The sequence below is a fragment of the Rhizobium sp. AAP43 genome (assembly GCF_001296045.1).
Lineage (GTDB): Bacteria > Pseudomonadota > Alphaproteobacteria > Rhizobiales > Rhizobiaceae > Allorhizobium.
This window is the reverse complement of the sequence record NZ_LJHS01000009.1, coordinates 1-57,671: the sequence shown is the minus strand read 5'-3', so window position 1 is coordinate 57,671 and position 57,671 is coordinate 1. Positions and strand designations below refer to the sequence as shown.

Below are 57,671 nucleotides of genomic sequence, written 5' to 3'. Positions count from 1 at the left end.
GATCTCGTAGGCCTTGGAGCCGCCCGGCGCCACGACTTCGATATTGTCGCCAACTTCCTTGCCAATCAGCGCACGTGCGATCGGGGAGGAAATCGAGATCCTGCCTTCCTTCACATCAGCTTCCTGGTCACCGACGATCTGGTAGGTCTTCTCTTCTTCGGTGTCTTCGTCGATCAGCTTGACGGTGGCGCCGAACTTGATCTTGGAGCCGGACATCTTGGCAAGGTCGATGACCTCCGCACGGGCAATCAGGTCTTCGAGTTCGCCAACGCGACCCTCGTTGTGGCTCTGTGCTTCCTTAGCCGCATGATATTCGGCATTTTCGGAAAGGTCGCCATGGGCGCGCGCTTCCGCAATCGCCTCGATGATGCGTGGACGCTCCTCCTGCTGACGCCAGCGCAGCTCTTCGCTGAGCTTGACGAAGCCGTTCTGCGTCATCGGAACCTTGTCTACCATTTCCTCTTCCTTCGTCTTCATGGCCGCCTGCGCGAGCACAAAAGAAAACAGGTTCCGAAGCATGGCTACGGAACCTTGTCACAAATCATGTTGCGCAGACTATAGCAGATTGCGTTCTTATATTTCCAGAGTTTTCGAGTGGAGCAGTCGGTGCCAGGTGACGCGCGCCAAGAAAGCATTCAAGCCTTTGTTTAGCAATCATTTCCTCTCAATCTGCTGTTTCAGCGGCGGGATGCGCCTGCACGCTGCAGTGCGCGTGGGCTGTTTGCCTCGCCAACATTTTCGGCTCACCAGCCTGCGCGGTCACCGCCTTCACGGGGCGATACGCGACTTGACGTCCGCGCATGGAACATATAAAGAACATCGTCATGAAGAAATCGCTGAAAGAACGCTTGGCCATCCTGTCGGATGCCGCCAAATACGATGCTTCGTGTGCATCGAGTGGAACCACGCGGCGCGATTCGGCTGCGTCCGGAGGCTTGGGGTCAACCGAAGGGGCGGGCATCTGCCATGCCTATGCGCCGGATGGTCGGTGCATTTCGCTCCTGAAGATCCTGCTGACCAATTTCTGCATTTACGATTGCGCCTATTGCATCAATCGGTCGTCGAGCAATGTGGAGCGGGCGCGCTTCACGCCTGACGAGGTCGTCTGGCTAACGATCGAGTTTTACAGGCGCAATTACATCGAGGGCCTCTTTCTCTCCTCCGGTATCATCCGGTCTTCGGACGATACCATGGCGGAAATGGTCAAGGTCGCCAGGGATCTGAGGACAAAGCATGATTTCCGAGGTTACATCCACCTAAAGACGATCCCCGAGGCCTCGGCTCATCTGGTCGAGGAGGCGGGGCTCTATGCGGATCGCCTGTCGATCAATATCGAGCTTCCGACCGATCATGGACTGGAGCGCTATGCGCCGGAGAAGCGGCCGGTCAACATTCGGCGCTCTATGGGCGATCTCAGGCTGAAGATCGAAGAGGCGCGCGAACCGACCTTGACTGGGCGGCGCAAGACGTTTGTGCCGGGTGGCCAGAGTACCCAGATGATCGTCGGCGCTGATGGCGCGAGTGATGCGACCATCATCGGATCGAGCGCCCGGCTTTACAGTAGCTACGGCCTGAAGCGTGTCTACTATTCGGCTTTCAGTCCGATCCCCGACAGTTCGCGCAACCTGCCGCTGATCAAGCCGCCGTTGATGCGGGAGCACCGGCTCTATCAGGCAGACTGGCTCTACCGCTTCTATGGCTTCTCCGTCGAGGAAATTACCTCGATCGGGGAGGGCGGGATGCTCGATCTGGACCTCGATCCAAAGCTCGCCTGGGCGCTCGCCAATCGCGACCGCTTTCCCGTCGATGTCAACAAGGCTGATCGGGAAACCCTGCTGCGGGTGCCGGGTCTGGGGACCAAGACAGTCAACAGGCTGGTCTCTGCGCGTCGGCACAGGCGTGTGCGGCTGGAGGATCTGACACGTCTCGGCGTTTCGCTGAAAAAGGTGCGATCCTTCATTGTGGCGGAGGGCTGGTCACCCAATCAGAGCCTGGATCGGTCGGATCTGAGGGCGGCCTTTGCGCCGCCGCCGGAACAGCTGTCGTTGTTGTAGCAATGACAGTCGTGAGGGCTTGAATGCGGTCGGTGGGACTGGAAGGCAAGGGGGATCTTGGCGAGTGGCGCGATGCTGCCCGTCAGTTGCTGGCGGAGCATGTCGATCCGCAGGATGTTCGTTTCCACACGGATGGCGACATTGCCGATCTTTTCGGCGCTATGCCCGGCGGTCTGGCCGGGGACGTCGCTGCGACCGCCTCCTTGGTTCCCAAGGCATTTATCGATGCGGCGGGTGCGGCGATCTGTCATTCCGATCCGGAGCGCTTCTCCTTGCTCTACCGCATTCTCTGGCGGCTGCAGCGGGAGCGCGACCTGCTTCAGGGTGCGTCTGATCCGGATGTCGTGCATCTTGTCCGGCTTATTAAAAACGTCCGGCGCGATAGCCACAAGATGAAAGCCTTCGTCCGATTTCGTGAAGTGGAAGGCGTGCAGGTCGGTCGTCGGCGGTTCGTCGCCTGGTTCGAGCCGGAGCACTTCATCGTTTGTCGGACGGCCGGATTTTTCCAGCGACGTTTCACCGACATGGACTGGCTGATTGCAACGCCCAAGGGCTCGGCTGCCTGGAATGGTCTGGAATTGAAGACCTCGGTAGAACCTGCCATCCGGCCGGAGGCGAACGACGACACAGATGAGCTGTGGCGGACCTATTTCGCCAACATCTTCAATCCGGCGCGTTTGAAGATACGGGCGATGCAGTCCGAGATGCCGAAGAAATACTGGAAGAATATGCCGGAAGCCTCTCTAATCCCGGATCTCATCGCCGGTGCCGAGCGTCGGGTGGCGGAGATGGCGGCGCGGGAGGCCAGCCAGCCGCAAGCATTCCACGAACGGCTACAGGCTGCCTGGCGCGGGAAAGAGGAGGAGGAGCGCGATGGTCCTGGCGATCCGTGGCTGAAGCTGAAGCGCGATGCCGCGGCCTGCACCTTGTGCCCGCTGCATGGCCAAGCAACACAGACCGTCTTCGGCGAGGGGCCGATTGGCGCCGAGGTCATGTTTGTCGGCGAACAGCCTGGAGATCGCGAGGATCTGGCAGGGCGGCCATTTGTCGGGCCGGCGGGCACTGTCTTCGACGAGGCGCTGGCCTTGGCCGGCATCGAACGTGACAGCAGTTATGTCACCAATGCGGTCAAGCATTTCAAATACGAGATGCGTGGCAAGCGGCGCATCCATCAGAAACCCGGTGTGGGGGAGATCGAGCATTGTCGCTGGTGGCTGAGCAAGGAACTGGATCTGGTGCGGCCGCGGATTGTTGTGGCGCTCGGTGCCAGTGCCTATTTCGCACTCACCGGGGAGCGCAAAAGCGTCGAGGACGTGCGCGGATATCCCATGCCGATGGCGGGTGGCCGCGTGCTCTTCGTCAGCGTGCATCCGGCTTATCTGTTGCGGTTGCCTGACGACGCGAAGAGGCAGCGCGAGATCGCGCGTTTTCGAGAAGATATGGTTTCGGTAGAACGGCTTAGGCAAGTTTCCTGAGAAGTTGATTCTCCGCCCGCTTCAATGTGGCTGGAGGGCCTTGTCGTCGATATGAGCGCGCGAATAAACGCGTCTGGCGATCGCAGCGAGCGCGAGCAAGGTGATGGCTGCGAGGGCGCAGGAGAGCGCAAAGCCGAGTGCGTAGCCTTGCCTGGCTTCAATCAACCAGGGTGGCAGATTGCCGTCGAGTGTGCCGGCCAGCTCGACGGCACTGGCAAGGGACGTGGACACGGCGAGAGCAGACTTGCTGTCGAGGCCAGAGAGATCGGCGCCAGACATGGCCAAGCGATAGACGAGGGTGCCAAGACTGCCGAGAATAGCGACACCGAGCGCACCGCCGAATTCGGCACTGGTTTCGGAGATTGCCGAGGCCGAGCCTGCGCGCTCCGGGGGTGCCGTTCCGACGATAAGGCCTGTGGTGGTGAGGATCACCGGCACAAAGCCGATGCCAATCATTACGCTGGAGATGAGTACGCCGATAAGGCTCATCTGATAAGCCGCAACCGCCATGCATGCGGCGCCGAAGGCGTTGACGACAAGGCCGAGCAGGACAGTGCGGACAGGTCCTAGATGATTGGTGATCCTGTAAGCCTGAAAGGACATGACGGTGAAGACGAGCGAGGAGGGCACTGACCAGAGTGCGGCTTCGAGTGGCGTCAGGCCGATGACAAGCTGCAGATACAGGTTCTGGAACAGGTAGATGCCGAAGATGAAAAAGACGCCGGAGAGATTGACCAGCAGGGATGCGGTGAAGGCCGGGATGCGGAACAGGCCGAGATCGATCAGCGGGTGGGTCAGCGTCTTTTGCCGGCGCAGAAAGAGGGTGCCGAGGAACAGGCCGAAGGCAATGGGCGCGAGTTGGAAAGGCTGGAAGCCGTCAGCCGCCATTTTCTTAAAACCGTAGATGATCGGCAGAACGGTCAACAGCGATAGCGCGACGCTTAGAATATCTATGGGGGAGGCGCTCTCATCGCGATATTCGGGCAACAGGAAAGGGGCTGTCAGAAGCAGCAGCGCCATGATCGGAATGTTGATCAGGAAGACCGAGCCCCAGTGGAAATAATGCAGCAGGAGGCCGCCGATCAATGGGCCGACGAGACCGCCTAGCGCAAAGGCTGTGCCCCATATGCTGATGGCGCGATTGCGCTCCGTTTCGTCCTGAAAAAGATTGACGACAAGCGAGAGCGTTGACGGCGCGATGGTTGCGCCGGCAATGCCAAGCAAAGCGCGGGCAAGGATCAGCATGTCGGCGGTCTTGGCAAAGGCGGCAAAGCCTGAAGCGGCGGCAAAGAAGAAGGCGCCGATCAGGAGAACTTTGCGACGGCCGATCCGGTCTCCCAGCGTTCCCATGGTGACGAGAAAGCCGGCGACCATGAAGCCGTAGATGTCGTTGATCCAGAGAAGCTGGGTGGCCGTCGGATCGAGGTCTGCAACGATCGCCGGCATGGCGAGGAACAGCACTGAGAGATCCATGGAGTAGATCAGGCAGGCGATGGAGAGGATCAGCAGACCAATCCATTCGCGGCGCGTGGCGCGCTCCGGCATGCGGTTGTGGTCTGGCATTTCACCTCCCTTTGAAAGCCAATGGGAGACTTCCCCGCTTTTGCTCAATTAGCAAGCGTCAAGTGCTCGGCGGCCGAGCCTGATTTGCCGCCGAAAGCGACATCATCAGGCATTTTTCTGCGCCATTGCATAGGTATCGAGGCGCGCAAGCGTCTGTTTCCCGCCTTCCACGGCTCCAAATTTGAGTGTCGCATCACGTGCTTCAGGCGTTGCGAAGATCAAAGTGAGAGTGACGCGGGTTCCGGTCCCTTCAGGCTGCAGAGTGATCACGCCGTCGAAATGCGCCGGTTCGCCCATCTCGGCGCCATGTTGATAGGCTATGCGCGTCGGGGGCGTGATGTCCTGATAGCGGATCCAGTTTGGCCAATCCTTACCGTCCGGGCCATGCATCGTATAGCGCCAGAGGCCGCCGACGGAAAAATCCATCTCGTGGGTTTCATTCTGGAATCCGTCTGGCCCCCACCATTGGTCGAGATGGCGGGCATCACTGAACATCCTGAAGACGAGCTCAATTGGCGCTCCGACAAGACGTTCCACTTGCAGGATCTTGGCCGGATCGTATCCGAGGGTCATCTCAGAGCGCACCTTCTGCCAGGTTGAGCACACTTTCCAAACGGTCGAAGTTCTGTTCATTCGCTGCGCGGATGAAAGTCGCCAGGTCGCGGTTTTCTTCCGTCGGTTCGAACAGCATGCGCCAGTGTAGCCGCGTCCCATCGCTCTCTTCCGCGAAGGTCATTTCCATTGTGTAGATGTGCATCGGTTCGTGATGCAGGAAGACGATGCGGCTCTGGGGGATGATTTCCTGAAACGTGGAGTGGTTGTCGAAGTCCGTGCCGTTGGACGCGGTCATGGTGATGCGCCAGCTTCCGCCTTCACGGAAATCGAACTCGTCGATCCTGTTGGTGAAGTCATGCGGCCCCCACCAGTGCTTGAGTTTTGCCGGATCTGCGAAGGCATTGAACAAGGTTTGCGGATCGACGGGAAACAGGCGGTCGTTGAGGATTTCCATCTTGTCAGTCATCGTTTTCCTCCTTTGTGATCGTGTCTGACTGGAGTGAGGCGATATAGGTCTCCAGCCTGTCCAGGCGGTGTTCCCAAAGCGTGCGATAGTCACCGAGCCAGCCGTCTATCGCCTTTAATGGCTCTGGCTCCAGCCGGCACGGTCGCCACTGGGCCGTGCGCCCACGCGAAATGAGCCTTGCACGCTCAAGCACCTTTAAATGCTTCGAGATCGCCGGCAGGCTCATGTCGAAAGGTTCAGCAAGCTCATTGACCGTGGCCTCACCCCTGGACAGACGTGCGATGATCGCCCGGCGGGTGGGATCGGCAAGCGCCGAGAGTGTGATGGACAGTGGATCGTCGCTCATGATTAGCTGACCGGTTAATTAACTTTTTGGTTTAATAATGGTCGCCGAGCAGAACGTCAAGATCGCCGGCAGAATCACTCGTTCCCGGTCAAAGCCCACGACAGAACGCCCAAAAACGGGGCCGGCGTTCTTCCCGCTGGGACCGCGAGGGCCAAGTGCCGCGCGTAGCGCAGTTTTCGCCCGGCTCCAGCCCCAAGGAAGCGCAGCAGTTGCTGGTGGAACGGACGGTCTCGCCATGCATCCTGACGCTGGAGCGTCTGAATTGCTCGCTGATCGCCCTGCTCTTTCAGAATGGCTTCGACGGCCTGTGTGCTGACAGCACGCAGGAGTTCGTCCTCGAGGTCACGATCACACAGGAAGAATCCGAGTTGTTCAAGGTCGGCAGATTCTGACCGCTGACGCAGCAAGGCTTTGCGCAAGATCGGCGCTTCCGCGCCGTCAAAGAGGCCGCTTATCGCAGGCTTTAGCTCGCTTGAGAGGAAATGGGAGAGGTAACGGTTTACGGATCCAATGCCACCGATGGGAACGACGACGACGCGTCGGGAGGCAAGGTCGAGGCCGAGTTTCATGGCTGTTGCTTCCAGAGCAATCTGGTCGCTGATCCCTTCGACGAGAATGACACTGCGTGCAGCCGCTGCCGCTTCTATTGCCCTGGACGTCGCCCGGATGGGCGCGTCCGGGCCGCTGTCATAGCCAAACAGGCTCCTGTCCTGCGGCCGAGGATCGACGGCAGGTGCCGTTGAAACCGGTTCGGGTCTATCGCCAGCCATGGCGAGCATTGTGATCCGAAATCGGGAAACGGACAAATGCCCGTTTCTTTCTGTGCGATGCCGGGGGCGAGTGCCCCCGGGGTTCGGATCAGAAGTAGCTCTGCAGTGGGCGAACTTCGAGCTGGCCCTTCTTCAGGCCGCGGATCGCTTCGGCGGCCGCGAGCGCACCCGCCATTGTCGTGTAGTATGGCACCTTCTGCATCAGGGCGGCGCGGCGCAGCGACTTGGAGTCCGAGATCGCCTTGTTGCCATCCGTGGTGTTGATCACCAGCTGGACCTGACGGTTGCGGATGGCGTCTTCGATATGCGGACGGCCTTCGAGCACCTTGTTGATCTTCACCGCTTCAATGCCGTTTTCGGCGAGGAAGCGCTGGGTGCCGCCGGTGGCGAGAACCTTGAAGCCGATCTCGGTCAGGATGCGCACCGAGGGAAGGACGCGCTCCTTGTCCTCGTCACGAACCGACACGAAGACGGTGCCGTCACGCGGCAGCTCGACGGATGCGCCGAGCTGGCTCTTGGCGAAGGCCAGCGCGAAATCCGTGTCGAGGCCCATGACTTCGCCGGTCGAGCGCATTTCCGGTCCGAGCAGTGTGTCGACGCCGGGGAAGCGGGCGAACGGGAAGACGGCTTCCTTGACCGCGATATGCTTCAGATTACGCGGATCGGGCTTGGCGCCATAGGCGGCAATCGCGCCATCAAGCTTTTCGCCAGTCATGATGCGGGCGGCGATCTTGGCAATCGGCGCGCCGATGGTTTTGGCGACGAAGGGCACGGTGCGCGAGGCGCGCGGATTGACTTCGAGCACGTAGATCACGTCGTCCTTAATGGCGTACTGGACGTTCATCAGGCCACCGACATTGAGCGCCTTGGCCATGGCGGCCGTCTGGCGTTCCAACTCGTCAAGGGTTTCCTTGGACAGCGAACGCGAGGGCAGCGAGCAGGCGCTATCACCCGAATGGATGCCGGCTTCCTCGATATGCTCCATAATGCCCGAGACGAAGACATTTTCGCCGTCGCAGAGCGCGTCGACGTCGACTTCAATGGCATTGGTCAGGTAGCTGTCGAAGAGAAGCGGGTTCTTGCCGAGCAGGGTGTTGATCTGGCCGGTCTTGTCGTTCGGGTAGCGCTGCTTGATGTCTTCCGGAACGAGGCCGGGCACTGTGTCGAGCAGATAGCTCTGCAGCATGCTTTCATTGTGGATGATCTGCATGGCACGGCCGCCCAGCACGTAGGACGGGCGCACGACCAGCGGAAAACCGATTTCGGTGGCGACCAAGCGTGCCTGCTCGACCGAGTAGGCAATGCCATTGTTCGGCTGGTTGAGGTCGAGCTTCATCAGAAGCTTCTGGAAGCGGTCCCGGTCTTCGGCGAGGTCGATCATGTCGGGTGCCGTGCCGAGGATCGGGATGCCGTTCTTTTCCAAGGCTTCGGCGAGCTTCAGCGGGGTCTGGCCGCCGAACTGGACGATGACGCCCACGACTTCGCCCTTTTCCTGCTCGGCGCGCAGGATCTCGATCACGTCTTCGGCCGTCAGCGGCTCGAAATAGAGGCGGTCTGAGGTGTCGTAGTCGGTCGACACGGTTTCCGGGTTGCAGTTGATCATGATCGCTTCAAAGCCTGCGTCCTTCAGCGCGAAGGCGGCATGGCAGCAGCAATAGTCAAACTCGATGCCCTGGCCGATACGGTTCGGACCACCGCCGAGGATGACGACCTTCTTGCGGTCGGAGACCTGGGCTTCCGAGCGGAGTTCGCCAACGAAGGGGGTCTCGTAGGTCGAGTACATGTAGGCGGTCGGCGATGCGAATTCGGCCGCACAGGTGTCGATGCGCTTGAAGACCGGACGCACGTTCAGGCCATTGCGGAGCTCGGCGACTTCCTTCGGGCGCTTGCCGGACAGCGAGGCGAGGCGGGCGTCGGAGAAGCCCATGGCCTTCAGCGTGCGCAGGTTTTCGGCGTCAGCGGGCAGGCCGTGCTCGCGGACACGCGCCTCCATGTCGGTGATCGCCTTGAACTGGGCGATGAACCAGGGGTCGATCTTGCAGCCTTCATGCACTTCTTCTTCCGACATGCCGAGACGCAGAGCCTGGGCGACCATGCGCAGGCGATCCGGCGTCGGTGTGCCGATAGCGGCGCGGATGGCATTCTTGTCGTCGCCCTGACCGAGGCCCGGGATCTCGATCTCGTCGAGGCCGGTCAGGCCGGTTTCGAGACCACGGAGCGCTTTCTGCAGCGATTCCGCGAAGGTGCGGCCGATCGCCATGACTTCGCCAACCGACTTCATCGCGGTCGTGAGTGTCGTGCCGGCGCCGGGGAACTTTTCAAAGGCGAAGCGCGGGATCTTGGTGACAACGTAGTCGATGGACGGTTCGAACGAAGCGGGCGTTGCGCCGCCGGTGATGTCGTTATCGAGTTCGTCCAGCGTATAGCCGACAGCGAGCTTGGCGGCGACCTTGGCGATCGGGAAGCCGGTGGCCTTCGAAGCCAGTGCCGACGAGCGCGAAACGCGCGGGTTCATTTCGATGACGACCAGACGGCCATCGGCAGGGTTGACGGCGAACTGCACGTTCGAGCCGCCGGTCTCAACGCCGATCTCGCGCAGAACCGCGATCGAGGCGTTGCGCATGATCTGGTATTCCTTGTCGGTCAGCGTCAGTGCCGGCGCAACGGTGATCGAGTCGCCCGTATGGACGCCCATCGGGTCGATGTTTTCGATCGAGCAGATGATGATGCAGTTGTCCGCCTTGTCGCGGACGACTTCCATTTCATATTCCTTCCAGCCGAGGACCGATTCCTCGATCAGAACTTCAGTGGTCGGCGAGGCATCGAGACCGGAATTGATGATCTCGTAGAATTCGGAGCGGTTGTAGGCAATGCCGCCGCCGGTGCCGCCCATGGTGAAGGACGGGCGGATGATGGCGGGCAGGCCGACCACGTCAAGCGCCTGAGCGGCGATTGCCATGGCATGGCTCATATAGCGCTGCTTGCGGTCGGTCTCGCCGAGGTTCCACTGGTTTTCCAGCTCGTCCAGCGCCTTGTCGAGCTCCGCGCCTGAAAGCTTTGCCTTGAGTTCGGCGCGAGCCGCCTCATGGGTCTTGCGGTCGGCATCCTTGATCTCGGTGGCATTGGCAAGCATCGACTTCGGCGTCTCAAGGCCGATGCGGGTCATGGCTTCGCGGAACAGGGCGCGGTCTTCTGCCATGTCGATGGCAGCTGGCTTGGCGCCGATCATCTCGACATTGTAGCGATCCAGCACGCCCATGCGCTTCAGCGAGAGTGCGGTGTTGAGTGCGGTCTGGCCGCCCATGGTGGGGAGCAGAGCGTCCGGTCGCTCCTTGGCAATGATCTTGGCGACGACTTCCGGCGTGATCGGCTCGACGTAAGTTGCGTCGGCGAGGCCCGGGTCTGTCATGATGGTAGCGGGATTTGAGTTGACCAGGATGACCCGGTAACCCTCTTCCTTCAGCGCCTTGACGGCCTGAGTGCCGGAATAGTCGAATTCACATGCCTGGCCAATGACGATCGGGCCAGCGCCGATGATGAGGATGGACTTGATATCTTGGCGCTTTGGCATGGCTCTATCCGTTCTTTGACCTGCGCGAAAAGCCGGCCTGGGTGAGGGAGGTCACCGGCCGGGCGCAGAGAGATGGTCTTTTCAGGCTAGAAGCGGCTTATAGGGAAAGTCCGTCCGCAAACCAACCCCATAATTGCGACCGCAGGCAGGAAAGTTGGGGAGCATGACCGGACCGGGTGGTTCTGCTCCGTGTCATATAGAATTCGTGGAGGGCGGCTAGCGAAACGGGCGATCGCAACAGGATAGACTAGAATGAACGAAGATCTGCCGCCCCATCTGCATTTTGCCTCGCGCAGGCACAATCCTAAGTCGCCCTCGCATCTTGGCACGCGCCACGACGCGGAGGGTCGCTTTCTGATCGAGCGCGGCAATACGATCGTCTGCCATCTGGTGGAGGGGTCGGAGAGCGAGCGTGTGATCCGCGCGGTCCGTGAGCGCTACAAGGGGATGCCGGGCGCGGACAGGCTTGCCTTCACTGCCGAGTCGAGTCTGCATATGACGCTCTTCCAGGGCATCATCGAAAGTCGTCGCGCGCTGCCTTTCTGGCCGGAGGATGTCTCAGTGCATGCGCCAGTCGATGACATGACGGCGATCTTCATGGATCGACTGGCCGGTTTTGCGCCGGGCGAGGCGTTCGCGATGGAGTTGACGCATGCGACGCCAGTTGGCCTCGTTCTTGACGGCGTGACAGCGTCGGACCGAGAAAGGTTGCGGCGCTGGCGTGACCGTCTCGGCGACCTCTTCGGGTATCGTCATCCCGACCACGAAACCTACAAGTTCCACATCACCTTTGCCTATCTCATCGAGCGGCTGGATGACGCAACAATGGCGACGTGGGTGCCTGTGCTTGAACAGTTGGCGGCAGAGATCCGCGCCGCAGCCCCAGTGATCGAACTCCGTGCGCCGGCCTTCTGCGCCTTTGATGACATGAACCATTTCGAGGAATTGCTGGTGCTGGACGCTGTCTGATCTCACGTGATGATCGAAAAATGGCGGCTCGCGGCCGCCATTCCTCATATGTCCCGTTTTGGATAGCGCGATCAGAATTCTTCCCATTCCGTGCCGCTTGGCGCTGGCTTTGCCCCCATGGCAGAGGCGATCTTGCTGGCAAGAGCGCGGGCGGGCGAGGCAACGGCGCGGGTCGGGCCGGCAACAGAGGTTGGGCGGCACGGGGCAGGGGTGTAGGCGGTGGCGGGCCCGGTTTCGATGCCTGCAGTGTGTGACACGCCCGGCGTGGGAGCTCGCGCGGCCTCAATATGTCGGCCAAGATTGAACTGAGCGAGCCGTGCCGAGAGCGATTGGACTTCGGTGACCAGCGTGTGCGAGGCGGCGTTGGTTTCCTCGACCATGGCCGCATTCTTCTGCGTACCCTGATCCATGACGTTGACCGCCGTATTGATTTCGTGGAGGCCTGTCGACTGTTCGCGGGCAGCCTCGACAATGGCCTGAACGTTGGTGTTGATCGACTGGACTTCAGTGACGATGGCTGTCAGCGCCTCTCCGGTCTGGTCGACCAGCGATACGCCGTGCTTCACCTGATCGCTGGAGGCCGTGATCAGGGTTTTAATCTCCTTGGCGGCATTGGCCGAGCGCTGAGCAAGTTCACGCACTTCCTGGGCGACGACGGCAAAACCCTTGCCGGCTTCCCCTGCACGTGCTGCTTCGACACCGGCGTTCAGCGCGAGGAGATTGGTCTGAAAAGCGATTTCGTCGATGACGCCGATGATGTTGGAGATCGAGTCTGACGATTTTTCGATGGCGCTCATGGCGTCGATAGCCGACCGTACAACGTCGCCGGATCGTTCTGCACTTTCCTTGGTGCGGCTCACCTGAACGCCTGCGGCCTCCGCACGCTCGGTCGATTCCCGGACCGATCGCGTGATCTGCGACAGGGCGGCAGATGTCTCTTCGACGGAGGCGGCCTGCTGCTCGGTGCGCCTGGCGAGATCGTCGGCTGCCGAGCGGATTTCCCGTGACCCGTTCTCGATCGTCGTTGCATTGTCGCGGAAGGACAGCATGGCTGCGCGCAGTTTTTCGATCGACTCGTTGAAGTTGCCGCGGATTTCGTCGAGTGATGGCGAGAAGGGCTTTTCAAGTCGGACGGTCATATCGCCGTCGGAGAGACGGGCAAGCCCGGCGCGCAATTCCTCGACGACGAAGCGGATCTCTTCCTCGCGGGCCTTGTGACCCTTCGACCGTTCGACGCGTTCGATTTCCTCCTGTTCGAAGCGGATCTCTGCCGCTTTTTCCAGTTCGACCTTCTGGCGATTGTTTTCGAGCAGAACCTGCAGCGAACGTGACAGGTCGCCCAGTTCGTCCGCGCGGTCACGGTCGGTGAGTTCGACGTCGAGGCGGCCGGCAGCAATTTCGGTGGTTTGGCCGATGACCCTGTTGATGCGGCTGGTGAAGCGGCTTGCGAGGAGCGAGCCCACCAGGATCAGGAGGACCGTCGCGGCGGCAATGATCAGTGTCGATGTCCGGACGGTTTCCGAAAGCACGCCCAGAACGGTGGCGCTCGGCACCGACACGACGACGTTCCAGACCGCTCCGGCGAAGGGTTTGATTGGGATGGCGATGGCCAAGTGTTCTTGTCCGTCGCGGTCGGACAACGTCCTGACCGTGCCGGGCGTATTGATTAGGCTTTGCCAGGCCGTCACGTCGAAACCGCTGTCTGTGAGCGACTTGCCCATGACGGAGGCGTCGGGATGGCTGACAAAGGCATTGGCGGAGGAGAGCAAAGCCACATAGCCGTCGCCGAGAGGGCGCTGCGCTGCGAGTTTTGCGGCGGTTTCCCGGAGATCGATGTCGGCGCCGACATAGCCCAGTGTCTTGCCATTCTCGATCATCGGGACCGAGATGGTGGTCATCAGCACGTCCTTGCCATCGACCGGATAAACATAAGGCTCAAGCAGGACATCCTTGCCGGTGGTAACCGGCAGAATGTAATAGTCTCCGGCACCTGGCTTGTCATAGTCGACGAGAACGTCGCTCTTGATGGTGCCGGTAGATCGATAGACATAGGGTAGGAAACGCCCGGTCTGATCGTGCATGGGCTTGCCGGCGAAGTCTGCGTCTCGTCCGTCAAATGCGTTCGGCTCCCATCCCGTTGAAACACCAATGGCTCCGGGAAAGCGTTCCAGGCTCTTGCGCAAGCTCGCGGTTGCAACATCCCGATCCACCAGGCCTCGTTCCCGGAGCGCACTCAGGGACGCTTCCATGCCGACCACCATCTGGTGGGCAAGCGTCAGGGTTTTCTCGGCGTCAGCCGCGGCCGTGATTGCGGCTGTCTGCATCTTCTCGATGCCGGCGTTCCGAATGGAACCGTAACTTGAGCCGATAATGGCTGCAGCGACGCCGATCGTTGTGACGACACCGAGCGCGACCGTAGAGAAGATGTTCCGGCTGGTGGCCGACTTGAAGAGCATGGCTGTTCCCTAGCGTTTTATTTCAATGGCTTGAGTTACCGTTTCTGCAGTTCCCAGCCACGCTTGCGCCGGCGGGATTGCTGCGAACTTTAGTTGGGTATGGTTAAGTCTATCTTTATATTTGGGTTCGTGACCGTACTCGCTTTTTTGGCATCGAGCCTGATGCATTTGGCAGGCTCACAGGCCCGGGATGACCAGCACCTTGACCTCACCGGGTTGCGGCGGATTGCTGACAACATTCGGGGCTTCGTTCAGGGACACCGTGCGGGAGATCAACGTGTCGATCTCTATTTTGCCGGCGGCGATGAGGTCTGCAGCACGGCGGTGGGTGAAGGGATTGAGGAAAGAGGTGAGGAGGCGTACTTCCCGAAAGAGCAGGTCGAAAGGTTCGATTTCCATGGTCTCGCCCTGCGGCATCACGCCCATCACGACAACCGTTCCGCCGGGCCTAACAATTTTCAACGACTGAGCCACGGTTTCGCTGACCCCTGCACATTCGAGCACGACATCGACGCCCCCTGGAACGAGACCCTGAGGGCCGGCGATTTTGTTGATCACGTCTCCCTCTGACGGATCGACCGTTGCCGTCGCGCCGAGCTCCTCTGCGAGCGTGCGGCGCACGGCCTGCCGCGTCGACAGGATGACGCTTGTCGCGCCGGCAAGCCGTGCGAGCTGAACTGTCAACAGCCCGATGACGCCGCCGCCGAGGACGACGACCGAACCACCGGCCTTGATCTCCGCAAGGTCGATACCGTGCAGACAGCAGGCGAGTGGTTCGCAGAAGGCACCATGCATAGGGTCGAGATCTGCGGGCAAGAGAAACGCCTGCTTCTGCGGCACGATCACATAATCAGCGAAGCCGCCATTGCGGTGAATGCCGATGGCCTGCAAGTTGCGGCAGAGATTGATCCGGCCATTGGCGCAATGCACGCAGCGACCGCAGGCAATGTTGGGGTCACCAGTGATCCGGTCGCCGATCGCAAAGCCTGTGACCTTGCCGCCCATGGCTTCAACGATGCCGCTGAATTCATGGCCGAGCGTCACCGGTGGCTTGCAGGGGAATTCGCCATGGAACAGGTGCCGGTCAGTGCCGCAGACGCCACAGGCCTCGACCCGGATCAGAAGGTCCTCAGGGCCCGGCTCGGGTCGTTCCACCTCGCGCGTGAACAATTGCCCGACGGCATCGAGTTGCATCGCCTTCATTCGTCACTCCTCCCAAAGCGCAATCCGGCCAAAGCGCGATCCGGATCAGCGGCGACTGTGTCATTTGGTCTGGGCCTTGCCAAGCGCCTGATGGTCGCCGCCACCGCTTGACCCGCAGGTGTCCGTGTCGGCGAATTTTTGCCGGCACCTGTCGACGGGGAGGACCGGGCGCTCTAGTTTGTTCAAGTCTCAACAAAAGAGCGTTCCGATGATCACAGTCCATTATCTCGACAATTCCCGTGCCCACCGCATTCTCTGGCTCTTGGAGGAACTCGGGGTGGAGTATCAGGTCACCGTCTACCCTCGAACCTCCGAATACCGTGCGCCGGAGGGGCTGAAGGCTATCCATCCACTTGGGAAATCCCCGGTGATCCAAGACGGCGGGAAGGTGGTCGCCGAAAGTGGGGCGATCATGGAATATCTGATTGAGACATATGGTGGCGAGGCTCTGGTGCCGGCTGCAGGCACGGACGAGCGGCTGCGCTATCGCTACTGGATGCATTACGCGGAAGGTTCGGCCATGCCGCTCCTGGTGATGAAGCTGATCTTCAGCCGGATACCGAAGCAGGTGCCTTTCTTCATTCGCCCGATAGCCCGAATGATCAGCGACGGTGTTTCGCGAAAGCTGCTCGATCCACAGCTCGCCGATCACCTCGATTTTTGGATCGCCGAACTTGGAAAGGGCGACTGGTTCGCCGGAGAGGCGTTTTCCGCCGCCGATATCGCCATGAGCTTTCCAGTCGAGGCGGGCATGACCGCAATTGGTTCTGATCGTGACACATCCCGGTTGCGGGACTGGATGAACCGTATCCGCGCACGTCCGGCCTATCAGCGGGCACTCGCACGCGGTGGCAAGTATCGCTATTCCACAAGCTAAGCCTTGATGGTACCGCGATGGAACGGTTTAATCCGAGCGCGCGTTGAAGGCGGCATCAATCCGGGAGGACTATCATGGAATGGAAGGGCCGTCGGCAATCCGACAATATCGAGGATCGACGCGGGCAATCGGGTGGCGGCGGGCTCGGCCGCAATCCCTTTGGACGTTCCGGCATTCAGATCCCGATGGGTGGACGACGCGGCGGAGGCTTGAGCTTCGGCACGATCATCTTTCTCGTCGTCATCTACTTCATCCTGAAAGCCATGGGCATCGACATGCTGCAAGTGTTGGGTGAGGGTAATGTCGGCGGTTCTGGCTCGGGATACGAGCAGCAGATCGGCGAGCGTCCCTCCGGCGCCTCGAATGATGAGATGACGGCTTTCGTTCGTACGGTGCTTGCAGAAACCGAAACGACGTGGAATGCGGTTTTTTCAGCCTCAGGCGAGACCTATCGCGAGCCGTTCCTGGTTTTCTTTGACGGCGGCACGACTTCGCCTTGCGGCCAGGCATCTTCGGCCACTGGCCCCTTTTACTGCCCGGCCGATAGCAAGGTCTATCTCGATACCGCTTTCTTCCGCGAACTCGAACAAAACTTCGATGCCGCCGGCGATTTCGCCCAGGCTTATGTGATTGCGCATGAAGTCGGGCACCATGTGCAGAACCTCACCGGGGTCCTCCCCGAGTTCAATCGCCAGCGCCGCTCGCTTGGCGAGCGTGAGGCAAACCAGATGTCGGTGCGCGTCGAACTGCAGGCCGATTGTTATGCGGGTATCTGGGCGAAGACGGCGGATAAGCGTGGTCTCCTGTCCGACGGTGATATCGAGGAGGCGCTGAATGCCGCCCAGCAGATCGGCGACGATACCTTGCAGAAGCGCAGTCAAGGCTATGTCGTGCCGGATGCCTTCAACCACGGCACATCGGCGCAACGAATGAAATGGTTCAAGCGCGGCTTCGACAGTGGGACTGTCGGGGCGTGCGACACATTCTCGGGCGCGATCTGAGGCTCTGTCCTCAGGTCTGGCTTGATTGGGTATCCGGCAGTGGCCGGATGCCTCATCGGATCAAGAGGGCGGTGCCCCAAAGACCGAGCGCAAAGACGGTATGGGCTACAAGGTTTAGAGCGCGAACCTTGTTGGGGCTTGGCGTTTTCGATGCCGCCCATCCGATCCCGAGCCCCGGCTGCAACAGGAACCAGCCGGCACCGACGGTGACGATGCCGAGAATCCAAGCTGGAATGAAGGTTGGCTGTGCCAGCCAAACCGGCCCGGCAATCAGGGCAAGGATGATCCCGTAGAGGATGCCGACGGCATAGTGGCTGGCCCAGCCGAGCGCCAGTTCGTGCCGATAGGGCTCTGCATTGCCGATGCTGTCGTGAAAGATCTTGCCTTTGCCCAGATGCCAGAACCAGCGGCCGACAGGTGCCCAATTGGCTCTTGCCTGACCGAAAACCCTGTGAAGGACGATGGCCCAGAGATCCATGGCGATCGTGGCGCCGATACCGATGACGGTTCCGCGCAGGATGAGGTCGAGCATGAAAAGCCACTCCGTGAGTTGTGCGTCGTTTCGAGCACCTTAGGCGGCAGAGTTTCCGTTGCGGAAGGGGAGTTCTCACATTTTCCCAGTTGGACTGCGCCTGCATGGCGTGATTTTGAAAATTGCAGGAGGCATGATCAATTTCGGTGAAGTGTTGGCGAATTAAATTGCAGGTTTCCGAAAATTGCTTGCCGAAAAGGCAGGCTTCTCCTATCCGTTGAGCATGATGCCGCTTGCCAGTTTTGCTGGAAGCGGCTTTTTTCGTCTGGATCTCTTGTCATGACCACGCTCGCGCAAACCGATCATCCGCAATCTGCTCCCGGAAGCTGGATATTTCATATCCGTGCGACGCTATCGCTCGGCATTCCGCTGATCGGTGCGCAATTGGCCCAGCTCGGCATCCACACGACCGACGTCGTGATCGTCGGCCAGCTCGGCGCCGTGCAGCTGGCGGCGATGGTGCTGGCGGGGCAGTTCTTCTTCACGATCTTCATCTTCGGATCGGGTTTTTCGATGGCCGTCATTCCGATGGTGGCGCAGGCCTATGGCCGGGGCGACGTGGTGTCGGTACGGCGCTCGATCCGCATGGGCATGTGGGTGTCGATCCTCTATACGCTCGTCATGGCCCCGCTGTTCTACCATGCGGAGACGATCCTTCTGGCGCTCGGACAAAAACCAGAAGTGGCCGGTCTCGCGGCCGGTTACGTGCAGATCATCCAGTTTGGCCTGTTGCCGGCACTTCTTTTTGCCGTTTTGCGTGCGCTGGTCAGTGCCACGGGGCGGGCGCGGATCGTCTTGTGGGTCACGCTCGGCATTCTCGTGCTGAATGCCATTCTCGCCTATGCCCTGGTGCTTGGGCATTTCGGCTTGCCGGCGCTTGGCATGACTGGTGCGGCGATCGTTGCGCTCATCGTACAATGGGTGAGTTTCCTTGCCATGGTTGTCTACCTGCAAACGCGGGAGGAAACGCGTCGCTACGAGCTGTTCGTGCGCTTCTGGCGTCCCGACTGGCAGGCCTTTCGCGAGGTCATCCATCTTGGTCTGCCGATCAGCATTACCGTGCTGGCCGAGGTCAGCCTGTTTACCGGCGCATCGCTGTTGATGGGCTGGATCGGCACGATCGAGCTTGCCGCCCATGGCATCGCCCTGCAGCTCGCCTCGATTGCCTTCATGATCCCGCTCGGGCTTTCGCAGGCGGCGACCGTGCGCGTCGGGCTTGCTCATGGACGGGGCAATTATCCGGAACTGGTGCGTGCGGCCATCACCGTGACTGCGATCGCAGCCCTGCTGTCGGCGGCCGGCGGCGTGCTGTTCATGGCGATGCCGCATCTGCTCGCCGGTGCCTTTCTCAATGAAAACACGCCCGATGCGGCAGCCGTGCTGGCCTTTGCCGGTCCGCTGGTCGGGATTGCGGGTATCTTCCAGCTGGTCGACGGGCTGCAGGCGATCGCCAGCGGTCTGCTGCGGGGGCTGAAGGATGCTCGGGTACCGATGATCTTGGCGCTCGTTTCCTATTGGCCGATCGGGTTTCTTCTGGCCTGGATCCTTGCCTTTCCGCTCGGCGTCGGCGGCATCGGCATCTGGGTCGGCTTTGTCGTCGGTCTGGCAAGCGCTGCGGTCATGCTGTGTCTTCGCTTCTACCTGCGCATTCGCCATGAAATGCAAACGGCCCGGGTATAAGCCGGGCCGTCAGATCATTCCGTTGCGAACTCCGGTCTCAGCGTTCAGCGAGAGCCGGTTCGCCCTTGGTCTCGCGGACCAGGTTGAGGAAACGGCGGAAGAGGTAGTGGCTGTCCTGCGGGCCGGGCGACGCTTCCGGGTGATGCTGGACGGAGAAGACCGGCTTGCCCTTGAGGCGGAGGCCGCAGTTGGTTCCGTCGAAGAGAGAAACATGTGTCTCTTCAACGTCTTCCGGCAGTGACTTCGAGTCGACTGCAAAGCCATGATTCATCGAGACGATTTCAACCTTGCCGGTGGTGAAGTCCTTGACCGGATGGTTTGCGCCGTGATGGCCCTGATGCATCTTCTCGGTCTTGCCGCCGAGTGCCAGGCCCAGCATCTGGTGACCGAGGCAGATGCCGAAGACCGGCTTTTCGCTCTTGATCAGGTTCTGGATTACAGGGACGGCGTATTCACCGGTGGCTGCCGGGTCGCCAGGGCCGTTCGACAGGAAGACGCCGTCCGGGTTCAAGGCAAGGATGTCTTCGGCTGACGTCGAAGCCGGAACAACCGTGACCTTGCAGTCGAGACCGGCAAACAGCCGTAGAATGTTGCGCTTCACGCCAAAGTCGACGCAGACCACGTGGTACTTGGCGTCGGCTGCGCCAAGCGTGGTGTGACCCTCGGTCCAGTTCCAGTCCTTTTCGCTCCAGACAGAAGACTGGCCGGACGTGGCAACCTTGGCGAGGTCGAGGCCTTCGAGACCGCTCCAGGCCTTTGCTTCGGCCTTCAGCGCTTCGATGTCGAAGACGCCGTTCGGATCATGCGCGATGACGGCGTTTGGAGCGCCATTCTCGCGGATCCAGGCTGTAAGTGCCCGCGTATCGACGCCGGAAAGGCCGATGATGCCGCGCGCCTTCAGCCAGGCGTCGAGATGCGAGGTGGCGCGGTAGTTCGACGGATCGGTGATGTCGGCCTTGAAGATCGTGCCAACCGCACCGTGGCGGGCTGCCGGTGTCAGATCCTCGATGTCGTCCTCATTGGTGCCGACATTGCCGATATGCGGGAAGGTGAAGGTGACGATCTGACCGAGATAGGAGGGGTCCGTCAGGATCTCCTCGTAGCCGGTCAGGGCCGTGTTGAAGCAGACTTCCGCCTGGACCTTGCCGGTCGCGCCGATACCATGGCCTTCGATCACGGTGCCATCGGCAAGAACGAGGAGGGCTGTCGGCTTGCGGGTTGTCCAGGGGGCTGTCGCGGTCATGGTCGTTCCTTGTTCGCCCTTGCGCCGGCCTCTTGTGAAAGCCGCGTCGAAGGACCATCTAACTTGCAGTTCCAGGCGCGCGCGTTCGCGCGTCTCGGCCCTGATGACAATTTTCGTGCAGGTGCCGAGCAATAGACATATCGACCTTGAAGGTCAATTCTTGAATGACAGGCAGGTGATGTTTGTCCGTTGCCAATTCACTATTCTGTGCAATTTGTTTGCACTGCGATATGTGTCTGGCTATGACATCCCTTCAAAATGACCAGGAAACGCCAAATTGCGCGCGAGCGCCGGGCGTTCTGCGGAGAAAAAGATGATGCGCGATATCCTCGCCAATTCGATGAAAGAGGCCCTGAAGGCCAAGGACACACGCCGCACATCGACCGTGCGACTGATCCAGGCTGCGATCAAGGATCGTGATATCGCCAATCGCGGCAGCGGCAAGGATGCCGTCAGCGATGACGAGATCATGCAAATCCTGATGAAGATGATCAAGCAGCGTGACGAGTCGGCGCGGATCTATGCCGCGAACGAGCGTCCGGAACTGGCCGCGCAAGAGCTCGAGGAAATCGAGATCATCAAGTCCTTCATGCCGGAACAATTGTCGGAAGAGAAGGTGCGCGAGCTTTGCGCCGCCGTGATCTCCGAAACCGGTGCGCAGGGGCTGCGCGACATGGGCAAGTGTATCAATGCCCTGAAGGAGCGCTATCCCGGTCAGATGGATTTCGGCAAGGCCTCTGGAGTCGTCAAGGACCTCCTGAAGTAAAGCCTGGCCCTCAGCTAGAGCGAACTGTCGACGCCGCCTCCGGGCGGCGTCTTTCGTTTCTGGACGGCTTGGCTGCATATAGGTGGGCGCTGTGTATAGCGGGCATGGCTTGCGAAAGCCGTGGCGCCGCCCGCGCTCCGCGCCTATATGGAATGAGAGATTTCCAAGGATACCCATGCGCTTTTCCAATGACTTCCTCGATGAAATTCGAGACCGCGTGCCGATCTCGGCCGTGGTGGGCCGACGTGTCACCTGGGATCGCAAGAAGACGAATGTGTCGCGGCAGGACTATTGGGCCTGTTGCCCCTTCCATGGCGAAAAAAGCCCGAGTTTTCACTGCGAGGACCGCAAGGGGCGTTACCATTGCTTCGGCTGCGGCGTCTCCGGCGATCATTTCCGCTTTCTGACCGATCTTGAAGGTCTGAGCTTCGTCGAGGCGGTGCAGCAGGTGGCCGATATGGCGGGCATTTCGATGCCGCAGCCTGATCCTCAGGCGGAGCGACGCGAGCGCGAGCGCACCACCCTGCAGGACGTCATGGAAATGGCGACCCAGTTTTTCCAGGACCAGCTGCAGACCGCCAGTGGCGCCAGGGCGCGGGCTTACCTTCGCGAGCGCGGGCTGACCGGGCGGACGATTGAAACGTTCCGGCTCGGCTACGCACCGGAAAGCCGCAATGCTTTGAAGGAGTATCTGGCGGGCAAGGGCATACCGAAGGAGCAGATCGAGGCCTGTGGTCTCGTTGTGCATGGGTCTGATATCCCGGTGTCCTATGATCGTTTTCGCGACCGTATCATGTTTCCGATTCTGTCGTCGCGCGACAAGGTGATCGCCTTTGGTGGTCGCGCTATGGCCGCGGATGCGATGGCGAAGTATCTGAACTCCAACGAGACGGAGCTCTTCCACAAGGGCAATGTGCTCTACAATTTTTCCCGTGCACGCCGGGCGCTGCAGGGCGCGGGTGGGGCCGAGACGCTGATTGCGGTCGAAGGCTACATGGACGTGATCGCACTTTATCAGGCCGGCATCGAAAATGCGGTTGCACCGCTTGGCACGGCGTTGACCGAAAACCAGCTGCAGTTGATGTGGAAGACCACGCCGGTGCCGGTACTGTGTTTCGATGGTGATGGTGCCGGGCAGCGGGCCGCCTTCCGAGCCGTCGAGCTTGCCCTGCCGCATATCAAGCCTGGCCAATCGCTGCGATTTGCCATGTTGCCGGATGGCAAGGATCCCGACGATCTCGTCAAGCATGACGGGCGAGCGCCCTTTGACCGGGTGATGATGGAGGCCAAGCCGCTTGCCGAGATGGTCTGGATCCGTGAGGTTTCGTCTGCCTCCATCGATACGCCGGAAAAGCGGGCCGAGATCGAGGCGCGACTGAAGCAGGTTGTGCAGGTCATCGCCGACGAAAATGTGCGCAGGCACTATCAGCAAGATATTCGCGACAGGCTCTATGCGCTGTTCCAGAGTGCCCAGCCGGGACGAGGTGAACGGGGCGGTTACCAGGGCGGGGCGAGGGCCGGGGGCTCGGGAGGCGGGGGCGGCCAGCAGGGCCGCTTCGGCGGTCGGCCGCAGGGACCGATCGCGGCTGGCCGCGGTGCCGTGTCCGACCGGCTCGCCCGTTCTGGTCTCGTCAGAGGGCGACAGGAGCATCCGTCGCTTAGGGAAAGTGTGCTCGCGCTGACCATCGTCAACCATCCGCAATTGCTGGAGCAGGAATATGACGAGATCGCCGCGATCGACTATGACAATCCCGGCCTGCAGAAGCTCTGGTCGGCACTTCTGACCGCCGTTGGCGAACTTGGTGCCACACTTGGTCGGGAGCAGTTGATTGCGAAACTCGATGCCGCCGGACATGGGGAGCTCCTGAGGGCGCTCGATCAGCAGATCCGCAATGCAAGACTTTGGATCGCGACGGAAATTGCTGCCGCCGAGGATGCGCGCGAGGGATATGGGCAGGCGCTTGCTCTCTACAAGCGCGCCCGCGCGCTCAAGCGGCAGCGCATGGAACTGGAGCGCGAGGTCGCTGACGCGACGGAGGCGGATGATGCAGAGCGGATCGAACAGCTGATCAGCGCGTTGCACGAGGTGCAGCTCGAAGTGGTTCGGATGGAAAATCAGGAGGCGATCATCGACGGCTTCGGTGTCATGTCGGGACGGGTGAGAGGCCCGGCGACCGGAAGTCATTGAGCGTCGGCTGGCATGCCGAGGCAAAAAGCCGGCGAATCGTAAAAGAGGGCTTGTCTGTGCTCACAGTGCACCTACATGAGCTTGAGCCGTAGAGATGGCGCTCGAATCGAACATTGTTTGTTGATTTCATGCCTTTTCAAGCGGAAAAGCTTGACGCCAACAAAAATTGTGGGAATCACCAGATCAAGCGCACAATGTCGAATTGGGTTCGGGCAAATCTCTGGTATGTTGACCGGTTATGCGGACAGTCAAACGTTCGGAGACGAGACCGCATTGTCCTTGGTTAATCAGGAATTAAGCAACACTCCGTTAGGTCACTGACAGCTATCCGCCCGGGCGCGTGGTCCGCCTCCCCTTCGCCCGGCGGCATAGATCGTGAGCAGACGTCAGGGAAAGCGACAAGATACATGGCATCGAAAGTCAAAGAAAACGAAGAAGCCGAAGGCGAACGCGACGGTGCCACGGACGGTCCGCTTCTCGATCTTTCCGATGACGCAGTCAAAAAGATGATCAAAGCCGCCAAGAAGCGCGGCTATGTCACTATGGATGAGCTGAATTCGGTTCTGCCGTCAGAGGAAGTCACCTCCGAGCAGATCGAAGATACCATGTCCATGCTGTCCGACATGGGTATCAACGTCATTGAAGACGAGGATGCCGAAGAGACCGCGCCTGCGGAAGACGACAGCGACGACGACACCGAGAGCGAGGGCGGCGAACTTGCGCCTGCCGCAGGCACAGCTGTCGCCACCGCCAAGAAGAAAGAACCGACCGACCGTACGGACGACCCGGTGCGCATGTATCTGCGCGAAATGGGTTCCGTCGAGCTTCTGTCGCGCGAAGGCGAAATCGCCATTGCAAAGCGCATCGAGGCCGGCCGCGAGACGATGATCTCCGGTCTCTGTGAGAGCCCGCTGACCTTCCAGGCGCTGATCATCTGGCGTGACGAACTGAACGAAGGCACGACGCTGCTTCGCGAGATCATCGATCTCGAAACCACCTATTCCGGCCCAGAGGCCAAGGCTGCGCCGCAGTTCCAGTCTCCTGAAAAGATCGAGGCTGACCGTAAGGCTGCCGAGGAGAAGGAAAAGGAACGTGCAAAGCGCCGTCCTCAGGCTGCTGCCGGCGACGATGACGATATCACCGCCATGGGCGGCGACGGCATGCCGCCGGAAGAAGAGGAAGAGGACGAGGACGAGAGCAATCTGTCGCTCGCCGCCATGGAAGCGGAACTGCGTCCGCAGGTCATGGAGACGCTCGACGTCATCGCCGATACCTACAAGAAGCTGCGCAAGCTGCAGGACCAGCAGGTAGAGGCGCGTCTCGCCTGTGCCGGCACGCTGTCGACCGGCCAGGAGCGTCGCTACAAGGAGCTGAAGGATCAGCTGATCACGGCGGTCAAGTCGCTGTCGCTCAACCAGAACCGTATCGACAGCCTTGTCGAGCAGCTCTACGACATTTCAAAGCGCCTGATGCAGAACGAGGGCCGCCTGCTGCGTCTCGCCGAAAGCTATGGCGTTAAGCGTGACAGCTTCCTCGAGCAGTACTCCGGCACCGAACTTGATCCGAACTGGATGAAGTCGATCGCCAATCTTTCCGCCCGTGGCTGGAAGGATTTCGCCCGCGAGGAAAGCCAGACGATCCGCGATATCCGCGGCGAGATCCAGAACCTCGCGACTGAAACCGGGATTTCGATCACCGAATTCCGTCGCATCGTCTCGATGGTGCAAAAGGGTGAGCGCGAAGCGCGTATCGCCAAGAAGGAAATGGTCGAAGCGAACCTGCGTCTCGTCATCTCCATCGCCAAGAAGTACACGAACCGTGGTCTGCAGTTCCTCGACCTCATTCAGGAAGGCAATATCGGCCTGATGAAGGCGGTCGATAAGTTCGAATATCGCCGTGGTTACAAGTTCTCGACCTATGCGACCTGGTGGATCCGTCAGGCGATCACCCGTTCGATCGCCGACCAGGCCCGCACGATCCGTATTCCGGTGCACATGATCGAAACGATCAACAAGATCGTTCGTACGTCGCGCCAGATGCTGCACGAAATTGGTCGCGAGCCGACGCCGGAAGAGCTGGCCGAAAAGCTTGCCATGCCGCTCGAAAAGGTCCGCAAGGTCCTGAAGATTGCCAAGGAGCCGATCTCGCTCGAAACCCCCGTGGGCGACGAAGAGGATAGCCACCTCGGCGACTTCATCGAAGACAAGAATGCGCTTCTGCCGATCGACGCCGCCATCCAGGCGAACCTGCGCGAAACGACGACGCGTGTTCTCGCCTCGCTCACGCCGCGTGAAGAGCGCGTTCTGCGCATGCGCTTCGGTATCGGCATGAACACCGACCACACGCTCGAAGAAGTCGGTCAGCAGTTCTCGGTTACCCGCGAACGTATCCGTCAGATCGAGGCGAAGGCGCTGCGCAAGCTGAAGCATCCGAGCCGCTCGCGCAAGCTGCGTTCGTTCCTGGATAGCTAAGGCTGGCTGCAAGTCTATGACGCTTTGAAGACCCGGCGGGCGTGATCCTGCCGGGTCTTTCCTTTTGGGTACGTTGCGTAGCCCTTCCGGTTGCATTCGTTGCGCGAGGGCTGCAATCGAGCGTTTTTTACTGGAAGATTGGAGGAAGCCCTCGATCCTGCCCGTATTCCGGCCTACATGCGCTGCATGCAGAATGGTGCGGCAGAACTGAAGACGAGACGCGAGACGCCTTTGGCGGCCTTGGCAGGTAAGTCGCGAGGGGGCGTGATCCTTGTTGCGTCCATCCTGCTTCATCTGCTGCTTCTGGCGCCATTGCTTGTGTTTCTAACGCCGCCGCCGCCGCAATCGGAGCCTGTCGAAAGCGTATCGGTCGAGCTTGTACCGCCGCCTGAGTCAGCGCCCGAGCCGGAAGCGGAACCGCAGGAGCAAGCACAGGCAGAACCGCCACCTGCGCCCCAAACCGCCCCCGAACCTCCGCCGGTTGAAGAGCCTCAAGCCGAGCCGGTGCCGCCAGCTGCGGAGCAGCCCGTTGATGAGCCGCCTGCCGAAGAGCCGGCCGCCGAAGAGCCAGAGGCGCCCGCTGAGGCAGAACCGGATCTTCCAGCAGGCGCTGCCGCGCCCATTCCCGTGTTGCGGCCAGTCGTACAGTTCGGTGAGGAGGATCGCGGTAGCGATCTATCCCGTGAGGGTGCAGTGGACGGTGATCCGGATGGGGACGTGGCCGCGACCGACGAGACGGCCGAGCCGGATGCGTCCGCTGAAGAGGCTGAGGCCGACGATGAGCCGGGCAATGCCGTGCCCGAACTTGCGCTGCCGGAGGCAGAGGCCGCAGGCAATGGTGCCCAGGATGCACCGGTCGAGACCCTCTCTCCGCGTGGCGAACCGATCTCCGTGTCTGCGGAAGAGGTGAAGCAAGCCTCGCTAAAGCCGCGCGCGGTCCGACGGCTGTTTTCGACGGCTATCTCCGACGATGCGATGGCGATGACCGCGATGGGCATGATGTCTCGCCAGGAACGTGGCGACGAGCTGTGTGGCGCCGAACTCAGTCAGCAGCTCCGTCATGGCCGCCCCGCTTATGAACCCTATTTCCTGCCGCGCCTACGGATCGGCGAGGGTACAGTCGCCGATGTGCCGCTTACGGGTTTTCGAGATACCAATGGTCAGTGGTTCAACATCGCGGTCCGATGCGAGGTGGATGCCGATGCCACACGGGTCATCGATTTTTCGCTCTCCATTGGCGCACCCGTCCCGCGCGCGGAATGGCAGGCACGCGGTTTTCCCGCTCGTTAGGCTTGTTCAGCGGATCAGGCTGAAGCCGATTGTGGCCATGACGATCCCGATCACCAGGTCCAGCAAGCGCCAGGCGATCGGCCGGGCAAAGAGCGGGGCAAGCAGGCGCGCACCATAGCCGAGACTGAAGAAGAACAGGAAAGAGGCGGTCATGGCGCCCAGGGCAAAGGCTGTTTCGTGTCCCGCATGTCGTGTCGAGATCGAGCCGAGCAAGACGACTGTGTCGAGATAGACATGCGGATTGAGCCAGGTTAGCGCGAGGCAAGTGGTGAGGGCTGCCGTGCGTGAAGGGCGCGCGGTGCTATCCGGAGACAAGGCGTTGCCGCCTTTCCAGGCCGACCAGAGGCTTCTCAGCGAATAGGCAAAGAGAAAAGCAGCGCCACCATACCGCATCACGGGTTCCAGCCAGATGATCGACGTAAGCACGGTGGCAAAGCCCGCAACCCCAAGCGCGATCAGTATGGCGTCCGACAGCGCGCAGGTCAGCACGAGGGGAAAGACATGCTCCCGGCGAAGGCCTTGCCGCAAGATGAAGGCATTTTGCGCACCGATGGCGACGATCAGGCTCAAGCCGAGAAGAAAACCCGACGTCAGGGCTGCATGCATGGAAACCTCCTGATTGACGGAGTTTGACTAGCCGGACAGCGATGATTAGGAAAATTAATTGTGATCATTCTGAATTAGAGATTCTAATGTTTGAGCCCTCTCATCTCGCAGCATTGTCGGCCGTCCTGCGCAATGGCAGTTTTGAACGGGCAGCACAGGAGCTCGGGCTGACACAGTCTGCTGTCTCCCAGCGAATGCGGGCGCTGGAAGAGCAGGTGGGGGCGCCGCTTGTCATTCGGGCGCAGCCCTGCCGGGCTACGGAAGCTGGCCAACGGATGTTCCGACATGCGGAGGAAATGCGCCTGCTGGAGCAGGAGGTGCGCCGGGATCTTGGTCTGATCGAGCCGCCGGCCTCAGGAACGTCCGCCTGGCCAACGCTTCGGCTCGCCGTTAATGCCGATAGCCTGGCGACTTGGTTCATCCCGGCCATGGCCGCCATTCCGGAGATGCTCTTCGACCTGGTGCTGGATGACCAGGACCACAGCGCGGACTGGCTGAAGCGGGGCGAGGTGCGGGCAGCGATCAGCAGTTCGCCAGATCCCGTGCAAGGCTGTGACTGCCGTCCGCTCGGAGCCCTGCGCTATCTGGCGACCGCAAGTCCGGCCTTCAAAGCGCGCTGGTTCGGTCACGATGGGGTCTCGGCTACAACGCTCGCCATGGCGCCGGTGTTGACCTTCAATGCCAAGGACCGGCTGCAGCGTCAGTGGGCTGAGATGGCGGTGGGCGCGCCCGTGTCCGGCCCGTCGCATTGGCTGCCGTCGAGCACTGCCTTCGTTGAGGCGGCGGTTGCGGGGCTTGGCTGGGGGATGAACTCGGAGGTGCTGGCGAAGGCTGCAATCACTGACGGACGCCTTGTCCCGTTGATGGCGGATAAGCCGTTTGATGTGCCGCTGTACTGGCATGTCAGCCGTTCGGTTGAACGCCTGCTGCAACCCGTGACGCGATCAGTCATAGTGGCCGCAAGATCGGTGCTTCATCCGCTGAGCTGAAGCCATCTTGCCCGCTTCCGGCTAAAGCCTATCTAGTCTTCAAAGCAGAGGTGGAACACGATGTCGGTGAACGATCAGGCGCTTGCCGTTTTGCATGCGCTCAACGCGCGCAATTTCGAGGGCTTGATGGCGGGCTTCGACGATGAGGCTATCCTCGATCTGCCGGACGGAATTCGCGTGGTCGGCAGTGCCTCATTGCGCGATACGCTGTCGGCCTATGTGCTACGGCACGACATGTCACTGGAGGATTTTGTCGTCATGACCGACGAGGCCGGTTTTCGCGTGGGCATTGAATGCACGCTGAAGGGGCGGAACCATCGAACAGTCGACGCACCCGCCGGAAACGACAGCGCCTATTCGCTCGCGGCCGTCGTCGTCCTGGAGCGCGGTGAAGAGCGGTTCAGCCGCCTCAGCCTGTTTACAGCGTCATTGCCCTGATCAAACCTTGCCGAGATAGATTTCGAGCGTCTCGACGATCATGGCATGGTCCTCCTCGGATTTCAGCCCGGAGACGGTGATCGCGGCGATCACGCCTGTGCCTGCAACCCTGACAGGGAAGCTTCCACCGTGATCAGCGTATTCGAGGGGATCGATCCCATGTTCCGCAGAGAGGCTTCGGCCCTTGACCCGGTTGGTTTCGCCAACCCGGAGCGAAGCCTTGTGATAGCGCAGCGTGACATTGCTCTTGCGGCGGGCCCAGTGGTCGTTATCGGGCGAGGCACCGGAAAGTGCCACGTGGAAGAGGGTGCGGTCGGCGGTCCGGATGTCGATGACAACGGGTGCCGTGTCTATGCGGGCGCGTTCAACCAGGGCGCAGCCGATCTCGAAGGCTGTCTGTTCGTCGAAGCGATCGAAGACCAGACGCTCCTCCTGCTTTTCGATGGTTTCGATCAGTGACATGGCAATTCCTTTCCTCGCTCAGTACAAGACTACAGCCGCAGCCGAGACCCGCCTAGGGTGCAGAATCGTTTCTCCCAATCTTCGAAAGTCAGCATCATGACCATTGAACGGATCATCATCCAAACGCGGGGACCTGGCCTCTATGAGTTTACCGATGAGGCGCAGGACTTGTTGAGCGCGCATGGCTCGGGCGAGGGGGTGATGACGGTTTTTGTTCGGCATACATCTTGCTCCCTGCTGATTCAGGAGAATGCCGATCCATCTGTGCGGCAGGATCTGCAAGCCTTTTTCCGGCGTCTCGTGCCGCCGAGCAGCGATCCCACGATGGACTATATCCGTCATCGGGACGAGGGGCCTGATGACATGCCGGCGCATATCAAGGCGGCTCTGTTGCCGGTGTCCCTCAGCATCCCCCATCAGGGCGGGCGCCTGCTTCTCGGCACATGGCAAGGGCTTTACCTGTTCGAGCACCGTGATCACCCGCATCGGCGCGAAATCCTCCTCCATTTCTGACGCTGCCATCATCATGAATGCCGGCTGAATACTGGATTCGGACTGCGTTCAGGCGCTCGGAACTAATCTCTCCTCAATCGCCGAGACGTGCGGGACATCAACGGAGGCCGATCGGCCTCGATCCGAGGAGAGACAACAATGACTGGCATCTTGCGCAAATTCGGCCTCGCAGCACTGGTATCCATCATGGCCTTTGGCGGCGTCGCTTCCACTGCATCGGCCGATAGCATCGGCTGGGGTGTGACCATCGGCGGCCCCGGCTACGGTATCGAGATTCGCGACGGTTACCGGGACGGCTACCGCGGTGGTGGCTGGCACGACGACCGTCGTGATGACCGCCGACACGGTTGGGGACGTCCTGACCGTCGTGGCGAGTGCCGTCCGCATCACGCCATGGAAAAGGCTCGCTGGAACGGCATGCGCCGCGCCTTCGTGGCCGACGTAACGCCCCGCCGCGTCGTCATCGCCGGCATCCGTCATGGTGATCGCGACCGGATGGTGTTCGCCAATGTCCGCGGTTGCCCTGTCATCCGCTACTGATTGTCACTACGGCGCGCCGAGTTGCGCGACGTCGAACAGAGTTTGCAAAGGCCTAGCGGTCGCCGGAAACGGCGGCCGCTTTTCTGTGATGTACCGTAGGCTTCCTATGGGCAGGACCTGTCCCGACGCTGCGGCTTTCTCAAAACTTGGAACTCCGTATCACCTGATACAGACCAGCCGAAGACGCGTTGCTAGCTGTCGAGGGGCGGTGCCGGAATTGTCCGGTTCCCGTCGCGTTTACATCCGCAACACTCCAAGCTCCGGGTTTTTCAGAAAGGACTTTTCGTCGTGATTGCAGAAGAAAATGGCTCTTCGATCTATTTCAGCCTGATGCAGGCAGGAGGTGTCAATCAGGTTTTCGGTGGGAGCATGCATGAGGTGGTCCAGGGCCTCAAGGCCCTGCCGGACAATCAGGGCGGTGTCTATAGCATCTGGATGTCGACGACCAATGACCTCAACAAGTTCATTCCCGTCTATCTTGGATACACCTCTCGCAACTTTCGGGTGAGAATGCAGGAGCACTGCCAAAAGGGGGCGATCCATCTGATGTACAGCAATCCGATTGCCAAGCCGGCCGGCGGGATCGGGATTGTCTATCTGAATGTCGATTGGGCGTCCGCACGTGCGGTGGAAGCTGTTCTGCTCGAAGGATTCGATTTCGCCTACAATACCGCCGACAACGGCACGATCAGACATCTGACGATGGGAGGCTGGTCTGAGGCGGACCTCCAGGAGGATCCGGAAATGCCGACGGAGGCGGGGCAGATCGAGACGTTCAACAATATCGTGGGGTCATTTGAAACACTAAGCCAGGCGACCCAAGGCCTCTATCAGCACTTCGCATCGCTCAAACATTAGGTGGGATGGCTATGGGTGCTGATGGACCTCGGCGCGTCCCCCTTCCTGGTCTTTGCACATCCGGTCCGTCACGGGTCAGCAGGTGCGCCGATCTCCTGGTACAGGTCCGCTTTTTCGGTTTTGATGGCCGAGAGGATCGCATCCATACCAACGGCAAAGTTTCCCGGTTCCAGGCGCATCGGGCTGACGCCCAGATGATGCAGGCCGACAAGCTCAGCCTCTGCGGAAAAGACCGGGCCACCCGAGCTGCCGTTTTCCGTGGTGCAGTTGTGGGTGAACTCTGTCGCCTGATTGGGGTCCAGCGTGCCCTGATTGCGGGGCGCCGTCCATGTGCCAATGCCGGGTTTCAACACTGAGCATTCACGGGTCACAGATTTCGGAGCGCAGGCGGGATGGTGCAGGACCAGTACCTTCTCGCCGGCTGTCACGGCCCTTGTTGTCAAACGCGGGGATGTGAGCGAACGGACCAAGCTCGGTCCGTCGGCCAGTGGCGATAGCCTCAGGATGGCGACGTCCAAATCCTTGTCGGCGAACTCGACAGCACGGCAAGCATATTCCCGACCCTCATCGTCGCCATCCCAGGACAAGTCGACAATCGCCTGATGGCACCTCTCGGATTGCCAGTAGGCTTCGTCGACCATGCGCGGGGCGGCACCACAATGCCAGTTGGTCATGAACAGATCCGCTGTCAGCCGGACACCGCTGCAACACCAGTTGGCATGCGTGCCGTCGGCTCTTGGGCCGGAACCGATGAACATGCCAAGATTGTCGGACAAGGACTGCATCGCGGCTTTTTCTTCACGGCTACTGAAACCAAGGGCTGTCACGAGTTCATCGCGGCTGCCCTGCATTGGCGAGTAGAAAGTCTTGGCGGACTGGGAGGGCATGTAGAGCCCGTCGATCACTTCGGCCCGGACAGCTCCGGAGGCGGTGGAGAACTGCACGACCGGCAGCCTTGAGGTTAGTCTGCGGGTCCAGCAGCCGGCCTCGCTTTCGCAATTTGTCTGGCTCTGGTCGAATGCGGTCAGGATCTGACCGACGGGTGAGCGCACCGCGATGGCCCATTCCTCATGATCCGGATTGGTGACCCTGATCCGCAGCCGATAGTAGCGGGGCGCGTCCCCCGGCACGGTGCCGTCGATTTCGACACGCTGCCGCGTCTTGGTGAGCGTTGCATCGCGCGGCTTGAAGGCGATGCCGAATTCGGTCACCAGCGCCTCTTCCTGTGCCGCAACGGGGGTTAGAGTGAGCGCGAGGATTACCGACGCGATAGCTGTCTTCCTCATGAGGGTCACTCGCAAAGCGGAATATCGGCACAATCACCGGCGAGCCTGACATCTTCGGCGAGAAAAATGTCAGTCATCCGGTTGATCGAGACGGCGCATTCCGAAGCGTCCGCGTCATAGCGCACGCTGGCGAGAACCGCATCTGGGGATTCGGCTTTGCCGGGTGGCTCGCGCTTGACCGCGTGTCTGATGATGTTCTGGCTGTTTGTGCTTTGCACCACGCTCTGCTGGACAATGCCGATATCGTCGGCATTGGTCAGGCGGCGCGTTGACAGGAGATTGAGGGAATCGCGGCTGCCGTTCTCGTCGTCGGCGAGTTTCAGCCTTTCGCTGCACCATTTGACGAATTCGACCGGGCGTACGGGCACATCCTTCAGCTTCAGCCATGTGCGGCGAGGATCAAGCATCGACACTTGCGGATCGGCCACGCCGCCGGCGACATGGCCGATCGCGACGGGGTCGGCGATAGGGCGGGAGGCCAGCACGATCCGTTGCTTCAGCCGTCCCGGCTGTGCGCTGTAGCTGCCGGGATAGCAGCTCGACATTCTCGCTGCGAGGCCTGCCGTAAAGGCTGCCGCCGCAGAGGTGCCGCCGATCGTTTCTCCGACATGCAGGTCGGAAAGGTAGGTCGGCATGTCGCCACCCCCGGGCGCCATGACGGCGACGAAACGGCGCGCTTCATTGCTGCGATTGGAGCGCTCCCAGAGTTCCGCGGTCGGCCGGTCGCAATCGGTGCAGGCGCCGACGACGAGGAGATTGTCATGGTCGCCGAGATTTTGCGGCGCCATCGGTGTCTCCCAGGTGATTTCCCGGCCCTCGTCCCCGTCGCCCGCCTGGCCGGCGGAGGCTACAAGCAGCATCGGGCTTTGCAGGATTTCCTGCACCAGCCCGCCTTTCAGCCGCACGCCGTCATTGGCCAGGCTATCCGTCCAATTGCTCTCGTTCATGCGCCAGATCTGTTTGGCATTCTTGATTTCGAACTCGCTCGCATTCGGCCCGGGATGGGGGGAATACGGGGCAAACTCGCTGGCGAACAGAAAGACCTGGGGTTCGGTCGGTGCCCTGACCTGCCCGATGAAACGCTTGAGGTCGACATTGGTGACGGCTTTCCGATCCCAGACAAAGGAGGTGATCATGGCGTTGGGCTCGATGCCGCGAAAACCGTAGCCATTGGCATTGGCCGCGACGATGGTGGAAAGAAGCGTGCCATGGTCGACACTGCGGTTGAAGGGTTTGGCCACGCAACGGCGATCCGTCTGCGGCGGTAAGGGCGATGCGGATGCCGCAAAGGCGCCGGCGAGATCAGGGTGGCGGGTAATCGCCTGATCCATGATGACGATCTCGGGACGGACGAGGTTTTCACTTTCGCAGGTGACGGCATTCTTGGTCTCGTAGAGAAAGCCCGCCATGTCGGCAAAATCGCCTTCGGCTGCGGAAGCGTCCTGATCGATACACCAGCGCTTGAAGTGCGCGTGAGCACCGATATTTGTCAGCGAATGAGCGGCCTTTTTGAAACCGCCGCTGCGCTCGACATCGATCGACAGATTGCGGCCGCCGAGCTCATTGGAGAGATACTCCGCTTCCGCCAGGTTATCGGGATTGGCGATCTCAAACTGCCAGGCGATCCGCTTGAAGGTCAGCTGGTCGAGTTGCGGCAGGCTCTGGTCAGTTTTGTTCTGGCTGGACAGGATGTCGGTCGTCTTCTTCTCGATCGTGTTGCGCCAGCCTGGATTGTTCTCCAATTGCTGAAGGCGATCCGCCTCTTGCTGCTGGCCGAGATTGTAGACGCGGTCGATCGTGGTGACGCTGGTTTTCACATCCGGCAATATGACGCCGAGCTTCGGGTTGATGGCAGCAGGATTGATCGCCAGACCGTTCTTCGCATTCAGGTTGCGGATGGCGGCAATCATGTCTTCGGTGCACAATTCTGGCGTGAGATTGAGCTGTCCGTTCAAGATTGTGCAGAGACCGGTCGTCTGGTCCGGCATGTAGGTCCGGGTCGGCAGGATCTTGCTGTCACCTGCGAAGGCCTCAACGACTGCGGCCATGTCGCGGTCGACGGCACCACCGGAGAATTCGACGAAAACATCCGCCGCCCGATCCGCCGCCTCGACGCTTGGAGATAGCGCGACGATGGCCATGACGGCTGCGGCCGACATGAGGTCGATGCGATATGTCATGCTGTCCTCCCGTTCGGTCCGGCGAGGTCGTGGCTCGCCGTCAGAGTGTCTTCAGATATTCCACAAGTTCCATCCGCTCTTCGTCGCTCAGCCGGCCGGTGCCGTAGTCATGGCCGGAATTGTAGTTGCCCGGAATTGGTTCTCCGGTGGCCTCGTCGCGCACGCGGAAGGTGAAAGCGTCTTGTCCGGCAATGACCGTCGAAACGAAGCCGACACGGACTGGATCGAACTCACGTGAGCCGACGGAAAACACTTCCGGACGGGTCGGGCCTGTGGGATCGGCCGGCGGCACGGTGGCGCTCGACACATTCTGCACCTTGGCTGGTAATAGCAGGTCATAAAGCGTCGGTACGGAGCCGTTATGCAAGTAAGGGGCTGTTGCCCAGATGCCGTTCAGAGGACGCGCCTTATAGGCCAGAAGCTCATGCGTGGTGGTCAGGCACTGGCGCGCGTGGTCCTTCTTCATCTCGTCTGTTACGCCCGGCAGATAGTCGACATCGCTTGCCTCGGCACCGACATCGCCGGCAGGCGCTGTCGGGAAGACGTTGGTGAAGGCGCCGCCGGCCAATTCATCAAGTTTGCCGACTACGGCGCCGACCACAGTGTTGACCAGGAGATTGCGGGTGAATTCCACCTCGCCGATCCGCTCGCCCGTGAAGGCGAATGTCTTCTGGCCCGCTTGATTGCCGGACTTTGATTTATGCAGGAAGGTGTTGCAAGCGAGGAAGATATCCGTCTTCTGGACGCCGATGGGGTCCATCTTCTCCTTGACCGGGGAAGCAAGATCGTCCCAGGCGAGCGGTTCATGGCAGGAGGCACATTCGAAGGTGGCGAAATGTTTCTGGCCGCGGGCCGCCTTTTCCCAGTCGATCGGCGGCAGCATGTCTTCCGGCCAGCGCGGAGATTTGAGCCCGGCGAGCAATCGTTCGAGCGCGATCATCTTGTCGAGCCGGACACTGGAATTGTAGCCTCGCCATGCCTTGCCGCGATCCGTCTCGATATGGGCGAAGACGCCGACCACTTCGGATGTGTTGCGCACGAGCGCGCCGACATCCGTCTCCCGCCCGAAGATATTGATTTTCAGGATGTTGTTGGCGATCCCATTCCACTGGATCTTGCCCTGTTGCGACGTGTTCCAGATGAACGGATAGCTCGACGGAGCATCCGCGTGGATTGCGTTCAGTTGATCCGGCTGCCACGTGATAAGCGCGACCTTGTTGAGAATGTGTCCCTGCGCATCCAGGCGCCCGCGACCATAGCGCACAGCGGCGCGGTTCTTGTCTTCCAGCTTCTGCTGCCAGGCGATCTGTTCCAAAAGCTGCATCTCAAGCGTTGCCCGGCTCTCAACCGTCAGCTCGTTTTTCAACACGGCGCGGGCGAAACGGTCGAAGCGGGACCGGTCGGATATGGTGAGCTTGAGGGCGGCGAGCAGTGTTTCCTCAAGAGCCTGGAAATCGGCCAGCGTTGCTGCACCCTCGACGCGAAAGCGCTTGCCCTCATGGGTGATCTCGTTGGTGTGGCAAGCCGAACAGTTCATGCCGATCCACGGTTTGCGCATGGTCATCGCATCGCAGGTGGCCGGGAAGGTGTCGCACATCAGGTCGGCAGCGCGGCTCTTGTCGTGATCGACCGCAAAGCCGACTGGCAGGCCGAGCGGATTGTCGACCGAGACCGGGTTCGGCAGGTAACCCAGTCGCTCCATATTGGCTTTGGACATGAAGGGTTCGGGCGCTTCGGCCGTCGAGGTCAAGGTCTCCAGCGCCATCATCCAGTCAAGCGGCAGAAGGCGTGAACCCTGGCTTGTCGTGTACCACCAGCTCTTCTGCTGATCGCTCCAACCCTGGTCGAGCGCAAGGATACCTGCCGGAAGATGGCCTGGAGGTCCATCTTCCGCCACGGCGCGGGGCACCATGCCTGTCGTCAGCATGAGACAGAGAGCAGCGGATGCGGTGATGATATGAAAGGGCAGCCGTATCATGCGCATGCAATCCTCCCCGGCGGGCCAACGATCCTACATTAGTGAAGCTTCAAGGGGGCAGCAATGTCCTTGATTGCATTCCAGCGATCCGTAGACCGAAAATTGCAAACGGCGCATCACCCGTTCTGGTGAGAACGTTCCAGAATGAAACTGGAGCTGATATTGGTTGCAAGCCGGATCAGTTGGGTGCGGTTGGCGGACCTTGTCTTCACGAGGATCGACTTGACCTGCGAATTGACGGTCTCCACCGATTTCGCCCGCCGTTCCGAGATCTGCAAATTGGTGAGCCCTTCCGCCATCATTTCCAGCACCGAGGCTTCGGCTTGGGTGAGCTGGAACATCGAGGCCAGCAGGTCTCCGTTGATCTCGTAGAAACTGCCGGTATCCATGCTGTAGACGATGTGACCATTCAGGCTGGGTTCGCCAAACTCGTTGGCGCTGGTGAGCGGGGCGACCTCGACACAGAGCGTATGGGGTTTGTCATCGACAAGGGAGACGATCGCTTCCTTGCGCGGACGGGCACCGAAGCGACCGTGATTGCTGAGGTCGCCGCGAAGCTCGGCAAGTGCACCGCTCGAGCCCGGCGCATTCATCACCAGCCGACCGGCCGGATCCTTGCGGAACACGGGGTAGCTCTCGAGCTGGCGGCGGAATTCATGGTTGGAATGCACGATCCTTCCGGTCGCATCGAGAATGCACACGCCGATCACCAGCATATCGATGCAATCCGCCACGGATCGGAACTGGTCTGCCAATTGCTTGGTCGGACGGCTGATGTTGAGCGCCTTGGCGATGTGCGGCATCAGGAGGGCAGCCCGCTCGAAATGTGCCTTCGACAGCGGACCAGCGCTGGCCGAAAACTGCAGGGCGAACCGGTCCTGGTTGACCTGATCCTTGTTGAGAAGTGCGCCCGCCCGGTAGCGGATACCGTATTCGAGCATGGTTCTGACATTGGCCCTCGCAAGCAATTCTTCTTCCGTATTGGCGAGGGCGTCGTCCGTTATCAGTTGGATCTGGTCGGTGGGACGCGAGAGACGGGCAAAGACGTCCTGATCAATCAGTTCCTGCGCATTGTGTGCGGCGAGATATCCATCAACCAGATCCTGATTATAGACACTGCTGAAGAAGGGCGCATGGATACGCCGCTCTTTGCCCAATCCTTGCAGCTCGAAGACAAACGCCCCTCTGGCGCCAATATAGCGCGCGATCCGGTCGAGAACTTTTGGCCAGCCGGATGGGTCGACCGTCGTGTCGTAGATCGCGAGGATCAGATCGTTCAGTTCGATCGCCTGCGTCACCGCGCCACCTCTGTCCTGCCACCCCGGCGAGCAGGTTATCCAACGCGGAAGAAATTGAGAAGCCCTCACCATATCTGGTGATGTGGCGCTGTTGCTGCCTGTCTAGGTTTCCCTCCGTCAGGCCATGAGGGTCCTGTCGCGGATGTCCGGAACAGGGGGCTTGGCTCCTCCGAGCGCCCCAACCCGGATGAGAACAGGGAGAAAGAGCATGAGCATCAATGGCACAAATGAAGGCCTCCCGGAATTCACCGGACGCCTTCTCGTTACCGGGCGCCCGCATCAGGGCAAGGACACGATCAAATCACTCAACAAGACGGCGGGTCTTTCGATCGCCAGTTCGCGCGATTTCGCCGATCAGGCGGTAACGGCAGAAGCGCTTGCGGAAGGCGACGGCATCTATTTCGACGAGATCGGTGTTACAGTTGTCACGCCGAAGGATGATGATCAGGTCGGACGGCTCTCTTCGATCGAGGCATTTTCCGCCGATGACGCAGATGCTCCGACCATCGAGCCAGAGCGCTATGTCTATGCGATGAACGAGCATTTCGGCGACTATCTGCGAGGCTTCCGGGATGCCGTCAATCAGGTCTCCAATAGCTATCTCGGCGATGGCGACATGGCGGAGGATCCCAACCAGGAAGAGATCGACGTGCTGGCCAATGGCAGCACCTGGGGTCTGCAGAAGACCCGTGTGGTCGTTGGCTTTCCGCTTGGGCAGAGCTGGACCGGTGCCGGCATCAAGGTTGCCGTGCTCGATACCGGCATGGACCTTGGCCATCCCGATTTTGCCGGGCGTGGCATCATCAGCCAGTCATTCGTGCCGAATGAAGCGGTTCAGGACTTTCACAGCCACGGTACGCATTGCATTGGCACGGCCTGCGGGCCGAAGGAACCGAGCGATGCCAATCAGCCGCGCTACGGCGTCGCGCATCAGGCGCAGATCTTCGCCGGCAAGGTGCTGAGCAATGCCGGCAGCGGTGCCGATGGCTGGATCCTTGGCGGCATCAACTGGGCGATTGCCAATCACTGCCAGGTCGTCAGCATGTCGCTTGGTGCCCGCACCACCGTGGATGGTTACTCTCAGGCCTATGAGGCGGCTGCCCAGGCAGGCCTTGCGGCTGGCACATTGATCATTGCGGCTGCCGGCAACGATAGCAGCCTGCCGGTCAGCCACCCGGCGAACTGCCCGTCGATCATGGCGGTCGGGGCTGTCGATCAGAACCTGCTGAAAGCCGGCTTCTCCAACATCACCTTCTTCCCGCCGCATGGGAAAGTGGATATCGTTGGGCCCGGCGTCGGAACCTTCTCCTCCGTTCCGGTGTCTCACGGCAAGTATGGCAGCAAGTCGGGCACCAGCATGGCAACGCCGCATGTGGCGGGCATTGCGGCCCTCCATGCCCAATCCAACCCCGCTTATCGGGGGGCTGCACTCTGGCAGAGACTGGTGGCTACGGCATTGGCGCTGCCGAATCAGCCGTCCAACCATGTCGGTGCCGGCCTTGCACAGGCGCCTTATCGCCGGTTGCAGCTGATGCCCATTCCCTTGCCGCGGCCATTCCCGCCGATCAAGATCCCGCCGATCCTGCGGCCCGTCATGCCGAAGCCGCCCCTTCCGATCCAAGGTGTCGCGGCCAGCGCCGGTGGGCGTAGCCGCAAGATGTAAGCCCCGCGGCATGCCGATTCTCCGGTCCGGCATGCCTCTTCCCCCGGGCAGGAAGCGTCGTCCTTCGGGGCGACGCTTTTGCCGTGAAAGGAGTGATTTCCATGTCAGACGAACCCCTATCAGCAGCGCGACGCTATCTCGTCGTTGTCGAGCCGGCGGCCAGTGTCGAGGCAGTCTGCGCCGAACTTTCGGCGAAAGGCTTCTCAATTGCCTCGCGGCTCGACGCCATCAGAACGCTGGTCGTCGAGGGGGGGCCGGCCGCTGCCGGAGCCGCGTCCCATGTCTCTGGCGTCCGCAGCATAGAGCCTGAAGGTTGGGTCCGCACGCAGGATTGATGCAGCATGGGCTGGGGCGCCCTGTCGAGAATGCCATGGCTACAGTTCGGTGGCCGACCATTCCTCATCTGCCTTCGCAAGAAGCGGTGTGGCGAAAACGCCCAGTGTCCGGTCCGGCCAGTGGCTGCCGGCTTGCGACAGATGATCGACCCAGCGGCGCGATTGCAGCATGGCGGCGCCGATCGCAACCGGCTCGATGCCGATCGTTGCCATCAGCGACAGGCCGGCAAGGATCGAGGTTCCGCTGGATATGACGTCGTCGATCAGGGCGACGCGCCGGTTCTCCAAAACCGGCAGCATGCGGGGATCGACATAAAGCCGTTTCACCTGATCCGGCGTGGTGATCGAAGACATCGGCACGGAGAGTTCGGCCTGATACCAGAACTTCTTCGAAGTCCCGAGAGGCACATAGCGAGCATGGCCGAGGGACCGGGCAACGGCGCTGGCGAGCGTCAGGCCGAGCGTTGGCAGGCCGACGATCACCTCCGGCTTGTAGGGTTCGAGCTTTCGCGCCAGTTCGCCGGCCAGCGCTTCCTGCACGGCAAAGCTTGCCTGGTTGATGATCAGGGATGCAAGCGCATGACGACCATCGGACAGGGGGCGGATCGGCAGTCGCAATTGGCGGCCGTCGGATAATCTGGCCGGATAGAAGTCCGTGTGGAGCGCTGCATTCTCGAAAGTGCCCGCAGGGTGAAGGTCCTGCCAGAAATCATGGGGCTGCAAGGGGCTTCCTTCCTCGGTCATTGCGCTTGTCGTGAAGCTTGGGCATGGGATGGCAGTTGATTTTGCCCTATACCGACAATCGTCAAAAGGAAAACCATGTCCACTTTGATCGGCATCGGTATCCCTGTTATCCCCGCCTGAGACCTATTCAAGGATTTATCCGCCGATGCGACTGCCCGATCTTCTTGCCGCCGACCTTGCCTTCCTCACCGGTTTGCGGCGCGATCTGCATGCCCATCCGGAACTGGGGTTCGAAGAGGAGCGGACCAGCGGCATCGTGGCCGACTTGCTCGAAGAGGCTGGAATTCTGGTGACGCGCGGTCTTGCCGGAACGGGTGTCGTTGGAACGCTTACGGTGGGCAATGGAACGCGGAGCATCGGACTTCGGGCCGATATGGATGCGCTTCCCATGACAGAACAGCCGGGCCGCGCCTATCGGTCGAAGACGGATGGCAAGATGCATGCCTGCGGCCATGACGGGCATACAACATTGCTTCTCGGGGCAGCACGGTATCTGGCGAAGACCCGCCAGTTCTCGGGAACTGTTCACTTCATCTTCCAGCCGGCGGAGGAGGGGCGTGGGGGCGCGAGGCGCATGGTCGAGGAGGGGCTGTTTGAGCGCTTTCCTTGCGATGCCGTCTTTGGTCTTCACAACATGCCGGGGCTCGACCCGGACGAAATGGCGGTCGTTTTGGGGCCGCAATTGGCATCCTCCGACAGCTGGCGTGTTACCTTCCGTGGCACCGGCACGCATGGCGCAAAGCCTCACCTTGGCAAGGATCCGATCACGGCGGCGGCGACATTCCTAGCCTCGCTGCAGACCATCGTCGGCCGGGTGATCGATCCCCTGCAGCCGGCCGTGGTCAGTGCCTGTTCTGTGCAGGCGGGCAATCCCCTCGCGCTCAATGTCATCCCTGATACGGTCGAGATTGGTGGAACGGCGAGGGCCTACACGCCTGAAGTCCGTGATCAGCTGGAGACAGAAATCGGCCGGCTCGCGGCGGGTGCCGCCGCCATGTATGGGATTGCCGCCGATTATGGTTTCGAGCGGCGCATTCCGCCCGTGGTCAATGATGCGGATGCGACGGCGCGGGCACTGAAGGCTGCCGAAACCGTTCTGGGCAAGAAGGTGCGCACCGGGTTTGCGCCATCGACAGCCGGAGACGATTTCGCCTTCTTTGCCGGCGAAGCGCCGGGTTGTTATGTCTGGCTCGGGAATGGCCCAGCCGTCGACGGCGCGCTGCATCACAATACGGCTTATGATTTCAACGATGCAGCCATCGGCCCTGGCGTTGCCTTCTGGACAACACTGGTGGAGCAGGAGCTCGCCGCCGCGACCACCGCCGGATAGGGCGGACGCGGCGAGGCGAACGCCTTATGCCGATCTCTGTGTTTTCAGGATCGGTGTCTCAAGCAGCATGCCGGTCACAACATCGGCAATGCCGCGGTCGGTCTGATGGGGGCCGATATTGCAGGCGAGGGTCGCACCGAAACAGGCCTTGAAGACCAGATACGGCGGTTCCCAGTCGACGATCTCGTCCATGACGGCGCGGATGCGGGAGAAGTCTTTTGCCACTTCGGACAATGGTGCTTCGGATACCAGCCCCGAAAGCGGAAGCGGCAAAAGCGCGTCGACCTTGCCAGTGGAGGCGACGGCCATGCCGCCGCCGGCTGCAATCACGGCATTGGCTGCAGCCGCCATGTCGGCCGGATCGCTGCCGAAAACCGTCAGGTTGTGGCTGTCATGGGAAACGGTGGTGGCGAAGGCGCCGCGCCAGTTCCCCCAGACGCGCAGGAAACCGACGCGGGGCCGGCTGTCGGCGCGTCCATGTCTGTGTGCCACTGCAATCAGTGTCGCACCCTCAGGCGGGACGACGAAGCCATCCCGGACGTCTGCTTGCGCTTCGCCCCAACGGGTAAAGCGAGGCTGGTCGATGGTTGCGACCGTCACCGTGTCCTCTCTGGAGGGGATGCGGAAGTCTTCTGCCGTCAGAGGCTCGATCTTCATGGAACCGGTAAGGGCTGATGTGTCGGCCGCCGCAATATCGCAACGCATCCGCCCGCCTTCGGCCACGGCCACGCCGTTGGCGAAGACAATGCGTGCCCGGAGATCCGCAAGGTCGTCGAACACGACAATGTCTGCCCGCCGGCCGGCTGCGATCAGGCCGAGATCGGCCCGGCCCAGCCGCTGGGCGGCATTCAGCGTTGCGGCCCTCAGCGCCCATTCGGGCTTCAACCCGTAGCGGACCAGCCGCCGGACCACATCATCCAGGCCGCCGCCATGGAGGAGATCGTCCGGGAAGACATCGTCGGTGCAGAGCGTCACCGTCTGAGGCAGGTGGCCGAGGCGGTTGAGCTCAACGACGAAGTCCGGCAGCAGGTGATCATGCGAGCCGCGCAATTCGATGGTCAGGCCGGCGCGCAGTTTGGAGAGAAGGTCTTCGCCCGAGACGAGTTCGTGGTCGGAGCTGATGCCCGCTGCCATGAACGCGGCCAGATCCCCATCCTTCAGGCCCCGCGCATGGCCGCAGATCGGTTTGCCTGAGGTCAAACCTGCCTGGACGATGGCGCTCATGCGTGGATCGCGCTCGATCACGCCGCGCATGTTCATGACCTCGGCCACGCCGCCGATCTCTGGCCAGGACAGGAGCTCCGCCATGACCGTCGCATCGAAGTCTGCGCCGTTCAGCTCCAATCCCGGTGCGGAGGGCACGCAGGAGGGCGCGAGCAGTCTCACGCGAAGCGGCAGCGTGCTGGCGGCATCGGCGGCAAATCGGACACCATCGACGCCGTGAACATTGCCGAACTCATGCGGGTCCCAGACGATCGTTGTGACACCCCTTGGCAGCACGGCTTTGGCATAGGTGGCTGGCGTCACCATCGAGCTTTCGACATGCATATGGGTGTCGATCAGACCGGGGGAGACAAAGCCACCTGCTGCATCGATGATGGTTTCGGCATCCCGCCTTGTGCCGCTTGCGTGGACGCTGGCAATCAAGGGGCCGACGAGGCCGATATCGGCCTCCCGCAATTCACCGGTCACGACATCGACCAGCGTTCCGTTGACGATCAGGTGGTCGAAGGGGGCATCGCCGCGTGCTGCCGCAACGGCACGGCGGCGGAGATCATCATCGTTCAGGTCTTCGGGTTCGGGCATCGGTTGCATGGTCATTTGCCGGCCTCCCATGCCAGGGCATCAAGGATAACGGCGCGGACCGCCGGCGCATCGCAATCGGCGGCGAAAGCTGCATTGAATGTGCCGTGGCTGTTGCGGGTTTCCACCACCGTGCGGCCGCGCGTCAGGCTGCCTGCAAGTTCCATGTCGATGCGTGCTGGCTGAAACGTGACGAGGTCGGGTCGGACGAAGGCGACGGCGGCTGAGGGGTCATAGAGTGCCATGCTCGGTCTGCCGCGGCTGACCGCGATATCGACATATCCCGCCAGCATGTCGGCGAGGAGGGCGGCATTGCGTCCGCCCGCCAGGCGGATCGGTGTGATGTCTGACGGCGCGGCCATGATCTTGCGGCAGAAATCGAGGTCAACCATGCGCAGGGGCAGGCCATGGGCAAGAACGATTGCCACAGCTTCCGGGTCGGCCAGTGCATTAAACTCGGCGGATGCGGTGTGATTGCCACGAGACAGGCCACCGCCCATCCAGGTGAGATCGTCGATGCAGGCAGCAAGATCGGGTCTTGCGAGCGCAAGTGCGGCGATGTTGGTCAGCGGTCCAAGCGCCAGGATCCGGCGTGGGGACGGGGTTTGCTCGAGCCAGAGGCAGAGCGCAGAAAACGCCTCTCCGGATGCGCGGTCATGGGATGCCGGCAGCGTCATTCCGGATGTCGGGATGCCGGTCTCGCCGAGAATGGCCTCTGCCGTTTCAAGCGTGCCGAGAACCGGACGGCTGCGGCCCGCATGCATGGGACAAGTCCAGCCGAACGCTTGCGCGGCGCCGGCAGCATTGCGCCGCACTTGCTTTAGGTTGGTGTTGCCGAAGACGAGCGAGATGCCGTCGATCTCAAGGCCGGCATGCATGGCGACCAGAATGGCCGCAATGTCATCAAAGCCCATGTCGGTGTCGATCCACACGCCCATGGATCAGCCGAACCGTTCGAGTTTTGCGGCTGCTGCGATCGGCAGGTCGAAGACGATTTCGGTGCCGAGGGGATGAGCCGGCGCTGCTGCGTCGACCTCCGCCTTGATCGTGCCGAGGCTCGAATCCAGCACATATTCGCGGGTGCCGCCGGCGAAGGATACGCCGCGCACCTTGCCCTGCAGCGGCCCCGTTCCGAGGGTGACCGTGCGTGGCCTCCAGGCGAGGCCTGCCACTTCAGGCAATGCGCCTGCCAGTGCGACTTCTCCCTCACTGGTCACGAGTTTACCGTCGCGGACGGCAAAGACGTTCTCGAAGCCAACGAAATCGGCGACGAAGCTCGATACCGGACGATTGTAGATGTCTTCCGGTGTGCCGATTTGCTCGATCGCGCCATTTTTCATGACGACGATCCGGTCGGCCAGCGCCAGCGCCTCGACCTGGTCATGGGTGACGAAGATCATCGTCACGCCGCTTTCCTTCTGCACTCGCTGCAGTTCCGTGCGCATTTCGAGGCGCAGCCGCGCGTCGAGATTGGAGAGTGGTTCGTCGAGCAGCAGGACCTTGGGCTCCATCACCATGGAGCGGGCAAGGGCGACGCGCTGCTGCTGGCCACCGGATAGTTCCGGTGTCTTGCGGTCGGCAAAGGCCGAAAGGCCCACGGACTTCAGCCCGGCCGTGACTTTGGCTTCAAGTTCGGTGCCCGACATGCCCTTGAGCCGCAGGCCAAAGGCGACGTTCTCGAACACCGTCAGATGCGGGAAAAGCGCATAGGACTGAAAGACCAGGCCGACGGCGCGCTTATTGGCGGCGACATGGGTAATGTCGGCGCCATCGAGTCTGATCTGGCCGCCAACCGGCGTCATGAGGCCTGCGATCGAGCGCATGGTTGTGGTCTTGCCGCAACCGGAAGGGCCGAGCAGCGCCAGAAGTTCGCCCTTGCGGATGTCGAGATCGAGATCCTTGACGGCGATCGTCTTGCCATAGGCGAGGGAGAGCTTGTCGAGTTTAAGGAATGCGGTGTCAGACATAGCGGGAGAACCCCAGGAAACGTTCGGCAAGGAAAACAATGCCAATGGACAAAAATGCCAGCAGCGATGACAGGGCGGCGATCGATGGATCGAAGACGATTTCCATGTAGCCGAGCATGTCGATCGGCAAGGTGCGCACACCGGGACCGGACAGGAAGAGCGAAACCGGAACCTGGTTGAAGCTGGTGACGAAGCCGAGGATGAAGGCGGAGAGGATGCCGCCGCGAATATTTGGCAGCACGACGCGGAAGAAAGCGCCGAGGCGAGACGATCCGAGAAGGACTGCCGCTTCCTCGATATCCGCACGCAGATTGTTGAGGCTGGCCGAGACGACGCGCACCGCATAGGGCAGGACAAGGGCCGTGTGGGCGAGGAAGAGCGCAAGCGTGATCGAGAGGCCAACCGGCATGACGAAATAGCGCAAGAGCGCGAGGCCAACAATGATGCCCGGTACGATGATCGGTGCCGAAACCACGGTGCTGACGGTCTCGGAGAAGGGCAGCTTGTAGCGCGACATGGCATAAGAGGCCGGGATGCCAAGAAGCAGAGCTGTAAATGTGCCGCCAATCGCGAGGAACATCGACATGACGAAGCTTTCGCGAAAACTCTCCACTGTGAAGATCTTGTAGATCCACTTCAGCGAAAATCCCTGCGGTGGGAAGGCCAGCGTATCGCCGGCAGAGAAGGAGGCGGCGACGATGATCAGGAAGGGGCCAATCAGAAAGATCAGCACCAGAAGCAACGTTAGCGGGGCAAACAGTCTTGAGGTCATCGCTTGTTCCTTGCCGTTGCAAGCCGCTTCAGGAGGATGTTGGCCGCAAAACTCATGACGATCAGGATGAAGGCAATGACGCTGGCCGAGACAAAGTTGTTGGCGACCGTCACCTGCTGGTAGAGCAGGGTTTCCAGCATCAGCACCTTGGAACCGCCGAGAATGGCGGGCGTGATATAGGCGGTCATCGAGCCGGTGAAGACCAGCGTTCCGCCGACGACCAGGCCTTCGCGGGTTAAGGGAAGCACCACTTTCCAGAAGACTTCGAACCAGTTGGCACCCAGAACCCGGGCGGCGGGAATCACGTCCTTCGGCAGGTTTTCGAGCGCGCTGATCAGGGAGATCACCATCAGCGGCAGGAACAGTTGCAGCAGGCCGATGAAAACGGCCGTCTCGCTGAACAGGATGCGGATGGGTTCGTCCGTCAGACCGACCGCCATCAGCGCCTGGTTAATGATGCCGGTGCGACCAAGAATAACAATCCAGGCATAAGTGCGCGCGACCGGCGAGATCATCAGCGGCAAAACGACAAGCCCGACCATCCGACCCTTCGCGCCGGGCGGCAGGCTGATGATTGCAAAGGCCGTGGCATAGCCGATCACGGCTGCCACGGCGGTGACAATCGCTCCGAGCTTCAGGGTGCGCAGGAAGACCGTCCGGTTCAGCGGTTCCGAGAAGAATTGCGTGTAGGCCGAGAGGCTCCAGCTGTCAGCGGAGCGGAAACCTTCCGACAGCAGCAGGACGACCGGCACCAGGAAGACAAGGCCGGCAAACAGGGCGGCCGGCAAGGCGAGTGCCAAGGCTTCGGCGCGGTTCTGGAACATGTCTGCAGTCTCCAGCGGTTGGACAGAAAGTGTCGGAATGCGGCCGGGACTTGTGGTCCGCAAGCCGCATTCCTTCGCCTTGGGAGGCATTCGTCAAAAAGGTGTTCCGGCCAGTTTCCTGATGGGGAGGGGCCCAGGAGACCGGCCGGCAATGCGCGCGTTTGTGGATCGGTTACTGGCCGACCTTGGCATTCCACTCGGAGAGCCAGCCGTCGCGCTGGTCGAGGGCAACGGCAGAGGGGATCAGCTTCAAATTGGCGGCGATATCCTCACCATAGGTCAGGTTGCCGGCAATCTCGTCGGAGACCTTGACCTCCTTGTTGGCCGGGCTGTCGACCAGCTTTTCGGCGAGCTTGGTCTGCGTCTCGGTGGAGAGCCAGAAATCCATGAACTCAAGTGCCAGATCCTGGTTTTTCGAGCCCTTGGTCAGGACCATGACATTCATGCCGCCGGTCTGGCCTTCCTTCGGGGTTGCCCAGCCGAGCGGCAGGTCAAGCTTGGTGAAGGGGGCCCAGGAGAAGCGGCCGATCGGTGCGGCCCAGATTTCTTCCTGCTGCATCAGCTGCACGAGCTGCGAAGACTTGACGTAGAAGGTGACGATCTCGTTCTTGTTCTTGCCGACCTCCTCGATGGCCGCCTTCAGGTCAGGCGTGTCCTTGCCGAGCGCCTGGCCGAGCATGTAGAGCGACGGCGGGCCCTGATTGGTGGTGATGTTCGGGAAAGCGACATGGCCGACATTTTCCGGCTTCAGCAGGTCTGCCCAGGATTCGATCTTCATCTTGTCGGTACGGTAGACGATGGAGGTGGCATAGAAGGTGTAGCCGACGCTCATGCCGTCGCCATTCGGATCCTTGGCGATGTCGTAGAGCTTGTCGAAATTGGTAAGCTTGGTGGTGTCGACCTTCTCGATCAAGCCGCTGCGCGCGGCCGACAAGGCGTCCGCCATCGACACAACCGCCATATCGACAACCGGGCTTGCCTTGTTGGCTTCGATCTTGGCCAGACGCTCGACGCTGTTGCCGGTTTCGACCACCAGCTTGCAGCCGCATTTGGCTTCAAACGGATCGTAGACGATTTCCTTGAAGGCGTCCTGCGCCAAGGCATAGACGGAAATGGTGAGCGTCCGGTCCTGTGCTTGGGCAGCACTCGCGGTCAGCGTCAGTGCGGCGACGGATGAAAGCAAAATCTTGTTCACGTGTGTTCTCCTGCTGGCGGGTTTCTTCTTGTCGGGGGTGTCGATGGCGCCGGACCTGAGGTCTGCCGGACCACCAATTGCATGGGCACGCTCTTGCGGTCGCTTTCGGCAACCCGGTCCCTGATGTCTTGTGTCTCGCCGGTCGCGGTTGCGTCGATGACGCTGACCAGGGCGGAGATGGCGATCTCGGCAATTTCCGCCATATTCATCCGCACGGTCGTCAGGCTCGGAGTTACGACGGACGACCAGACGAGATCGTCGAAGCCGGTGACGCTGACGTCTTCCGGCACCGAGACGCCTGCACGGTGGAGTTCTGTCAGTGCCCGCAATGCATGAAGATCGGAGACGGCGACAAAGGCTGTAAAACCTTCGTCACGCTTTTGCCGGAGACCGAGAAGACTGCCTTTGCCATGCACCTGCTCATGGGTTTCGATCCACAGAACCTCTGCGTGAGCGCCTTTCGGCAGCCGGGATTTCATGCCCCCGATGCGATCGTTCTGCACGTTCGAGGCGGGATTGTTGCCGATCAGCAAAACCTTGCGGTGTCCGAGCGCTGCAAGATGCTCCGCAACGATCTGGCCCCCCTGCCAATGGTCGGCAGAGACCGTGTTGCCCGGTGTCGAGGGGCTGTCGATGACGGCGACGGGGCATCCGACATCGGCGATGCGCGTGCCGCGCCTCGGCACGATGACAATGCCATCGACATCTCGTTCGATCAGCCGGTTGATGGCATCGGTCTGCATCGCGACATCGCCACGGGAATCGGCGATCAGCACGCCATAGCCCGCCTTGCTGGCGGAGTATTCGATCGCCTGTGCGATCTGCGGGAAGAGGGGATTGGCAATGTCAGGAAGGACGAGGCCGAGCACGCCTGTACGCCCGGTCCGCAGCGCGCGCCCAGCAAGGCTCGGCGTATAGCCGATCTCGGCTGCCGTTGCCCTGATCTTCTCGGCAAGCTCGGCCGAGACGCGCCCCTTGCCCGAAAGTGCATTCGAAACGGTCGCCGACGACACGCCGAGCAGGGCGGCGATATGGCTGAGCTTCGATCCGGTGCGCGGCGGGTTCATGGGAGCCGGGGAGTTTGATTAAACGATTAATCAGAGAGCTATAGGAGTTTTGCAGCGGAGTCGAGCGGCAATTGTGCTGCCAAGAGATTTGCCGGGGAGATTCCCTGTTGGTGATGGCGGGGGGTGCCTTGGAGCGCTGCCGGATCTGTGCCCGATCTTTCGGATCCTGTCCCAAGATTCGGAATTTGGCGTCACATGAAGATGTGATAAGTGTCTGTTTTTAAGAGAAAATGGTGGGCCCGGAGGGACTCGAACCCCCAACCAAGCGGTTATGAGCCGCCGGCTCTAACCATTGAGCTACAGGCCCAGCGCGGCTCGTCGCCGTCGGGCGGGCAATGGTTGGCCCCGCACCGTGGCACAGCGTCTAACGCAATTCCGGGGGGGCGACAAGTCTCTGCCGTATTGGCTTCACAATCTGAGGTCATCTAGGATGTGGAAGGGTATCGTGCCGAGGTTACCATTGAAGGATCCGGCACATGAGGGAAAAGGAAAATCCAATCATGATCCACTATCCACGCGCTTTGATCCTTGCCGGCCTGTTTTCAAGCGTCGTGCTGCTCGGCCCGTTTTCCTTGCCGGCACGGGCTGAAGACATGCAGCGCCGCGAGGCAACGATCATGGTTTCCGGCGAGGGCGAGGCGTTGATCGCGCCAGATATGGCATTGATTTCACTGAGCGTCGTCCGGGATGCGTCGACCGCTGCCGAGGCGCTGGCTGCCAACAGCAAGGCCATGGCCGAGGTGCTGGCCGATCTCAAGACGCAGGGCATTGACGACAAGGACATGCAGACCACGGATTTCTCGATCCAGCCGCAGTATCGCCAGCAGCCGACCGATGGCAGCGGCGGTTATGTGGCGCCTGAAATCGTCGGCTACAGTGTATCGAACGGTCTGACTGTGCGGGTGCGGGATCTCGGCGCACTGGGTGGTCTGATCGACCGTGCCGTGAAACTCGGCGTCAATCAGGGCGGCAATATCACCTTCACCAATGACGACAGTGATGCTGCGGTCGAGGAGGCTCGCAAGCAGGCCGTCGCAAAGGCGGCCGCCAAGGCGAAGACGCTGACTGACGCTGCCGGCGTGAAGCTTGGTCGCGTGATCGAGATCTCCGAGGCTTTTGCCCGGCCGATGCCGGAAATGATGGCCGCGCCGATGGCAAAAATGGCGGCCGCCGATGCCGTTCCGATCGCGTCTGGCGAAAACCGGTATACGGTGACCGTCAACATGACCTATTCGATCGAGCAGTAGGCTTCTGTTGTTTTCCAGATAAAGAAGGGTCGGCGCTGATACGCCGACCCTTCTTTCGTTTCAAGGCTCTGATCTCAGAGGTTGAGCGGGTGCTCCGCGATCATCCTGGTCAGGCTGCCCTCTGCCGGGAAGAGCGGGATGAGGCAGGCCTGGAGGGCGTGGTAGATGTCGCCCTTGCCGGGGAAGAGGCTGTTCGAAGGCTTGTCGTCTTCGGTCAGTTCCTCGAACCAGCCGCCGTGTTCCCGGTCGAGAGTGTTGTTGGCGATGTAGTTCCAGATCTTGCGGTAGCTTTCCTCGTGGAAATCGCTTTCCTGATGCTGATTGAGGAAATGGGCAGCGGCGGCGCCTTCGCAGAGCGGCCACCAGAGTTTCGAGCGCTTGTCGGGGGCGTTTGCCCAGTCAAGCGTGTAGAAGAAGCCGCCCTTGTCCTTGTCCCAGCCGAGCACCATCGACTGGAAGAAGAGGCCGCGCGCGGCTTCCGGCATCCAGTCGTGGCTCTTGCCGCCAAGCACCCAGAGCTGCAGGATGAGGCGGGCCCATTCCAGCCAGTGGCCGGGCGTGGTGCCGGCGGGGCGGAACATTTCGTTCGGATGGTAATAATTCCGGTCGACCACCCAGTTCTCATCGAAATGCTCGGCAACACGGAAGGCTTCTTCGCGGGCGCGGCGGTTGATGATGAGGTCGGCGATCCGTTCGGCCTTAGTCAGATAATGTCGCTCGCCGGTGGCCTCGAAAGCGGCCATCAGGCTTTCGGTCAGGTGCATGTTGGAGTTCTGGCCGCGATAGCCGGGGACCGGCTGCCAGTCACATGAGAATTCCTCGGCGATCGCGCCGTGGCTCTCTTCCCAGAACTTTTGCTCGATCACTTCCGTGATGTCGGCGAGCATGGCGTCTGCCAGCGGATGGCCGGCGCATTTGGCCGAGGAGGCGGCGAGCAGAACGAAGGCGTGTCCGTAACCCTGCTTCGTGTCGTCGGCAGGGCCGGTGTCATCAGCCTGCCAGAAATAGCCGCCATGGGTCTGGTCACGGTGGCGTTCCCAGAGATAGCGCATGCCGTGATCAACGATATCGCCAGAGCCGGGGCGACCGAGCAGATGGCCGATGGCATAACAATGCACCATGCGGGCGCTGGCATGAATGCCGCGGGCGGGGTTGTCGGGGTTGAGCGGCTTGCCGTCGCGCGACAGATCGTAGAAGCCACCCTTCGGATTGAGCGCGGGGCCTTGGAAGAAATCGAATAGGCCGTCGGCCTGGGCCAGCAGCCAGCGGCGGTGATAGGGGCGCGCGCTCCACGGCGCGTCCTGCGTGCCAGATACCTGACTTTCCGACATGTATTCCTCCCAAATGATATCCTCGCCGGTTGTATAGCGGAACCGCAGGCCCGCATCTACCGCTTGGCTATGGACATTCACACACGGATCGCATGTTGACATAAAGATATCTTTATGTGACTGGAGCCTGTCGCTGATGAAGCAAAGGAGTTCGCATATGCTCGATCAATTGTTCGGCCGTGAAGGCGCAAACCGGGATGGAGCGGAAATCCTCAAAGCACTCCAGCAGGCGGCGCGCGAACGCATCCTGATCCTCGACGGCGCCATGGGCACGGAGATCCAGGGTCTTGGCCTGACCGAAGAGGATTTTCGCGGCGAGCGTTTCCTCGGCTGTGCCTGCCACCAGCAGGGCAATAACGATCTGCTGATCCTGACCCAGCCTGATGCCATCGAAGACATCCATTTCCGTTATGCGATGGCGGGTGCCGATATCCTCGAAACCAATACCTTCTCCTCGACCCGCATTGCCCAGGCCGATTACGAGATGGAAGGGGCGGTCTATGACCTGAATCGTCACGGCGCGGAACTCGTGCGCCGGGCGGCCTGGCGGGCCGAGCGCGAGGATGGCAAGCGCCGTTTCGTCGCCGGTGCCATTGGACCGACGAACCGGACCGCCTCCATCTCGCCTGACGTCAACAATCCGGGCTACCGCGCCGTCTCCTTCGACGATCTGCGCCTTGCCTATGGCGAGCAGATCGACGGCTTGATCGATGGCGGCGCTGACATCATCCTGATCGAGACGATCTTCGATACGCTGAATGCCAAGGCGGCGATCTTTGCCTGCGAGGAGCGGTTTCTCGCCAAGGGCATTCGCCTGCCGGTGATGATCTCGGGCACGATTACCGATCTTTCCGGCCGCACGTTGTCGGGCCAGACGCCGACGGCCTTCTGGAATTCCGTGCGCCATGCCAAGCCCTTCGCGGTGGGCCTCAACTGCGCGCTGGGGGCAGATGCCATGCGGCCGCATCTACAAGAATTGTCCGGTGTCGCCGATACCTTCATCTCGGCCTATCCGAATGCCGGCCTGCCGAACGAATTCGGCCGCTACGACCAGAGCCCGGAAGAAATGGCCGAACTCGTTGCAGGTTTTGCCGAAGAGGGGATCGTCAATGTGGTTGGCGGCTGCTGTGGCTCGACGCCTGCGCATATCGCCGCCATTGCCGAGGCCGTGAAGGGCAGGGCGCCGCGCCAGCCTGTCGAGCATCGGCCCTTCATGTCGCTGTCGGGGCTTGAGCCGTTTGAACTGACCAAGGACATTCCCTTCGTCAATGTTGGCGAGCGGACGAACGTGACTGGCTCGGCCAAGTTCCGCAAGCTGATTACGGCGGGCGACTACACGGCAGCACTCGCCGTTGCCCGCGACCAGGTGGAGAGCGGTGCCCAAATCATCGACATCAACATGGACGAGGGCCTGATTGATTCCGAGAAGGCCATGGTCGAATTCCTGAACCTGATTGCCGCCGAGCCTGACATCGCCAAGGTGCCGGTCATGATCGACTCGTCGAAGTTCCCGATCATCGAGGCTGGCCTCAAATGCGTGCAGGGCAAGGCGGTGGTGAACTCGATCTCGCTGAAGGAAGGCGAGGAGAATTTCGTCGCTCAGGGCAAGCTCATCCGCAATTACGGTGCCGCCGTCGTCGTCATGGCCTTCGATGAGAAGGGGCAGGCGGATACCTATGAGCGCAAGGTCGAGATCTGCCGCCGCGCCTACAAGATCCTGACGGAAGAGGCGGGTTTTGCGCCCGAGGACATCATCTTCGACCCGAACATCTTTGCGGTCGCGACCGGGATCGAGGAACACGACAATTACGGTGTCGACTTCATCGAGGCGACGCGGACGATCCGGCAGGAAATGCCGCTGGTGCATGTCTCGGGCGGGGTCTCGAACCTCTCCTTCTCCTTCCGCGGCAATGAGCCGGTGCGCGAGGCCATGCATGCGGTCTTCCTCTACCATGCCATTCAGGCGGGTATGGATATGGGCATCGTCAATGCGGGACAGTTGGCGGTCTATGAGAGCATCGATCCGGAGCTGCGCGAGGCCTGCGAAGACGTGGTGCTGAACCGCCGCAAGGACGGAACGGAACGCTTGCTGGAGATCGCCGAACGTTATCGCGGCACGGGTGAGGCGAAGACCCGCACCCAGGACATGAGCTGGCGCGAATGGCCCGTCGAAAAGCGGCTGGAGCATGCGCTGGTCAATGGGATCACCGAATTCATCGATGTTGATACGGAAGAGGCGCGCAAACAGGCCGAGCGTCCGCTGCATGTCATCGAGGGGCCGCTGATGGCGGGCATGAATGTCGTTGGCGACCTCTTCGGCGCCGGCAAAATGTTCCTGCCGCAGGTGGTCAAATCGGCGCGTGTGATGAAGCAGGCTGTAGCCGTGCTGCTCCCCTATATGGAAGAGGAAAAGCGGTTGAACGGCGGCACCGGCGAGCGTCAGGCGGCGGGCAAGGTGCTGATGGCGACCGTCAAGGGCGATGTGCATGATATCGGCAAGAACATCGTCGGCGTGGTTCTCGCCTGCAACAATTATGAAATCATCGATCTCGGCGTCATGGTGCCGGCCACCAAGATCCTGGAAGTGGCGAAAGCGGAGAATGTCGATGTCATCGGCCTGTCCGGGCTGATCACGCCGTCGCTCGACGAGATGGTGCATGTGGCAGCCGAAATGCAGCGGCAGGGCTTCAACATTCCACTCCTGATCGGCGGCGCGACGACAAGCCGGGTGCACACCGCTGTGAAGATCCATCCGCAATACAGGGCGGGGCAGGCGGTTTATGTCACCGATGCCAGCCGCGCCGTCGGCGTCGTCTCGGCGCTGCTCGCGGAGGACGGCAACGAGACCTATGTCGACGGCATCAAGGGCGAATATGCCAAGGTGGCAGAGGCTCATGCGCGGGCGGAAGCCGAAAAGCAGCGGCAGCCGCTGGCGTCGGCCCGGGAGAATGCCGTCAAAGTCGACTGGAGCGCCTACAAGCCGACGAAGCCGAGCTTTACCGGCACCAAGGTGTTCGAGACCTATGACCTTGCCGAGCTCGCCCGCTATATCGACTGGACACCCTTCTTCCAGACCTGGGAACTGAAGGGGCGTTTCCCGGCGATCCTGGAAGACGAGAAGCAGGGCGAGGCGGCCCGGCAGCTATTTGCCGATGCGCAGGCCATGCTCGCAAAGATCATCGCGGAAAACTGGTTCCGGCCGCGTGCGGTTATCGGCTTCTGGCCGGCCAATGCCGTGGGCGACGATATCCGGCTGTTCACGGACGACAGCCGCCGGGAAGAACTCGCAACCTTCTTCACGCTGCGCCAGCAGATCGCCAAGCGCGAGGGAAGGGCCAATGTGGCGCTCAGCGATTTCGTAGCACCGTTGGAGACCGGCGTTCCGGATTACATCGGCGGCTTCGTGGTGACGGCCGGCATCGAGGAAGTGGCGATTGCCGAGCGCTTTGAGCGGGCCAATGACGATTATTCGTCGATCCTGGTCAAGGCTTTGGCGGACCGATTCGCTGAGGCTTTTGCCGAGCGCATGCATGAACGCGTGCGCCGCGAATTCTGGGGCTATGCGCCGGACGAGGTCTTCACGCCAGAGGAGCTGATCTCGGAGACCTATGGCGGCATCCGTCCGGCGCCGGGCTATCCGGCCCAGCCCGACCATACGGAAAAAGTGACGCTGTTCTCGCTGCTTGACGCGACCAAGGCGACCGGTGTGACGCTGACGGAGAGCTATGCCATGTGGCCGGGCTCGTCTGTGTCAGGTCTCTATATCGGCCATCCCGACAGTTACTATTTCGGCGTCGCCAAGGTCGAGCGCGATCAGGTCGAGGACTATGCGGCCCGCAAGGGCATGGATGTCCGCGAGGTCGAGCGCTGGCTGGGGCCGGTATTGAATTATGTGCCGAAAGCGGTGGCGGCGGAGTAGCTCGCTGGCAGGCGGATGAGGGGCTGCCGCTAGGGTAGCGAACGGCGCCGAGCGGCGAATGCTAGCCTCATCCGATGCGCGAACGCGCTCACAAACCGATTCCAAATTCGGCAATAAGGCATTGAGGCAGATTCCTAATTGCCTTTACGCCTCAAGCCTCAGCAGGATCGCTGTCGTGTCGTCGCTCTGTTTGTAACGCGGGTATTTCAGTCCGTCCGGGTCGACTTCGCGCTCCAGATGCCGGAGTTCGTGAACGAGCGTGGCGAGGCCAGCCGTCGCGGCGCGTTGGACCAGCGTGGCTGCATCGTAGCGCTTGTAGAGAGCCACAAGATCGGCCAGCCCATCAGAGCAAAGGATGGCGGTTGCGCCCCCGCCATGGAGGGGCACGTCGACCATGGCGAGGTGATCGGCAGCTTCGGGCACCACGCCGAAGGTCCAGGTGGTGCCGTCGGGCGTGTTCTGACGGGCGCGGCCGCGGCGCAGATCTTCGAGGGTCGTGGGATCACTGGTTGCGATGTTGGCCGCGCCAATGCCGCCCACGCGCGCGATGTGTTGCGCCGCCTGATGCTGCTCCCATTCATAGGCGCCGGGGATCGGGATGATGAAGTCGGCGCGTCCGTCGTCATGCAGGATATACATGCAGCTGTCGCCAAGGCCGAAGTAGCGGAAGCCGGTTTGCGTGGCCTGCAGCGCCGTTAAGCTGCTGAGCGGCCAGGCATAACGCGGCTGGTCGCCGGCGACCGCGAGGAAGGCGTCGCGGGCTTCCTCCGAGATCTTTCGCAGAACCGCCTTCGGCTCGGCGTCTCGGTCGAGCCGCTCGGCGAGCCGTGTTGCGGCGAACTCAGCGATC

Annotated in this window: 47 protein-coding genes and 1 tRNA gene (1 of these 48 running past the window's edge); 20 read left to right on the top strand and 28 right to left on the bottom strand. The window is 61.0% G+C overall.

The window, feature by feature from the left end:
* Window positions 1-456 carry the 5' portion of a transcription elongation factor GreA gene (gene greA / locus IP76_RS07825; RefSeq protein ID WP_054157793.1) on the bottom strand. Its footprint begins 21 nt before the window's first position, so the window shows 456 of its 477 coding nt (coding positions 1-456); it begins with the start codon at window positions 454-456; the stop codon falls past the left edge of the window.
* 368 nt (window positions 457-824) lie between these two features.
* On the opposite strand from greA, the gene IP76_RS07820 reads away from it, so the two are divergent.
* Window positions 825-2,054: a putative DNA modification/repair radical SAM protein gene (locus IP76_RS07820; RefSeq protein ID WP_054157792.1), complete on the top strand. Its 1,230-nt coding sequence runs from the start codon at window positions 825-827 to the stop codon at window positions 2,052-2,054.
* A gap of 23 nt (window positions 2,055-2,077) precedes the next feature.
* A complete protein-coding gene (locus tag IP76_RS07815) occupies window positions 2,078-3,529 on the top strand; it encodes a UdgX family uracil-DNA binding protein (RefSeq protein ID WP_054157652.1) in 1,452 nt (483 codons plus the stop codon).
* A 21-nt stretch (window positions 3,530-3,550) separates the two neighbouring features.
* On the opposite strand, the gene IP76_RS07810 is transcribed toward IP76_RS07815, so the two are convergent.
* The 6 genes from IP76_RS07810 to carB form a co-directional block, all read right to left on the bottom strand.
* Window positions 3,551-5,092: an MFS transporter gene (locus IP76_RS07810; RefSeq protein ID WP_054157651.1), complete on the bottom strand. Its 1,542-nt coding sequence runs from the start codon at window positions 5,090-5,092 to the stop codon at window positions 3,551-3,553.
* Between the two features lie 105 nt (window positions 5,093-5,197).
* Entirely contained in the window at window positions 5,198-5,665 is a 468-nt protein-coding gene (locus IP76_RS07805; RefSeq protein WP_054157650.1) for an SRPBCC family protein, read from the bottom strand.
* 1 nt (window position 5,666) lies between these two features.
* The gene (locus IP76_RS07800) at window positions 5,667-6,113 is read right to left on the bottom strand and encodes an SRPBCC domain-containing protein (protein ID WP_054157649.1); all 447 of its coding nucleotides are present in this window, start codon (window positions 6,111-6,113) and stop codon (window positions 5,667-5,669) included.
* Window positions 6,106-6,459, bottom strand: a complete 354-nt coding sequence (locus IP76_RS07795; protein WP_054157648.1) for a helix-turn-helix transcriptional regulator — start codon at window positions 6,457-6,459, stop codon at window positions 6,106-6,108. Before IP76_RS07795 ends, IP76_RS07800 begins: the two co-directional genes overlap by 8 nt.
* Window positions 6,460-6,533: 74 nt before the next feature.
* Window positions 6,534-7,229: a TOPRIM nucleotidyl transferase/hydrolase domain-containing protein gene (locus IP76_RS07790; RefSeq protein WP_197278316.1), complete on the bottom strand. Its 696-nt coding sequence runs from the start codon at window positions 7,227-7,229 to the stop codon at window positions 6,534-6,536.
* Between the two features lie 88 nt (window positions 7,230-7,317).
* Window positions 7,318-10,800 carry a carbamoyl-phosphate synthase large subunit gene (gene carB / locus IP76_RS07785; RefSeq protein ID WP_054157646.1) on the bottom strand — a complete coding sequence of 1,161 codons (3,483 nt, stop codon included), beginning with the start codon at window positions 10,798-10,800 and terminating at the stop codon, window positions 7,318-7,320.
* Window positions 10,801-11,052: 252 nt separating this feature from the next.
* Here carB and IP76_RS07780 point away from each other — a divergent pair, with 252 nt between their 5' ends.
* Window positions 11,053-11,769 (top strand): DUF1868 domain-containing protein, encoded by a 717-nt coding sequence (locus IP76_RS07780; protein ID WP_054157645.1) that lies wholly within the window; start codon window positions 11,053-11,055, stop codon window positions 11,767-11,769.
* A 71-nt stretch (window positions 11,770-11,840) separates the two neighbouring features.
* Here the strand turns inward: IP76_RS07780 and IP76_RS07775 are convergent, their stop codons facing one another.
* Window positions 11,841-14,225: a methyl-accepting chemotaxis protein gene (locus tag IP76_RS07775; protein WP_054157644.1), complete on the bottom strand. Its 2,385-nt coding sequence runs from the start codon at window positions 14,223-14,225 to the stop codon at window positions 11,841-11,843.
* A 177-nt stretch (window positions 14,226-14,402) separates the two neighbouring features.
* Window positions 14,403-15,428: a zinc-dependent alcohol dehydrogenase family protein gene (locus IP76_RS07770; protein WP_054157643.1), complete on the bottom strand. Its 1,026-nt coding sequence runs from the start codon at window positions 15,426-15,428 to the stop codon at window positions 14,403-14,405.
* Between the two features lie 208 nt (window positions 15,429-15,636).
* On the opposite strand from IP76_RS07770, the gene IP76_RS07765 reads away from it, so the two are divergent.
* Together IP76_RS07765 and IP76_RS07760 are read left to right on the top strand one after the other, a co-directional pair.
* The gene (locus IP76_RS07765) at window positions 15,637-16,305 is read left to right on the top strand and encodes a glutathione S-transferase family protein (protein ID WP_054157791.1); all 669 of its coding nucleotides are present in this window, start codon (window positions 15,637-15,639) and stop codon (window positions 16,303-16,305) included.
* Between the two features lie 74 nt (window positions 16,306-16,379).
* Window positions 16,380-17,306, top strand: a complete 927-nt coding sequence (locus IP76_RS07760) for a neutral zinc metallopeptidase (protein WP_054157642.1) — start codon at window positions 16,380-16,382, stop codon at window positions 17,304-17,306.
* A gap of 52 nt (window positions 17,307-17,358) precedes the next feature.
* Here IP76_RS07760 and IP76_RS07755 read toward each other — a convergent pair whose 3' ends face one another.
* Entirely contained in the window at window positions 17,359-17,838 is a 480-nt protein-coding gene (locus IP76_RS07755) for a DUF2938 domain-containing protein (protein WP_054157641.1), read from the bottom strand.
* A 279-nt stretch (window positions 17,839-18,117) separates the two neighbouring features.
* Between IP76_RS07755 and IP76_RS07750 the strand changes: the two genes are divergently transcribed.
* Window positions 18,118-19,518, top strand: a complete 1,401-nt coding sequence (locus IP76_RS07750; RefSeq protein WP_054157640.1) for an MATE family efflux transporter — start codon at window positions 18,118-18,120, stop codon at window positions 19,516-19,518.
* Window positions 19,519-19,555: 37 nt separating this feature from the next.
* On the opposite strand, the gene carA is transcribed toward IP76_RS07750, so the two are convergent.
* On the bottom strand, window positions 19,556-20,761 hold the full coding sequence (carA, locus tag IP76_RS07745) for a glutamine-hydrolyzing carbamoyl-phosphate synthase small subunit (RefSeq protein WP_054157790.1): 1,206 nt from the start codon (window positions 20,759-20,761) through the stop codon (window positions 19,556-19,558).
* A gap of 316 nt (window positions 20,762-21,077) precedes the next feature.
* Between carA and IP76_RS07740 the strand changes: the two genes are divergently transcribed.
* From IP76_RS07740 to IP76_RS23600, 4 genes are all read left to right on the top strand, one after another.
* Window positions 21,078-21,527 (top strand): GatB/YqeY domain-containing protein, encoded by a 450-nt coding sequence (locus IP76_RS07740; protein WP_156318520.1) that lies wholly within the window; start codon window positions 21,078-21,080, stop codon window positions 21,525-21,527.
* Between the two features lie 175 nt (window positions 21,528-21,702).
* Window positions 21,703-23,715, top strand: coding sequence for a DNA primase (gene dnaG / locus IP76_RS07735; RefSeq protein WP_054157638.1), 2,013 nt, complete (start codon window positions 21,703-21,705; stop codon window positions 23,713-23,715).
* Between the two features lie 407 nt (window positions 23,716-24,122).
* A complete protein-coding gene (rpoD, locus tag IP76_RS07730) occupies window positions 24,123-26,186 on the top strand; it encodes an RNA polymerase sigma factor RpoD (RefSeq protein ID WP_054157637.1) in 2,064 nt (687 codons plus the stop codon).
* A gap of 138 nt (window positions 26,187-26,324) precedes the next feature.
* A complete protein-coding gene (locus IP76_RS23600; RefSeq protein WP_054157636.1) occupies window positions 26,325-27,476 on the top strand; it encodes a DUF930 domain-containing protein in 1,152 nt (383 codons plus the stop codon).
* A 6-nt stretch (window positions 27,477-27,482) separates the two neighbouring features.
* Here the strand turns inward: IP76_RS23600 and IP76_RS07720 are convergent, their stop codons facing one another.
* Entirely contained in the window at window positions 27,483-28,082 is a 600-nt protein-coding gene (locus IP76_RS07720; protein WP_054157635.1) for a LysE/ArgO family amino acid transporter, read from the bottom strand.
* Window positions 28,083-28,168: 86 nt separating this feature from the next.
* On the opposite strand from IP76_RS07720, the gene IP76_RS07715 reads away from it, so the two are divergent.
* Entirely contained in the window at window positions 28,169-29,071 is a 903-nt protein-coding gene (locus IP76_RS07715) for a LysR family transcriptional regulator ArgP (RefSeq protein WP_054157634.1), read from the top strand.
* Between the two features lie 60 nt (window positions 29,072-29,131).
* Complete coding sequence (locus tag IP76_RS07710) at window positions 29,132-29,509, top strand: hypothetical protein (RefSeq protein ID WP_054157633.1); 378 nt, start codon at window positions 29,132-29,134, stop codon at window positions 29,507-29,509.
* Here the strand turns inward: IP76_RS07710 and IP76_RS07705 are convergent, their stop codons facing one another.
* Window positions 29,510-29,971, bottom strand: a complete 462-nt coding sequence (locus tag IP76_RS07705) for a heme-degrading domain-containing protein (protein ID WP_054157632.1) — start codon at window positions 29,969-29,971, stop codon at window positions 29,510-29,512.
* 96 nt (window positions 29,972-30,067) lie between these two features.
* Here IP76_RS07705 and IP76_RS07700 point away from each other — a divergent pair, with 96 nt between their 5' ends.
* From IP76_RS07700 to IP76_RS07690, 3 genes are all read left to right on the top strand, one after another.
* Window positions 30,068-30,484 carry a secondary thiamine-phosphate synthase enzyme YjbQ gene (locus tag IP76_RS07700; protein WP_054157631.1) on the top strand — a complete coding sequence of 139 codons (417 nt, stop codon included), beginning with the start codon at window positions 30,068-30,070 and terminating at the stop codon, window positions 30,482-30,484.
* A gap of 138 nt (window positions 30,485-30,622) precedes the next feature.
* The gene (locus IP76_RS07695; RefSeq protein ID WP_082352455.1) at window positions 30,623-31,024 is read left to right on the top strand and encodes a hypothetical protein; all 402 of its coding nucleotides are present in this window, start codon (window positions 30,623-30,625) and stop codon (window positions 31,022-31,024) included.
* Between the two features lie 288 nt (window positions 31,025-31,312).
* Window positions 31,313-31,882, top strand: coding sequence for a hypothetical protein (locus IP76_RS07690; RefSeq protein ID WP_054157630.1), 570 nt, complete (start codon window positions 31,313-31,315; stop codon window positions 31,880-31,882).
* Window positions 31,883-31,950: 68 nt separating this feature from the next.
* Here IP76_RS07690 and IP76_RS07685 read toward each other — a convergent pair whose 3' ends face one another.
* From IP76_RS07685 to IP76_RS07670, 4 genes are all read right to left on the bottom strand, one after another.
* Window positions 31,951-33,168: a serine protease gene (locus IP76_RS07685; protein ID WP_082352454.1), complete on the bottom strand. Its 1,218-nt coding sequence runs from the start codon at window positions 33,166-33,168 to the stop codon at window positions 31,951-31,953.
* Window positions 33,169-33,173: 5 nt separating this feature from the next.
* Complete coding sequence (locus IP76_RS07680) at window positions 33,174-35,348, bottom strand: S8/S53 family peptidase (protein ID WP_054157628.1); 2,175 nt, start codon at window positions 35,346-35,348, stop codon at window positions 33,174-33,176.
* A gap of 40 nt (window positions 35,349-35,388) precedes the next feature.
* Entirely contained in the window at window positions 35,389-37,332 is a 1,944-nt protein-coding gene (locus tag IP76_RS07675) for a di-heme-cytochrome C peroxidase (protein WP_054157627.1), read from the bottom strand.
* 110 nt (window positions 37,333-37,442) lie between these two features.
* Window positions 37,443-38,624, bottom strand: a complete 1,182-nt coding sequence (locus IP76_RS07670) for a helix-turn-helix transcriptional regulator (protein WP_054157626.1) — start codon at window positions 38,622-38,624, stop codon at window positions 37,443-37,445.
* Window positions 38,625-38,832: 208 nt separating this feature from the next.
* Between IP76_RS07670 and IP76_RS07665 the strand changes: the two genes are divergently transcribed.
* Window positions 38,833-40,287: a S8 family serine peptidase gene (locus IP76_RS07665; RefSeq protein ID WP_082352452.1), complete on the top strand. Its 1,455-nt coding sequence runs from the start codon at window positions 38,833-38,835 to the stop codon at window positions 40,285-40,287.
* A gap of 101 nt (window positions 40,288-40,388) precedes the next feature.
* Window positions 40,389-40,622, top strand: coding sequence for a hypothetical protein (locus IP76_RS07660; protein ID WP_054157625.1), 234 nt, complete (start codon window positions 40,389-40,391; stop codon window positions 40,620-40,622).
* Window positions 40,623-40,661: 39 nt separating this feature from the next.
* Here IP76_RS07660 and IP76_RS07655 read toward each other — a convergent pair whose 3' ends face one another.
* Window positions 40,662-41,366: a phosphoribosyltransferase gene (locus IP76_RS07655; RefSeq protein ID WP_054157624.1), complete on the bottom strand. Its 705-nt coding sequence runs from the start codon at window positions 41,364-41,366 to the stop codon at window positions 40,662-40,664.
* Between the two features lie 145 nt (window positions 41,367-41,511).
* Between IP76_RS07655 and IP76_RS07650 the strand changes: the two genes are divergently transcribed.
* Complete coding sequence (locus IP76_RS07650) at window positions 41,512-42,696, top strand: M20 aminoacylase family protein (RefSeq protein ID WP_054157623.1); 1,185 nt, start codon at window positions 41,512-41,514, stop codon at window positions 42,694-42,696.
* Between the two features lie 24 nt (window positions 42,697-42,720).
* On the opposite strand, the gene IP76_RS07645 is transcribed toward IP76_RS07650, so the two are convergent.
* From IP76_RS07645 to IP76_RS07610, 8 genes are all read right to left on the bottom strand, one after another.
* Entirely contained in the window at window positions 42,721-44,511 is a 1,791-nt protein-coding gene (locus IP76_RS07645; protein ID WP_054157788.1) for an adenine deaminase, read from the bottom strand.
* Between the two features lie 2 nt (window positions 44,512-44,513).
* On the bottom strand, window positions 44,514-45,437 hold the full coding sequence (locus tag IP76_RS07640; RefSeq protein ID WP_054157622.1) for a nucleoside hydrolase: 924 nt from the start codon (window positions 45,435-45,437) through the stop codon (window positions 44,514-44,516).
* A 3-nt stretch (window positions 45,438-45,440) separates the two neighbouring features.
* Window positions 45,441-46,466, bottom strand: coding sequence for an ABC transporter ATP-binding protein (locus IP76_RS07635; protein ID WP_054157621.1), 1,026 nt, complete (start codon window positions 46,464-46,466; stop codon window positions 45,441-45,443).
* Window positions 46,459-47,238, bottom strand: a complete 780-nt coding sequence (locus tag IP76_RS07630) for an ABC transporter permease (protein ID WP_054157620.1) — start codon at window positions 47,236-47,238, stop codon at window positions 46,459-46,461. The genes IP76_RS07635 and IP76_RS07630 overlap by 8 nt, the downstream gene beginning before the upstream one ends.
* A complete protein-coding gene (locus IP76_RS07625; protein ID WP_054157787.1) occupies window positions 47,235-48,062 on the bottom strand; it encodes an ABC transporter permease in 828 nt (275 codons plus the stop codon). Before IP76_RS07625 ends, IP76_RS07630 begins: the two co-directional genes overlap by 4 nt.
* A gap of 172 nt (window positions 48,063-48,234) precedes the next feature.
* Complete coding sequence (locus tag IP76_RS07620) at window positions 48,235-49,257, bottom strand: polyamine ABC transporter substrate-binding protein (RefSeq protein ID WP_054157619.1); 1,023 nt, start codon at window positions 49,255-49,257, stop codon at window positions 48,235-48,237.
* Window positions 49,254-50,324 (bottom strand): LacI family DNA-binding transcriptional regulator, encoded by a 1,071-nt coding sequence (locus tag IP76_RS07615; RefSeq protein WP_054157618.1) that lies wholly within the window; start codon window positions 50,322-50,324, stop codon window positions 49,254-49,256. The genes IP76_RS07620 and IP76_RS07615 overlap by 4 nt, the downstream gene beginning before the upstream one ends.
* A 231-nt stretch (window positions 50,325-50,555) precedes the next feature.
* Window positions 50,556-50,631 (bottom strand) — tRNA-Ile (locus tag IP76_RS07610).
* Window positions 50,632-50,824: 193 nt separating this feature from the next.
* Between IP76_RS07610 and IP76_RS07605 the strand changes: the two genes are divergently transcribed.
* The gene (locus IP76_RS07605) at window positions 50,825-51,571 is read left to right on the top strand and encodes an SIMPL domain-containing protein (protein ID WP_054157786.1); all 747 of its coding nucleotides are present in this window, start codon (window positions 50,825-50,827) and stop codon (window positions 51,569-51,571) included.
* A 74-nt stretch (window positions 51,572-51,645) separates the two neighbouring features.
* On the opposite strand, the gene IP76_RS07600 is transcribed toward IP76_RS07605, so the two are convergent.
* The gene (locus IP76_RS07600) at window positions 51,646-52,902 is read right to left on the bottom strand and encodes an AGE family epimerase/isomerase (protein WP_054157617.1); all 1,257 of its coding nucleotides are present in this window, start codon (window positions 52,900-52,902) and stop codon (window positions 51,646-51,648) included.
* A gap of 157 nt (window positions 52,903-53,059) precedes the next feature.
* Between IP76_RS07600 and metH the strand changes: the two genes are divergently transcribed.
* On the top strand, window positions 53,060-56,821 hold the full coding sequence (metH, locus tag IP76_RS07595) for a methionine synthase (protein WP_054157616.1): 3,762 nt from the start codon (window positions 53,060-53,062) through the stop codon (window positions 56,819-56,821).
* Window positions 56,822-56,965: 144 nt separating this feature from the next.
* Here metH and IP76_RS23275 read toward each other — a convergent pair.
* Window positions 56,966-57,671, bottom strand: a 706-nt coding sequence (locus IP76_RS23275; RefSeq protein ID WP_054157615.1) for a hypothetical protein, incomplete at its 5' end; no start/stop codon positions are given.

Coding starts and splice junctions, on each gene's coding strand:
- IP76_RS07820 (WP_054157792.1), top strand. CDS start 825: ATGAAGAAATCGCTGAAAGAACGCTTGGCCATCCTGTCGGATGCCGCC.
- IP76_RS07815 (WP_054157652.1), top strand. CDS start 2,078: ATGCGGTCGGTGGGACTGGAAGGCAAGGGGGATCTTGGCGAGTGGCGC.
- IP76_RS07810 (WP_054157651.1), bottom strand. CDS start 5,092: ATGCCAGACCACAACCGCATGCCGGAGCGCGCCACGCGCCGCGAATGG.
- IP76_RS07805 (WP_054157650.1), bottom strand. CDS start 5,665: ATGACCCTCGGATACGATCCGGCCAAGATCCTGCAAGTGGAACGTCTT.
- IP76_RS07800 (WP_054157649.1), bottom strand. CDS start 6,113: ATGACTGACAAGATGGAAATCCTCAACGACCGCCTGTTTCCCGTCGAT.
- IP76_RS07795 (WP_054157648.1), bottom strand. CDS start 6,459: ATGAGCGACGATCCACTGTCCATCACACTCTCGGCGCTTGCCGATCCC.
- IP76_RS07790 (WP_197278316.1), bottom strand. CDS start 7,229: ATGGCTGGCGATAGACCCGAACCGGTTTCAACGGCACCTGCCGTCGAT.
- carB (WP_054157646.1), bottom strand. CDS start 10,800: ATGCCAAAGCGCCAAGATATCAAGTCCATCCTCATCATCGGCGCTGGC.
- IP76_RS07780 (WP_054157645.1), top strand. CDS start 11,053: ATGAACGAAGATCTGCCGCCCCATCTGCATTTTGCCTCGCGCAGGCAC.
- IP76_RS07775 (WP_054157644.1), bottom strand. CDS start 14,225: ATGCTCTTCAAGTCGGCCACCAGCCGGAACATCTTCTCTACGGTCGCG.
- IP76_RS07770 (WP_054157643.1), bottom strand. CDS start 15,428: ATGAAGGCGATGCAACTCGATGCCGTCGGGCAATTGTTCACGCGCGAG.
- IP76_RS07765 (WP_054157791.1), top strand. CDS start 15,637: ATGATCACAGTCCATTATCTCGACAATTCCCGTGCCCACCGCATTCTC.
- IP76_RS07760 (WP_054157642.1), top strand. CDS start 16,380: ATGGAATGGAAGGGCCGTCGGCAATCCGACAATATCGAGGATCGACGC.
- IP76_RS07755 (WP_054157641.1), bottom strand. CDS start 17,838: ATGCTCGACCTCATCCTGCGCGGAACCGTCATCGGTATCGGCGCCACG.
- IP76_RS07750 (WP_054157640.1), top strand. CDS start 18,118: ATGACCACGCTCGCGCAAACCGATCATCCGCAATCTGCTCCCGGAAGC.
- carA (WP_054157790.1), bottom strand. CDS start 20,761: ATGACCGCGACAGCCCCCTGGACAACCCGCAAGCCGACAGCCCTCCTC.
- IP76_RS07740 (WP_156318520.1), top strand. CDS start 21,078: ATGCGCGATATCCTCGCCAATTCGATGAAAGAGGCCCTGAAGGCCAAG.
- dnaG (WP_054157638.1), top strand. CDS start 21,703: ATGCGCTTTTCCAATGACTTCCTCGATGAAATTCGAGACCGCGTGCCG.
- rpoD (WP_054157637.1), top strand. CDS start 24,123: ATGGCATCGAAAGTCAAAGAAAACGAAGAAGCCGAAGGCGAACGCGAC.
- IP76_RS07720 (WP_054157635.1), bottom strand. CDS start 28,082: ATGCATGCAGCCCTGACGTCGGGTTTTCTTCTCGGCTTGAGCCTGATC.
- IP76_RS07715 (WP_054157634.1), top strand. CDS start 28,169: ATGTTTGAGCCCTCTCATCTCGCAGCATTGTCGGCCGTCCTGCGCAAT.
- IP76_RS07710 (WP_054157633.1), top strand. CDS start 29,132: ATGTCGGTGAACGATCAGGCGCTTGCCGTTTTGCATGCGCTCAACGCG.
- IP76_RS07705 (WP_054157632.1), bottom strand. CDS start 29,971: ATGTCACTGATCGAAACCATCGAAAAGCAGGAGGAGCGTCTGGTCTTC.
- IP76_RS07700 (WP_054157631.1), top strand. CDS start 30,068: ATGACCATTGAACGGATCATCATCCAAACGCGGGGACCTGGCCTCTAT.
- IP76_RS07695 (WP_082352455.1), top strand. CDS start 30,623: ATGACTGGCATCTTGCGCAAATTCGGCCTCGCAGCACTGGTATCCATC.
- IP76_RS07685 (WP_082352454.1), bottom strand. CDS start 33,168: ATGAGGAAGACAGCTATCGCGTCGGTAATCCTCGCGCTCACTCTAACC.
- IP76_RS07680 (WP_054157628.1), bottom strand. CDS start 35,348: ATGACATATCGCATCGACCTCATGTCGGCCGCAGCCGTCATGGCCATC.
- IP76_RS07675 (WP_054157627.1), bottom strand. CDS start 37,332: ATGCGCATGATACGGCTGCCCTTTCATATCATCACCGCATCCGCTGCT.
- IP76_RS07665 (WP_082352452.1), top strand. CDS start 38,833: ATGAGCATCAATGGCACAAATGAAGGCCTCCCGGAATTCACCGGACGC.
- IP76_RS07660 (WP_054157625.1), top strand. CDS start 40,389: ATGTCAGACGAACCCCTATCAGCAGCGCGACGCTATCTCGTCGTTGTC.
- IP76_RS07655 (WP_054157624.1), bottom strand. CDS start 41,366: ATGACCGAGGAAGGAAGCCCCTTGCAGCCCCATGATTTCTGGCAGGAC.
- IP76_RS07650 (WP_054157623.1), top strand. CDS start 41,512: ATGCGACTGCCCGATCTTCTTGCCGCCGACCTTGCCTTCCTCACCGGT.
- IP76_RS07645 (WP_054157788.1), bottom strand. CDS start 44,511: ATGCAACCGATGCCCGAACCCGAAGACCTGAACGATGATGATCTCCGC.
- IP76_RS07640 (WP_054157622.1), bottom strand. CDS start 45,437: ATGGGCGTGTGGATCGACACCGACATGGGCTTTGATGACATTGCGGCC.
- IP76_RS07635 (WP_054157621.1), bottom strand. CDS start 46,466: ATGTCTGACACCGCATTCCTTAAACTCGACAAGCTCTCCCTCGCCTAT.
- IP76_RS07630 (WP_054157620.1), bottom strand. CDS start 47,238: ATGACCTCAAGACTGTTTGCCCCGCTAACGTTGCTTCTGGTGCTGATC.
- IP76_RS07625 (WP_054157787.1), bottom strand. CDS start 48,062: ATGTTCCAGAACCGCGCCGAAGCCTTGGCACTCGCCTTGCCGGCCGCC.
- IP76_RS07615 (WP_054157618.1), bottom strand. CDS start 50,324: ATGAACCCGCCGCGCACCGGATCGAAGCTCAGCCATATCGCCGCCCTG.
- IP76_RS07605 (WP_054157786.1), top strand. CDS start 50,825: ATGATCCACTATCCACGCGCTTTGATCCTTGCCGGCCTGTTTTCAAGC.
- IP76_RS07600 (WP_054157617.1), bottom strand. CDS start 52,902: ATGTCGGAAAGTCAGGTATCTGGCACGCAGGACGCGCCGTGGAGCGCG.
- metH (WP_054157616.1), top strand. CDS start 53,060: ATGCTCGATCAATTGTTCGGCCGTGAAGGCGCAAACCGGGATGGAGCG.